Origin of the sequence: Paeniglutamicibacter sulfureus (genome assembly GCF_039535115.1) — a bacterium.
In the GTDB taxonomy this organism is placed as follows: domain Bacteria; phylum Actinomycetota; class Actinomycetes; order Actinomycetales; family Micrococcaceae; genus Paeniglutamicibacter; species Paeniglutamicibacter sulfureus.
Genome location: NZ_BAAAWO010000001.1, coordinates 1 through 57,671, shown reverse-complemented (window position 1 = coordinate 57,671; position 57,671 = coordinate 1). Strand labels below are relative to the sequence as shown.

Sequence of the window (57,671 nt, the reverse complement as noted above, 5' to 3'; positions counted from 1 at the left end):
CGCCATGGCGTAGGTGAAAGCATAGAAGAGAACGGCGAGGCCCTCGAGGACCAAAAGCCCGGAAACGAGTAGCACCGAGATCGGGCGACGCTGGATCGCGGGGCGGACGGGCTTTGGCGCTGGCTGGTTCATCACTCCCCAAATCTAGTATGCGCAGCCTCCCCGAGGCCAAAGCCGGAGCCTGCCCGGGTGTGACAAACGACCACACAATGAGGCAAAAAATGCCCTTGTCACGGAGGTGGAAACCTGTTAGTCAGACCCGTAAAACCGGTGCTTGTGACCAAGCACTCAAGGTTGTGGAGGTATTTGCAACACAGGACTCTTGTTTACGTGAACGTAACATGAAAACCTTGTTAGGCAGTCGTTCGGGTAAGGCATTTTTCCCGCCGCGCTGCTTTTGTCCCGGCTTTTTATGCTGGGCAATCCCCTCACTTTTCCTAGACACAAGGAGCATCATCAAGCATGGATTGGCGTAGCCGCGCGGCCTGTCTGGACAAGGACCCGGAACTTTTCTTCCCGGTAGGAAACACCGGACCGGCCCTGCTCCAGATTGAAGAAGCCAAGAGTGTCTGCCGACGGTGTCCCGTAGTGGACACCTGCCTGGCCTGGGCCATCGAATCCGGCCAGGATGCAGGTGTTTGGGGCGGCATGAGCGAAGACGAGCGCCGGGCGCTCAAACGCCGGGCAGCACGGGCTCGTCGAGCCTCCTAGGCTGATCGGTGCATCACAGCACCTTCACGTGAGGGGTCGGTTCCACGGGAACCGGCCCCTCACCTGCATTTCGGCTTCAAGCCGGGCAACACGGGCAGCGCAAGAACCTCGCCGTTCCCGTGTTGCGGACTCCACCCACCCCCTAGCACTGGTTACCATCGATAAGTGACAGAGCCACACACCGACCCCCGCATAGGCACGACGCTTGATGAACGCTATCGGCTCGATGCCCGCATCGCCGACGGCGGAATGTCCACCGTGTACCGCGCCATGGACGTGAGGCTGCACCGCACCGTCGCCGTGAAGATCCTGCACGCGCATCTGGCTTCCGACCCCGTCGTCCTTGAGCGATTCGCCTCGGAGGCGATCATTGCCGCCGGTCTCACCCACGACAACATCGTGGGTATTCGCGACCACCACGTTTCGGGCACCACCGCCTACCTGGTCATGGAATACGTGCGCGGGCTGAATCTGCGCGAGTCGCTCGCTTCCCGAGGGCGCTACACTCCGCGCCAGGCATTGGTGGTGTTGCAGGCCATCTGCACCGGCTTGTCGGTGGCGCACGAGGAAGGCATCGTGCACCGCGATATGAAGCCGGCCAACGTGTTGATTTCGGACGAGGGTCGCATCAAGGTCGCCGACTTCGGGCTGGCGCGCGCCGCCTCGGCCCACACCAATGCCACCAACTTCTTCGGCACCGCCGCGTACATCTCCCCCGAGCTGGCCAAGGGTGAACCGTCAGACGAGCGTAGCGACATCTACGCCGTCGGGATCATCGCCTATGAGCTGCTCACCGGGCGCCAGCCCTTCACCGCGGAAAGCGCCTACGGGCTGGCCTTCAAGCACATCAACGACGATGTCCCGCCGCCCTCGGCGATCGTGCCAGGACTTTCCCCGGAGATCGACGAGTTGGTGGCCTATTGCACCAACAAGGACCCGGAGGACCGGCCGCAGAACGCTTCGTTCCTGCTCAGCGACCTCAAGCAGATCCACGATTCGCTCACTCCGAACCAGCTCGACCTGGGCTCCGAAACCCTTGGCGGGCTCAAGGACCTGATTCCGCCGGCGACTTCCGCCCACACCACCGTCCACGACCGCCTTGCACTGGCCCAGGAATACCGTGACTCCGCAGCCGCCGGCCGGGCTTCCGGCGATGCCGCCACCATGGCATTGTCAGCCGCTTCCGGCGACGAAGCTACTCCCTCTCCGGACGACACCACCGTGCTGGCAAGCGGTTCGGACCACACGCAGGTGCTGGCCGGTTCATTCTCCTCCACCCAGCAAGTGGACCAGGGCCACACCCAGGCGCTGCAGGCTCAGCCCCAGCGACCGGTTTCCGCGCGGCAGGCCAAGAGGAACGCCAAGGCTGCCGACATTGCGTGGCGAAAAGACGCGCAGATCCCCACCCGCCAGCTGGATTCCCGGATCCCGACGCGCCGCAAGTGGCTCTTCGGGGTCCTGCTGACGCTCCTGGCAGCAATCGTTGCCGCCGTCGGCCTATTCTTTGGCATGGGCCCCGGGGCCCCCTTCACGATCCCGACACTGACCGGGGTCACCGGCAGCGAGGCGGTGCAACGCCTGTCGGACACCGGCGTCCAGGCCGGCACCCGCGAGGTATTCGACGACAAGCTTGAGCGTGGCCTCGTGGTTGGAAGTGAACCCGCCGCAGGGGAAACGATCCGCCGATTTCAAGGGCTCCAGCTCTTGGTCTCCAAGGGTCCCGAGCTTTTCTCCGTCCCGAACCTGACCGGCCGCACGCAGGCAGCGGCCGAGAAGGACCTGAAGGCCGCAAACCTGGCAGCCGGAAAGGTCTCGAAGAAATACTCCGAGGAAGTCGCCGAGGGCGTGGTGCTCGGCCATGATCCGGAGACAGGGGAAAAGCTGCGCCGCGGCACCAAGGTCGGGCTGACAGTGTCCCGTGGACCGGCCCCGGTGGACGTCCCGGTGCTTGCCGGCATTTCGCCCCAGCAGGCGGATTCCGAACTGAAACAGGCCGGGCTGAAGGGCAAGTCCTCCGGAAAGGAATACAGCACCTCGGTGCCGGAAGGTGCAATCATTTCTCAGCAGCCTTCCGGCGGCCAGGTCGAGCGCGGATCCACCGTCGAATACGTGGTTTCCCGCGGGCCGCGGATGATCGAGGTACCCAACATGCAGGGCAAGCAGCTCGCTGAGGCACGCCGGGAGCTCGAGTCCCTGGGCTTCAAGGTCCAAGTCGAGGAGTTGCTGGGTGGGTTCTTTGGGACTGTTCGTTCGCAAAGTCCCGCCAATGGCAAGGCCCCGGAGGGCTCGACCATCAAGCTGGTCGTGGTCTAGCAGCGGCAGCCCCGGGCTCCCGCTGACGCTGATCGCGCAGCGTCCGGCACTGCCGGAGTTCAGAGCGATCCATCACCCGCGGAAAACAGCAATGGCCGGGTTCCTTTCCCTGTGTATCAGGGTGAAGGAACCCGGCCATTGTCTTGCGGTCGGTGCGTGTTGCGGCTAGCCGCGGACCCCGCGCTTGGCCAGTGCCCCGGAGACCAGGAAGGCCATTTCCAGGGACTGCTTGTGGTTCAGGCGCGGGTCGCAGACCGACTCGTAAAGATCGTCGAACTGTTCCTGGCGGATCGGATCGGCGCCGCCGAGGCACTCGGCCACATCGTCGCCGGTCATTTCCACGTGCAGGCCGCCGGGGTAGGTGCCCAGCGAGTCGTGGACCTCGAAGAAGCCGCGGACCTCGTCCATGACGTCGTCGAACTTGCGGGTCTTGTAGCCGTTTTCACTGGTGACGGTGTTGCCGTGCATCGGGTCGGTGACCCAAAGGACCTGGGCTCCGGAGGCGGTGACCTTCTCGACCAGGTTCGGCAGCTTCTCGCGGATGTTCTTTGCACCCATGCGGGTGATGAAGGTCAGGCGGCCCGGTTCGCGGTTCGGGTCCAGCTTGTCGATGAGCGCCAGGGCGTCTTCGGGCGAGGTGGTCGGGCCGAGCTTGACGCCGATCGGGTTGCGCACGCGGGAGAGGAAGTCGACGTGCGCGCCGTCGAGCTGGCGGGTGCGCTCACCGATCCACAGGAAGTGGCCGGAGGTGTCGTAGGGCAGCTCGGTGCGCGAGTCGGTGCGGGTCAGCGCACGCTCGTAGTCAAGCAGCAGGGCCTCGTGGGAAGCGAAGAACTCGGTGCGCTTCAGTGCCTCGAAGTCGGCGCCGCACGCATCCATGAAGCGCACCGCGCGGTCGATCTCGCCGGCAAGCTGCTCGTAGGCGGTGTGCGCCGGGTTGGCCATGAAGCCCGCGTTCCAGGAGTGCACGGAGCGCAGGTCGGCAAAGCCGCCCTGGGTGAAAGCGCGGATCAGGTTCAGCGTGGCCGAGGAGGTGTTGTAGGCCTCCACCATGCGCCGAGGGTCGTGGGCACGGGACTCGGGAGTGAATTCGTAGCCGTTGACGATGTCGCCGCGGAATGCCGGCAGGGTCACCCCGTCGCGGGTCTCGTCGTTGGAGGAACGCGGCTTGGCGAACTGCCCGGCCATGCGCCCCATCTTGATGACCGGCATCGATGCGCCGTAGGTCAGCACGACTGCCATCTGCAGGATGGTCTTCACCCGTGCGGAGATCTTGTCGGCGGTGGCACCGTCGAAGGTCTCGGCGCAGTCGCCGCCCTGGAGCAGGAAGGCCCGTCCCTGTGCGGCCTCGGCCAGGCGCTCGCGCAGCACGTCGACTTCGCCGGCGAAAACCAGCGGCGGACGTGAGCCGAGTTCGGACACGGACTTGGCATAGTGCGGGTGCTCGCTCCAGGTCGGCTGCTGGGCGATGGGCAAGGTGCGCCAGATGTCCAGTGCGGGGTCGGCAGCGGGACCGGCCGGGGATCGTCCGGACATTGAGGAAGTCGAAGATAGCTGAGTCACCCTCTAAGGGTAAACCGCTTTCGGGTCCGCGGGACATTCAGTGCGTAACCCTCGGAGTCGACGGGTTCACAGTGCCGGGCCCTGCGGGGGGAGGAAGCTATTTCTTCTTGCCGGCCTCGCGACGTTCGGCATCCAGCTGCGCCTTGACGGTGGCGGCATAGGTGTCGGCGTATTCCTGTCCGGAGAGTCGCATGATCGCGTACATGATCTCGTCGACCACCGAGCGCTGGACAAAGCGGTCCTCGCTCATTCCTGCATAGCGGGAGAAATCCAGCGGTTCGCCGATGATCATGCCGACGCGCCGGATGTTCGGGACGCGCTTGCCGATGGGCTGGACCTTGTCGGTGCCGATCATGGCGATCGGGATGACAGGGACCCCTGCCTCCAGGGCGAGCTTGGCGACCCCGAGCTTGCCGCGGTACAGGCGCCCGTCGGGGCTGCGGGTGCCCTCGGGGTAGATGCCCAGCAGGCTTCCGTCGACAAGCGCCTGGGCCCCGGCTCCCAGGGAGTTTGCGCTTGCCGCCCCGCCGGAGCGGTCCATCGGCAGCTGGTTGATCATCCGGAAGAACCAGGCGGTCACCCGTCCCTTGGGGCCCTTGCCGGTGAAGTAGTCCATCTTCGCCAGGAAGATCACCGGGCGGCTCACGGCCACGGGCAGGAAGATCGAGTCGGAGACCGAGAGGTGGTTGCTGGCCAGGATCGCGCCGCCGGAGGCAGGAATGTTTTCCAGCCCCTTGACCCACGGGCGGAAGAACACGTTTACGAGCGGCCCCACGATGAACCGCTTCATAAATTGGTAGAACATGCTTGGAACGCCTTCCGGGCCGAGAGTGGTGCGGGACTCCACCGAGAAACCGTGCGCGCGGAGCCCCGGGACATGCCCGGAGACCTGGTGTTGATCACGTGGTTCTCGGTTAGGCTCTAACTGTAGGCAAAACTACGCCATGGGTCACACTTGGCACGACGCGGTGACGTCCGAATCAGGTGTCCCAGACCCCTCCGATCCTCGCAGGAGCACGCTCCCCATGCCAGAGACGCCAGCGGCCCCCGGCCCCAACGCTCCGTTCCACCACACCGGGACAAACGGCGCGGCCGTCCTGGTGCTCCACGGATTCACGGCCGGCCCGGCGGGACTGCTGCCCTGGGCCGGGGCCTTCGCGGATGCCGGATACACCGTCAGCCTGCCGCTGCTGCCCGGTCACGGCACGCGTTGGCAGGACCTGGCCGCCGTGAAGCACACCGCGATCATCGATGCCGTGCGACAGGAATTTGCGACGCTGGCCGCCACGCACCGGCGCGTTTACGTCGCCGGGCTTTCCATGGGCGGCGCCCTGGCCCTGCACCTGGCATCGACCCATGCGGTGGCAGGACTCGCGCTGGTGAACCCCGGGCTGACCCTGGCCTCCCCGTTGGCGCCCTTCACCGGGGTGCTGCGCCATCTGTCCCCGACCGTCGCGGGGATCGCCAACGACATCGCCAAGCCAGGTGGAGACGAGCACGCCTACGCCCGCACCCCGGTCGCGGGGGTGCATGAGCTGCGCAAGCTCTTCAGGGAGACCATCAGTCGGTTGCCGCAGGTCAAGGCCCCGGTCCTCGTGTTCCGCTCAAACACCGACAACGTGGTGCCCGAATCCAGCCTGGACGTGTTGTGCGCCCGGCTCGATGCCGGTGTCCACCTTGAGGTGAACCGGTTGACTCGCAGCCGCCACGTGGCCACGCTTGACTATGAGGCGGAGTCGATCTTCGCCCGTTCCATCGCGTTCTTCCAGGAAGTTGAAGACAGCAAGCCATGACCAACCCCATGCACGAGCCGGCCGAATCCGGCGATTCCGACGATTCGGTGTGGGAAGACCTGGTCCGCCGGCTGGAGGCGACGCCCGGCGATCCCACGGAACCCGCTTCCGGCGACTCCCCCGCGCCCCCGGTGCCGGGCTCCGTCGCCCCGCGCGGTGTGGACCCGGGGCTCTTCAGCATGCACCCGGCGCTGTCCGGTCCGCGCGACCACGACCTGCCCGACGAGGACGAAGGCTCCTTTGTCCCGGAGGATCCACCGGCCCTGGGGTCGGGAAACCCGCTGTTGACCCTGGCCTGGTCCTGCGCCGCGGGTGCCCCGATCACACTGCTGCTGTTGGCCATCTTCTGGCGACGGGCACCCATGCCGCTGTGGATCGGGCTGGTCGTGGTGGCGGTGGCCGCCGCGGTGTTCCTCTTCGCCCGCTTGCCGCGCCACCGGCAGGAGGGCGACGACGGTGCCCGCGTGTAGCCGCGCCGAAATTTGTTGCGAACCGCGGCAAATGCCCGTAAGTTACCTGTCAGTAAACAATGTGTGACCCGAACCACTATGATGGGTGACATGGGGGAAGAGGGGTTGGCGGGCACGCCCAACACCGCCCCGGAACCGAAGGAGCTCCAAATGCAGGAATTAGCCGTCCCTCCGCTGGTGGAGAACCCGCCGCAGACCAACATCACCGACCTGCTCCTGCGCCATGCCCGGTCCGCCGCCGACCCGGCACTGCTGTCCAAGCCGGGCCCGAACGGGACCTGGATCGACATGCCGGCCTCGGAGTTCGCGGCGGAGGCCTCCGCCCTGGCCAAGGGGTTCATCGCCTCCGGCATCGCACCGGGGGCACGCATTGGCCTGATGGCCCGCACCCGCTACGAGTGGACGCTCGTCGACTTCGCCATCTGGTTCGCCGGCTGCGTCACGGTTCCGGTCTACGAGACCTCCTCCCCCAGCCAGGTCGCCTGGATCCTGGGCGATTCCCACGCCGTTGCCGCCGTCGTGGAGGCCCCGCGCCATGAGACCGTCGTGCGCCAGGCCGCCCACCAGGAAGGCCTGGAGAAGCTGGAACATGTGTGGCAGATGGACGGCAACGGGCTCGATGCCCTGCGCGAGGCCGGCAAGGACGTTGACGACGCGGTCTTGGAGGAGCGTCGCTCGGCCGCCGGGCTGGACTCGCTGGCCACCATCATCTACACCTCCGGCACCACCGGGCGGCCCAAGGGCTGCGAGCTGACCCACTCGAACTTCGTCGAGCTCAGCGACAACGCCGCCGCCGAGCTTCCCGAGGTCGTCTACCCGGGCGCCGCAACCATCATGTTCCTGCCGCTGGCCCACGTCTTCGCCCGCTACATCTCGGTGCTCGCCGTAGCCGGCGGGGTCAAGGTGGCCCACACCGCCGACGTGAAGAACCTGCTGCCGGACCTGCAGTCCTTCCAGCCCAACTTCATCCTCGCGGTGCCGCGCGTGTTCGAGAAGGTCTACAACTCCTCGATGCTCAAGGCCGAGGACGCCGGCAAGGGCAAGATCTTCCACGCCGGCGCCGACACCGCCATCGCCTTCTCCCGCGCCGAGCAGGAGGGCAAGGTCCCGCTGGGCCTCAAGCTCAAGCACAAGCTCTTCGACGTGCTGCTGTACGGCAAGATCCGCGCCGCGATGGGCGGGAAGGTCGTGCACGCGGTCTCCGGCGGCGCCCCGCTGGGCGAACGGCTGGGGCACTTCTTCCACGGCATCGGACTCACGGTGCTTGAGGGTTACGGCCTGACCGAGACCACCGCCCCGATCACGGTGAACACCCCCAAGAACTTGAAGATCGGCACCGTGGGGCGCCCGCTGCCCGGCAACGCCGTGCGGATCGCCCAGGACGGCGAGATCCTGGCCAAGGGCTTCTGCGTGATGCGCGGCTACTACAACCGCCCGGACCTCGAGGCGGAGACCTTCTCCGATGGCTGGTTCCGTACCGGGGACATCGGCGAGCTGGACGCCGACGGCTTCCTGCGCATCACCGGACGCAAGAAGGAAATCATCGTCACCGCCAGCGGCAAGAACGTGATCCCGGCACTGCTGGAGGACCAGATCCGTGCCGACGCCCTGGTCTCCCAGTGCGTCGTGGTCGGCGATGCCCGCCCGTTCATCGCCGCGCTCATCACCCTGGACGCGGATGCGCTTCCGGGCTGGCTGCAGCGCCACCACCTTCCGGCCGAGACGACGGTGGCCCAGGCCGCAGAGCTGCCGCAGGTCCGCGACGCGATTGCCGCGCTGGTGGAGAAGGCCAACGGCGCGGTCTCGCGCGCCGAGGCCATCAAGGAGTTCCGCATCGTGCCCACCGACTTCACCGAGGACTCGGGGCACCTGACCCCGTCGCTGAAGATCAAGCGCGCCCAGGTGCTCAAGGACTACGAGGCGGTGCTCGAGGACATCTACGCGGGCTCCAAGCCGCGCGCCTAACGCCGGATCAGCATCAAGACGCGCGGGGCGGGCACCGAATCGGTGCCCGCCCCGCGCGTCTATTGCCCTTGCCCGGTTGCTCCTACAACGGGTCGGAATCGCCGACCGGCACGCCGAGGCCCAGCAGGGCGTTTTCCACGACCTCGCTCAGCGCCGGGTGGATCCAGAACGGCTCGCGTGCCATGGTGTTGACCGACATGCCACTGACCATCGCCTGGATGAGCGGCTGGATCAGCAGCGAGGCCTCATGGCCCATGATGTGAGCTCCCAGCAGGAGTCCGGTGTCCTTGCAGGCCAGCAGCTTTACGATGCCCTCTTCGTCCTCCATGGCCCAGCCGTAGGCGGTGGAGCCGTAGGGCTGGATGACCGAGAGCACGGCCTCGTCCCCGTGCTCGGCCCGGGCCTGGGCCTCGGTGGCACCGACGGAGGCGATCTGCGGGTTGCTGAACACCGCCGCTGGCACTGCCCGGCGGTCCATGGGGCGCATGGCGTCGGGGTTCTCCAGGTTGTGGGCCACCACGCGCGCCTCGCGGTTTGCCACGTGCTTGAGCTGCTCGATATTCGCCGCGTCGCCCAGTCCGAAGATGCCCTGCACGGGCTCTCCGGAGGCCAGCACGCGCTGGTATTCGTCAACGACCAGTGAGCCGTCATCCCGCAGGTCGAACCCGAGGTCGGCCACGCCGAGCCGGTCGGTGTTCGGCGTCCGGCCGGTGGCCACCAGCACCACGTCGGCTGCCATCTCCAGCGGCTTCCCGTCACGCTCGAGGCGGACCAGCAGCCCGTCCCCGTGCTTCTCGATGCCCTGCACCGCCGCATTGAGCTCCACACCCCAGCGCTTGGTGGCGGCCTGGGTGAAGGCAGCTGAAATGTCGGCGTCCTGTTGGCGCATCAGGGCGCCGGAGCGATTCACCTGGATGACCTCGCTGCCCAACGCGGAGAAGACCGCTGCGAATTCGCTGGCAATGTAGCCGCCGCCCAGGATCACCATGCGCCGAGGCAGCTCGTCCAGGCGCATGACGGTGTCTGAGGTGTGCACGCCGGGCAGGTCGATGCCGGGGACCTCGGGCAGGACCGCGCGCGATCCGGTGGCGATGACGATGTTGTCCGCAGTGATGCTCTGACCGCCGGCCGTGTTCAACTCGTTGCGCGAGATGAAGGAAACGTGCTCGGAGTAGAGCGTGACGTTCTCCAGCTCGTGGGCCCGGTAATTCTTGCCGGATTCGGAAATGGAGTCGATGCGTCCGAAGATCCGGTCCCGCAGGCCGGCCCAGTCGGCCCCCTCGAACGTCATTGACACGCCCAGGCGCTTGGCCTCGGCGACGGAAGCCGCCAGCTGTGCCGGGTAGACGAACATCTTGGTGGGGATGCAGCCGACGTTCAGGCAGGTGCCGCCGAAGGTGCCGGCATCGATGATCGCCACCTTCTTGCCGTCCCAGTGCTCGGTGATCAACGAGTTGCCGGATCCGGATCCGATGATTGCCAGGTCGTAATGTGTCATGGTGGGTGCCTAGTGCTCCTGAACGATGGTGGAAATTTCGTGGACAAGTTGGTCGATTGCCTGACGTGCTGCCCGGCGCGGAGCCCTTGACACCGTCGCGGGGTGGGACAGCGCCGGGTCAAAGGGCAACAGGATCACCGGCCGGTCAAGGTCCGCCGGGAGCTGCAGCTCCCCACTCTCCGCCGCTCCGATGTTGATCGCGAAGAGCGTGCGCGCCGGCAGGTCCGGCCTGCCGTTGGCCTCAAGCCAGCGCAGCTTCTCCCCCAGCTCCGCGGTCATGCCCGGGTCCGGCGGGCAGACGAGCACCAGCGCATCTGTGTCACCCAGCATTCCGGCAAAAGCGGCGCGGGCCAGGCCGGGGCCTGCAGTCCGGAACCGCCATTCCTTGCCGTCGGTCCGGCGCTCGAGGGCTGCGGCCAGCGTCGCGGCGCCGGCATGCTCGACCAGCGAGAGCACCGTAATGACCTTGTGGTCGCGGGAAATCGGTGCCGGGGCTGCTGTGGGTTCGGGGGCCTCGGATGCTGCGGAAGCGGATGGCTCCGGCGTTCCTTGCTCCGGCACCGTGTCTGCGTGGGTGTCGGCGTCGTTCTCCGGAAGATCCCCGGATGCGGGGAGGGTCATGTCAGCATCGGCAGGTTCGTCGGACTGCGCTGTCGGGAGCGCCGGGGCTTCGACTGCCGGTGCTTCGGTCGCCGGTGCCTCGGTCGCCGGGGCTTCCTGTGCGGATCCATCCCCCGTTTTGGCCGCGGGCCGGGCTTCTGCGTGAGTGGCTGTGGGTTCACCGGCAGGTGACGGCGACTGGCTCCCGGTGGTATCCGGGGGTGTCGGTCCGGGGGTGTCGACAGGGGCGGGTTCGGCCGGCGCAACGTCGCCGGCGGATCCGGATTCCGTTCGCGCCGACCGTGACAGCCGCGCGAATATCCGTGAAATAAAGCCTGCACGTTTGATGGCCATGGATCCCACTCCTTCCAACGGCGTTCCGGGTTTGGTTCGCCGCCTGTTCGTTGCCGCTGGTGCATCCACTGGCAATTGGCACCCTAACACGCAAGTGAGGATGGACCCGTCCCAGGCCCTCGGAATCGGGGCGGGCGGGTCCATCCTCGCGCGCGTTGCATGCTTGTTTGCGGTGCCGGCCCCCAAGGGATGGCCGGCACCGTGTGGCTATGCCGGGTCGATGACCACCAGCAGGTCCCCGCCCTGCACCTGGGCGGTGCCGGCGATCGCAAGGCGGGCCACGGTGCCGGCGACCGTGGAGGTGATCCCGGCCTCCATCTTCATGGCCTCGATGGTGGCGACGGTGCCGCCGACCTCGATGCGGTCGCCCACGGCCACCTGGGCGGTGACGGCGCCGGCGAACGGAGCCGCAACATGCCCGGGGTTCGCCGAATCGGCCTTCTCCGCGGCAACCACCGTGGATTCCACCGATTCGTCGCGCACCATCAGCTGGCGGGACTGGCCGTTGAGCGTCACCGTCACGGTGCGCAGGCCCTTCTCGTCGGGCTCGGAAATCGACTGCAGGATGACCAACAGGCGCACGCCCTTGCCCAGGGACACCACGTGCTCGCGGCCCTTGACCAGGCCGTAGAGGTAGTCGCGGGTGTGCAGGACCGACAGGTCCCCGTAGTTCTCCACGCTCGCGGCAAAGTCGCGGGTCGGGCCGGCAAAGAGCAGGCGGTTCAGCGTGGCGCGGCGGGTGGCCGAATCTGCGTTCAGCGCGTCCGAGTCCTCGGCCGAAAGCTCCTCGACGTGCGGGCGCACGACGCGGCCCTCCAGGGCCTTGGAACGGAACGGCTCCGGCCAGCCTCCCGGAGGATCGCCCAGTTCCCCGGAGAGGAACTGGATGACCGAGTCCGGGATGTCGAAGGACTTCGGGTCCTTCTCGAACTCGGCCGGGTCCACGCCCATGCCCACCAGCTGCAGGGCGAGGTCGCCGACCACCTTGGAGGACGGGGTCACCTTGACCAGGCGGCCCAGGATGGCGTTGGCCGCGGTGTACATGTCCTCGATGGCTTCGAAGCGCTCGCCCAGGCCCAGCGCGATGGCCTGCTGGCGCAGGTTGGAGAGCTGGCCCCCGGGGATCTCGTGGCGGTAAACGCGGCCGGTCGGGGCGGCAAGCCCGGATTCGAACGGGGAGTACATGGAGCGCACCGATTCCCAGTAGGGTTCCAGCGACGCTGCGGCCTCCAGGGAGATGCCGGTGTCGCGCTCGGTGTTCTCCAGCGCCGCGATCAGCGCGGAGGCCGATGGCTGGGAGGTGGTCCCCGACATCGATGCAGCGGCGACGTCCACCGCGTCGACCCCGGCGTTGATGGCCGCCAGCAACGTGGCCGACTGGCCTCCGGCGGTGTCGTGGGTGTGCAGGTGCACCGGCAGGTCGAAGCGCTCGCGCAGGGCGGTGACAAGCTTCGCCGCCGCGGCAGGGCGCAACAGGCCGGCCATGTCCTTGATCGCCAGGATGTGCGCCCCGGCGTCCACGATCTGCTGAGCCAGGTTCAGGTAGTAATCCAGCGTGTACAGGTCTTCGGCCGGATCCAGCAGGTTGCCGGTGTAGCACAGGGCCACCTCGGCCACCGCGGTGCCGGTCTCCCGGACCGCCTTGATGGCCGGGGCCATCTGCGAGACGTCGTTCAGCGCATCGAAGATGCGGAAGATATCGATGCCGGTGGCCGCCGCTTCCTTCACGAAGGCGTCGGTGACCTCGGTCGGGTACGGGGTGTAGCCCACGGTGTTGCGTCCGCGCAGCAGCATCTGCAGCGGGATGTTCGGCAGCTCGGCGCGCAGCAGCGCCAGGCGCTCCCACGGGTCCTCGCCCAGGAAGCGCAGCGACACATCGTAGGTCGCGCCCCCCCAGACCTCCATGGAGAAGAGCTGTGGCATCACGTGCGCGTAGGCGGGTGCCGCGGCCAGCAGGTCACGGGTGCGCACGCGGGTGGCCAGCAACGACTGGTGGGCGTCGCGGAAGGTGGTGTCCGTGACGGCCACCGCCGTCGAGTCGCGCAACGCCTTGGCGAAGCCCTCCGGGCCAAGTTCCAGCAGGCGCTGGCGCCAGCCTGCGGGCGGTGCCTGGTCCGAGGGACCGTCGAACGGGCTGCGCTCCGGCTCGGTGGACTTGTCCCCCGGGAATGCCGGAAGCTTCTTGCGCGGGTCGATGCCCTCGACGCGGGCGCCGTTGGGCTGGTTGACGGTGACATCGGCCAGGAACGCCAGTGCCTTGGTGCCGCGGTCCTGGGACTTCTTCCCGGCCAAGAGTTCCGGGTGCTTGTCGATGAAGTCCGTGGCGGCTTCCCCGGCCAGGAAGGCCGGGTCGTCGAGCACGTTCATCAGGAACGGGATGTTGGTGGTCACGCCGCGGACGCGGAACTCGGCCAGCGCACGGCGGGCCCTGGCCACCGCGGTGGCGAAGTCGCGGCCGCGGCAGGTGAGCTTGACCAGCATCGAGTCGAAGTGCGGGGAGACCTCGGCGCCGGTGTAGATGGTGCCGCCGTCCAGGCGCACGCCCGAGCCGCCGGCAGAGCGGTAAACCGTGATGGTTCCCACATCCGGGCGGAAGCCGTTGGCCGGGTCCTCGGTGGTGATGCGCGATTGCAGGGCGACGCCGCGGATTTGCAGGTCCTCCTGGCGGATGCCCAGGTCCTCGAGGGTCTCGCCGGCGGCAATGCGCATCTGCGCCTGCACCAGGTCGACGTCGGTGATTTCCTCGGTGACGGTGTGCTCGACCTGGATGCGCGGGTTCATCTCGATGAACACGTGCTGCCCGGCGCGCTCGCCCACGGTGTCGACCAGGAACTCAACGGTTCCGGCGTTCTGGTAGTTCAGTGCCTTGGCGAACTTCACCGCATCGGCGTACAGCGCCTGGCGGATGTTCTCGTCCAGGTTCGGTGCCGGGGCAATTTCGATGACCTTCTGGTGGCGGCGCTGCAGCGAGCAGTCACGCTCAAAGAGGTGCACGATGTTGCCGTGCTCATCAGCCAGGATCTGGACCTCGATGTGGCGCGGGCGCAGCACGGCCTGCTCCAGGAACACCGTCGGGTCGCCGAAGGCGCTCCCTGCCTCGCGCATAGCAGCCGAGAGCGATTCGGCCAGCTGGTCACGGGTGTCGACGCGGCGCATGCCGCGGCCGCCGCCACCTGCCACTGCCTTGACGAAGATCGGGAACCCGATCTTGTCGGCCTCGGCGGTCAGGTACTCAAGGTCGTCACTGGGTTCCGAGGACTCAAGTACCGGAATACCCGCAGCGCGTGCCGCGCGCAGCGCTGCAACCTTGTTGCCTGCCAGTTCGAGGACCTCGGCGGCCGGGCCGATGAACTTGATGCCTGCTTCGGCGGCAGCCCGCGACAGGTCGGGATTCTCGGAAAGGAATCCGTAGCCCGGGTAAATGGCATCCGCGCCGGCTTCCTTGGCGACGCGGATCACCTCTTCAACGTCCAGGTAGGCACGGACCGGGTGGCCCTCTTCGCCAATCCGGTAGGCCTCATCGGATTTCTGGCGGTGGATCGAGTTGCGATCCTCGTAGGGGTAAACGGCGACAGTCTTCGCACCCAGCTCGTAGCCGGCGCGGAAGGCGCGAATTGCGATCTCGCCGCGATTGGCTACCAAGATCTTCTTAAACATGGCGCTCCTGCGAAATGACATAGGGATGAATGACACGCACGAATATCAGGGTCTGAGTTCGTGTTTGCGGGGCAGAACGTGTGTTTCGGCGCCCAACGTCACACACTACCGTGACGGGGCGCACGTATCGCAAAAGATTGCGGCAGGCACGAAACAGTGGTGTCAGGTGGTCGTTTGAACCCGTGGCGGCAAAGGAACCAGAAGCCGATTATGATGTTGAGGGAACCAATCGTTAAGACGTGAGCAACTAACAGTAGAAAAGGGCGTGGTCCGTTCCGTGCAGGTAGTGAGCATTAGCAGCCTTAAAGGTGGCGTAGGGAAGACCTCCGTTACATTGGGGCTCGCTTCGGCCGCCCTAGCCGCTGGTATCCCCACACTCGTGATCGACTTGGACCCGCACGCCGACGCCAGCACCGGTCTGGGAGTGCGCGCCGACGGCAAGATGACCATCGGCCGAATGCTGAAGGCCGCGCGCAAGGCGAATCTGTCCGAAAACATCGTTTCCAGCTCCTGGCAGTCCAAGGCCGTCTCCAAGCGTTCGCTGACTCGGGTCCCGGTGCTGGATGTGGCAGTCGGCGACGCCTACACCGGCATCTACGACCGGCCCGACCTGCGAGCCCGCGATTTGCGCCGGCTGACCCAGCTGCTTTCCAAGACCTCCGGTTACGCGCTCGTGCTCATCGACTGCCCGCCATCGCTCAATGGCCTAACGCGGATGGCATGGAGCGCCAGTGACCGTATCTTGCTGGTTGCCGAACCGTCGCTGTTCTCCGTGGCCGGTACCGAGCGCACGCAGCGTGCCTTGGAAATGTTCCGCAAGGAGTACGCGCCGGACCTCGGCCGCATCGACGTGGTCGCCAACCGGGTGCGCAAGGATTCCGACGAGCACCGCTTCCGCCTGACCGAAATGCGTTCCATGTTTGGCACCTCCGTGCTGAGCCCCGAGCTTCCCGAGTTCGCGGACTGGCAGCAGATCCAGGGAGCCGCCTACTCGGTGCACCAGTGGCCGGGCAGGCCCGCGCAGAAAACGGCGGTGCTCTTTGACGAGTTGCTGCGCAACATCACCGATACCGCTGTGAAGCCGGAACGCAGCTAGTCTTCGCTTCACCGAATCCTCGAACCACTGTCCCCATCCTCAAAACCGCTCCGCTCATCGCCTGGCCAATGTCCGGTCGGTGAAGGGCGGTTTTTTGATGGGCGGATTGGACCATGCCAGAGCTCTCCCAAGCCGAAGGCGGGCATAAAAATGGACGGGGTCGGACGCTGCCTGCCTGCGCCTGGGCGCAGCGGCGGCATCCGATCCCGTCCGCAAGAATTCGTGTCTTGGTGCGGGCCTAGCTGGCGGAGCGCTTCGCGGCGCGACGCAGAGCCAGTTCGTCCTCCGGGAAGTCCGTGGCATGCTCACTGGGCAGCTGCGACAGGGATCCCTCGACCTCGCGCCACACTCGCCCGACGGCAATGCCGAAGACGCCTTGTCCCCCCTGGACCAAGTCAATCACTTCGTCTGCGGACGTGCACTCATATACCGAGGCGCCGTCACTCATCAAGGTGATCTGGGCAAGGTCTTCCACCCCGCGCTCGCGAAGGTGACCGACGGCAGTCCGGATCTGTTGCAGGGATACACCGGTGTCCAGCAGCCGCTTGACGACCTTGAGCACCAGGATGTCGCGAAAGCCGTAGAGGCGCTGGGATCCCGAGCCCTTGGCACCGCGCACGGCCGGTTCCACCAGACCCGTACGGGCCCAGTAGTCGAGCTGGCGGTAGGTGATGCCTGCCGCCTTGCAGACGACGGGGCCCCGGTAACCGGCGTCCTCGTCGAGGACCGGCAGGTCCTCGGTGAAGAGGAGTCCCTGGGTGTTGCGAAGGGACGCGGCGTGCGCCGGTGAGGCCGCGTGTTGGTCGTCCATGGGATTCATTGGAATCTCCTTGCTCAAGCATCCCCGTGCGGGAAAGAGGGCTGCCGGGTGTGGAACGACTCCGTTGCGAGTGAAACCGAAATCCGAGGGCGGCAAACCTTGGGAACTTATGCTTCGACGGTACGACTACATTGGGGCTGCGTCAAAGACCTTCAAGCTTAACTTGAGGCGTGTCGCGAACGGTCGTCTATTTATCGAAATCTTCCGGCTCGACCTCGTTGAGGAATTCACGGAACTCACGCACCTGGTCCTCCTCCCCCTCGGCGACTTCGGCGTCCTCCGAAACCATGACGGAGGCCTCGTCTAGCACCTGGTCGTCGCACAGTATCGGGCATTCCGCCCGGAGCGCCAGGGCAATGGCGTCGGAGGACCTGGCGTCGACGCGCACGTCGTCGGCAAAGACCAGCTCCGCGGTGAATACGGCGTTGAGGACCGATACGATCTCCACTCTCACCAACGGCGCGTGCAGCGCCTGCAGGGTCGAAATCATCAAGTCGTGGGTCAGCGGACGCGGCGGGATGATGCCTTGCTGGAACATGGCGATGGCTGATGCCTCGGGGGCACCAATCCAAATGGGCAGGTGGCGTTGGGTATTGGCTTCCTTGAGCAGAACAAGGGGCTGGTTGGAGGGAAGCTCTATGCGAACTCCCACAACTTCAAGTTCCTGCATGGTTCGCTCCTTTACCCGGGTCGCTGCAACTTGCAGTGACCGTTTGTCCGGCCTAGTGGTCCAACTTGGCGATGGCACCGTTGACCAGGGCACCATGCAATGCCATGCAGGCATCGCTTATTTCGCGGGCTGTCTCCGCCGCCCTGGCACGCGACGCCACATCTCCGCGGCTCATGTGCGGAGCCACGACACGTTCCACCAAACCCACTTCGCGATCGGCCGCTGCGCGGAAGGCCCGCAAGTGGCGGGGCTCGATGCCGTGCGCCGCAAGCGCAGCTGAAGCGGCGGCAATCTTCTGCGCATGTTCATCGAAACGCTCGTTTTCCGACGCGATCATGCCGAAGGCCAGGAGGTCATTGACCAGCTCCGGGCTGGCGCCACACAGCCCCTGCAATTCGGCCTTGGTCACCGGGCGGGTGCGGGCAGCCAGGTCCTGGGTCATCTGTTCGCTGATGCTTCGCGGTGCCAGTGTGTGCCCGCCGGGCAACTGGTCCGGCCGTTCGCCTCGGTCTACCGCGTCCAGGTAGTCCTTGATGACCTTCAGTGGCAGGTACTGGTCGCGTTGCAGGCCCAGGATGAAGCGCAGTCGGCCCACGTCGTCGGGCAGGTACTTGCGGTAACCCGCCGAGGTGCGTTGCGGGGTCAGCAGTCCCTTTTCCTCGAGAAAACGGATTTTCGACGCTGTGACCTGAGGAAACTCATCATGAAGCTCCGAAAGGACCTCGCCGATATTGAGCGCAACGGCGCGCTGGGTATCGCCGGCAACAACTGCCAGTCGCGGGTTTCGGGCTGCCTGGTTCACTACCATGTCCTGCTTAGTCGCGGACGTTGGCCGGGTTGTTGGGCAGTGCGTTATAGAAGGTCAGCCGGAATTTTCCGATCTGCACCTCCGAGCCGTTGGCAAGGCGCACCGAATCCACCCGGTCGTTGTTGACGTAGGTTCCGTTCAACGAACCGCTGTCGACCACGCTGAACCCTGAAGCATCACGAATGAATTTTGCATGCTTGCGCGAGACAGTGACGTCATCAAGGAACACACCGGCGTCCGGATGGCGTCCTGCCTGGGTCATATCCTGGTCCAGCAGGAAGCGTGCTCCCTGGTTCGGTCCGGAGTGCGCGATCAACAATGCGGAGCCTTCCGGCAGCGCGGAGACGGCGGCGCGTTCTTCAACACTCAGACCGTAGAAGACAACTGGTTCACGCGTTACCGGCGGCAAGGCAATTCCCGTTGTTTCGGTAGACGACTCGTGCTGCTGGTTAGGCACCTGAGCTTCAGCCATTTCCGGTCCTCCAAAAATCTTTATCATAATTCCCTGTGGACGTTGCCCGGCCCCAAAATGGGGCAATCGTCCTATCACCAGATTAGCCTACTAGCCACCGGTCAGTTTTCGTGAATAACGAGACAGTTAATCTCCACAGTTGCGCGGTCGGCGTGGGAGGATGCAGGCATGCCTGATTTCGAGAAAAAAGACCAGTCACCCACGGTGGCCACCCGGCAGGCCGAGCCCAAGCCCCGGTGGGGCCTGCGGATTGGGCTGGGCATAGCAGCGGTGGCGCTGCTGGCGATCGTCTACCTTATCGTCCGCCTGTTCCTGCCCGTTTGGTGGGCCACGAATATCGGCAATCAAACCCAGGGGTCACTGAGCAGCGGAATCATCCTTGGACTCGTGTATGGCTTCGTCTTCACCTTCGTTCCCCTGCTCATTATCTGGCAGGCCCGGTACAAAAAGGTGTCATGGCCGTGGAAGTCAGTGATTGTCATAGTCGCTATCCTGCTGGCGATCCCGAACTTGCTGACCCTGAGCATCTATGCGAACTCATCCAGTGCTGCCGCCAAGGCCAGGTCGATGATCGACATCAGCGCCACGTATTTCCCGTCCTGGTCCATTGGCGGTGCGGCAGCCGCCCTGGTGCTCTTCGTGGGCATTGCCGCGTTCTGGCACCTGTGGCATTCGCGTGGCAAGAAGTTGAAGGCCATGAAATCAGACATGAAGACCCAGGCCGCACTGCGGGACGCCGAGTCGTCCGCCCCGACCGCCGAATCGGGAAGGGACGGTTCCCGGCCCGTGGCCTGGTCGCCAACGGAGAACGCCGAGCATCCCAAATCCGCCAACTGACACCCTGTGCCGCCTGAACGCATTTAGCGGCGCCTCTCCAAGCATCTCCGCCCATCCGGCGGGAGTCTTGGCGGGGCGCCGTTCGCGTTTGGCCAACTTCTGGCTGGGCAGTTCACAGATGAACCACAACCGCACCCACCCGAGAAAAAGATCCGGCTAATTCGTCGCGACCCTAGACATTGCCAACGCCTTCACCTTAGTCTTGGTGAATAGCTTTCAGTGAACGCTATTGGCGGATCTCCAATGGCCGCCGGACGTACCCATGTCCGCGATGCGGATTCCCCCAAGGTCCACATCGAAAATGAGCCCCGCCGGTCTCCGGCGGGGCTCATTCGTGCGTTCAGCCGGGTCTAGCTGGGGCCCTGCGCCCCCGTCCGCCAATAAGCTGGCCAAAGCCGGTTCGCAAGACGGCGTGTCCTCGGCTTTTGGCTGTCAGCTTCACAAGCGCCTGAACGACTTACCTTTCCGACTCCAAACCTCCGGCAATTATCGAAATCTAGTCATGACGGCGGGAACGGTGAGAGTCACCGGGACATGGAAAAACCCCGGCAGTTCAACGCTACTTCGTTGATCTGCCGGGGTTTTAACCGGTCGGGCTAGCGGGATTCGAACCCACGGCCTCCTGACCCCCAGTCAGGCGCGCTACCAAGCTGCGCCATAGCCCGGTTGCTTTCGCAGCCGTTCTCCCTCACTCTCGTGAAGGTGCCGTCTGCGAAAAGCTCCGTGATTACCCTACCCTATTTTTTGGGCTACTTCGAACGCTGGCGCTTTTCGCGCACTCGCATCGACACTTCAATGGGGGTTCCCTCGAAGCCAAAGGTCTCGCGAAGCCTGCGGGTAATGAATCGGCGGTACCCGGGATCCAGGAAACCTGTGGTGAACAGCACAAATCGCGGCGGACGCGAAGAGGCCTGGGTGCCGAAGAGAATACGCGGCTGCTTGCCTCCGCGCAGGGGGTGCGGGTGCGCCGCCACAAGCTCGCCCAGGAAGGTGTTGAGCTTGCCGGTGGAGATGCGCTTGTCCCAGGATTCCAGGGCCGTGTGCAGGGCGGGAACGAGCTTGTCCTTGTGCCAGCCGGTCTTGGCCGAGATGTTCACGCGCGGGGCCCACTCCACGTGCGCCAGATCGGTCTCGATCTCGCGCTCCAGGTAACGGCGGCGGTCATCGTCCATCAGGTCCCACTTGTTGAACGCGAGCACCAGGGCACGGCCCGAGTCGATGGTCATCTGCAGGATGCGGACATCCTGCTCCGAAAGGACCTCGTCGACTGCCAGCAGCACGACGGCAACCTCGGCCTTTTCCAAGGCGGCCTGGGTGCGCAGCGAGGCGTAGTAGTCAGAGCCCTGTGCCATGTGCTGGCGGCGGCGGATTCCAGCGGTGTCAACGAAGCGCCAGACCTCGTCGCCCAGTTCTACGAGCTCGTCGACGGGGTCGCGGGTGGTGCCGGCGAGGGTGTCAACGACCACGCGCTCGGAGCCGGCCATCTTGTTCAGCAGCGAGGACTTGCCCACGTTCGGGCGGCCGACCAGCGCAATGCGGCGCGGGCCGCCGCGCGGGATGATCCCACCGAAGGCAGAGTACTCGGGGAGCTTGGCCACAACGGCATCCAGCAGGTCCGCTGCGCCGCGGCCGTGCAGGGCCGAGACCGGCCAAGGCTGGCCGAAGCCAAGGCCCCAGAGGAAGGAGGCGTCGGCTTCCTGATTGGCGTCATCGACCTTGTTGGCGACCAGCAGCACCGGCTTCTTCTTCCGGCGCAGCATCTTCACCACTGCCTCGTCGGTGGCGGTTGCGCCAACGCGGGAGTCAACGACGAAGAGGATGACGTCGGCGATGTCAGCGGCAACCTCGGCCTGCTCTGCCACTCGGGCGTGGATGCCCTTGGCGTCGTGCTCCCAGCCGCCGGTGTCAACCACGGTGAAGTTGCGGCCCGCCCATTCGGCCTGGTAGGACACGCGGTCGCGGGTCACGCCCGGGACATCCTCCACGACTGCCTCGCGGCGGCCCAGGATGCGGTTGACCAGCGTGGACTTGCCCACGTTGGGGCGCCCGATGATGGCCAGGACCGGCGGGATGACCTCGTCGGCGTCGTCGTCGAAGTCATCGCCCAGGTGCGCGAGCAGCTCGGCGTCTTCCGGGTCCAGGTCGTAGTCATCGAGGCCGGCCAGCAGCGCGGTGGCGCGTGCGTCGGCATCCTCGTCGCTGATTTCGGCCAGGCGGTCGGCGATGTGGTCCTCGTTGTTGAACGGGACGTACTCGGCGCCCTCGTCCGGAAGCAGGCTCTCACTCATGGTGTGGTTCCTTTGCGTTGCGTGCCTCCACCAAACGCGGAAGCCGGTATCAATTCAAGCATGTACCCCGCCTTGGCGCGCAGCATTCGCTGCGCACCGGGGCGGGGATGGTGATCCGCCGGCGGCGGATCGGGAGGTTCTATTAGTCGGCCTGGGCCTTGATGGCCTCGAGCACGGCTGTCACCGTTTGCTCGAAGTCCATCTCCGAGGAGTCCACGGTGGCCACCCCGTCGGCGGCGACGTGGAAGTCCACCACCGTGGAGTCCTTGGCGTCGCGGACGAGCACCTGGGCCTGCAATTCGGCGTCCGACTGGGTTCCGCCGAGCTGCAGGCCGCGGCGGCGCAGGCGCGCCTCCTCGGAGGCGGTGAGCAGGATGCGGGCGTCGGCGTCCGGGGCCACCACGGTGGTGATGTCCCGGCCCTCGGCCACGATGCGTTCGTGCGCGGCAATGATGGCCCGCTGCCGTGCGACCAGCTCGGCCCGGGCGGCAAGGTTGGTGGCCACCGCAGATACGGCCTCGGAGACAAACGGTTCGCGGATCGCCTCGGTCACGTCGGTGCCGTGGATGGTGATGCGTTCCACGTCCGGATCGGTGGAGATGAACAAGTCGGCCGCCTTGACTGCGGCGGCAACCGCCTCGGCGTCGGACAGGTCGGTGCCGGCATCCAGCGCGTGCCAGGTCACCGCGCGGTACATGGCGCCGGTGTCGAGGTAGGCGGCACCCAGACGGCGCGCCGTTTCCTTGGATACCGAGGACTTTCCGCTGCCCGAGGGGCCGTCGACTGCAACCGTGATTTTCCGCATTACTGCACTACCTTCCATCCAAGTGCGCTGAGCACCGTGATCAATTCTTCCCGGCGTCCGGGGATGACGGAGATGTCTACCAGCCCGACCTGGTGCCCGGCGGAGTGTTCCATCCGCAGGTCTTCCATGTTGATCCCGGCGTTCCCGACGTCGGCCAGCAACCTGGCCACCTGCCCCGGCTTGTCCTTGACCGCGACGGTGACCAGGGCGAAGGCCTGCGGCGGCGCGCCGTGCTTGCCAGGGATCCTGGCCTGCCCGGCGTTGCCCTCCCCCATCAGCTGGGCGAGATCAAGCAGCGCACCGGGGGCCGAGGGATCCTCGAGCGTAGCGACAAGCCGCTGCAGGTCCTCTTGCATGCCGCGCAGGATCGGCACCAGGGCGCCGGCATTGTGGCTGAGGATCTGGATCCACAGCTTCGGGTCCGAGGCCGCGATCCGCGTGGTGTCGCGCAGCCCGTTCCCGGCAAGCGCCAGCGAATGCCCCGGCGCGTTCAGCAACCGGGAGGCAATCAGCGAGGAGGCCACCTGCGGGAAGTGCGAGATCAGTGCGACGGCCGCGTCGTGGTCGGCGGCATTCATCCGGGCGACCGTGGCCCCCAGGTCGATGGCCAGCGCCTCGGCGGTCTTCACCGAGTCGCCGCGCGATCCGGCATGGGCACAGATCACCCACGGCATGGAGGTGAACAGTTCGCCGCGGGCAGCGGCCGGGCCGGAGCGCTCGCGCCCCGACATCGGGTGCGTGCCCACGTAGCGGCTCAGGTGTTCCTCGCCGATGCGCGGATCCGCCCGCACGGCCTCGAGGATCGAGCCCTTGACGGAGGCGATGTCCACCACGGTTGACATCGGGAAGTCGAGAAGGGCCTGCGCCACGACCGCGGCGGTGACGTCCGGCGGGGCGCCGACGACGACCAGCTCGGGCGCCAGCGGGCGCCCGGGGACGGCGATGGTGCCCGCGCCGATGTCCTGCGCGACGATTTGTGCGCTGGGCGAGGGGTCGGCAAGCCAGACGTTCAGTCCGCGCTGGCTCAACCCCAGCCCGACGCTGGTGCCCAGCAGCCCGGTGCCGATGACCAGAATCGGTCCGGCCAGGTGCGTGGTGGGCATGTGGCTACATCCCCACCATTGCCAGCAGGTGCCCGACTTCCTGGTTGCCCAGCGGGCGGATGGTGCCCTGCTTCTGGTCGCCCAGGCGGATCGGGCCGACCTGGACGCGGACCAGGCGGGTCACCGGGTGTCCTACCTCTTCGAAGAGGCGGCGGACGATGCGGTTGCGGCCCGAGTGCAGGATGACTTCCACGAGCACGTGGCCCGGGGTGGAGTCGACCAGCTTGAAGGAATCGACCGACTGCCAGCCGTCCTCGAGCTTGATGCCCTTCTTCATCTGCGCGCCGATGCCGGCGGCCATCGGTCCGCGGACCTGCACGAGGTAGGTCTTGGGGACCTCGTAGGACGGGTGGGCCAGCCGGTTGGCGGCCTCGCCGTCATTGGTCAGGATCAGCAGGCCCTCGGTCTGGTAGTCGAGGCGCCCGACGTGGAAGAGGCGCTCCTGGCCCTTCTTGCGGATGAAGTCAGAGATGCACTTGCGGCCCTCGGGGTCCTCCATGGTGGAGACGACGTTGCGCGGCTTGTTGAAGACGAAGTAGCGCATGTCGGCGTTCAGCTGCAGGCGCATGCCGTCCACGTGCACGGTGTCGCGCTCGGGGTCGATGCGGATGCCCGCCTCGGTGATCAGCACGCCGTTGACCTCGACGCGGCCGTTGGCGATCATTTCCTCACAGACGCGGCGCGAGGCCACACCCGCGTTGGCCATGACCTTCTGCAGGCGCACACCCTCGAGATCGGAGTGGGCGGCGGCTGCCTGGGCCCGCTGCGTGGGCTTGGTGCGCTCGGTGTTGACCGGGCCGAGGTTCTTGCCGAAGCGTTCCTTGCCGAAGGCCTGGGGGCCGGTGTACTTCTTCTTGCCCGGGGCACCTGACTTCTTGGACTGCTTGGGTCCGCCGTGTGCCTTGGACCAGGAACCGGCAGATGACTCGTTGCCGCCTTCGGAGCCCGGGCGCGGGTTTGACGAGCGTGGATTTTGGTTGGAACGGCCAGCACCGGTTGCTCCTCGGCCGCGGCCGTTGCCGGAGCCGGAGCCTTGTGGGCGCTGGTTGCCGCGGCCTGGGCGGGATCCCTGGTTCATGATCTGTCCTTATGTTGTTTCGTGGTTCGCCTATTGCCAGGGCGAATCAACGTCATAGTCGTCGATGTCACCCACTCCGGGAAGATGCGGGGAGAGCCTGGGCAGCTCGGAAACGCTGCCCAATCCCAATCTTTCCAGAAAGTACGAGGTGGTCTGATACAACGTGGCACCACTTTCACCGTCGTCGGGTGCTTCGTGGATCAGCCCGCGCGTCAGGAGTGTGCGCACCACCGAATCGACGTTGACCCCGCGAATCGCCGCGATCCTGCCGCGGGAAACCGGTTGCCGGTAGGCGATCACTGCCAAAGTCTCCAGCGCTGCCTGGGTAAGTCTTGCCGTTTGGCCGTCGATGACGAAGCGTGAAACGAAGGGAGCAAAATCACGTCGGGAGAAGATGCGCCAGCCGCCGGCCAATTCACGCAGCTCAAAACCGCGTGGTGTATCCCCACCATCATACTGTGCCCGCAGCTTTTCAAGGGCCGCTGTGACGCGTTCCTCACTGACCTCAAGCACCTGCGCGAGGTGGCCGGCGGCGATGGGCTCGTCGATCACCATCAGCACCGCCTCGATGCCGGCTTCCAGCCCCCCGGGCAGTGCGTCTATTGCCGACCCGGCGGCTTCGGGAAGCCCCCCGGCGGCAGGTGTGGCGGTGTGGTTCATGGATTTCCCCCCTGCGGGTCTGGTGCCAACGTGGTGGATGTCTCGGACGGTTCAGCGGCCACGGGTTCGTATTCCTCTTTCAGCGCGGCAGGGTCCCAGTCCGCATCGGGTTCAACCCAGCGCACGTTCAGCGCATCCAGCGGCGCATCCTGGGAAAAGGCGATCACCCGTTCGCGATACATTTCCAGCAGCGCCAGGAAGCGGGCCACGACCTCCAGGTGGCTTGCCGCGTCGGCGACCAGCGCGGTGAAGCTCAGCGAGCGGTGTTCCTTCAGCAGTGCTGCCAGGATGCCTGCCTGCTCGCGCACCGACACGGTGCCGCCGTGCAGGTGCCCGGTCCCGACCTCGGTGGGTGCCGGTGCCTTGGGTGCCAGGGCTGCGGCGGCCAGCTGCGCCAGTGCCTCGGGGCTGGTCTTGAAGACCAGTTCGGGAAGCAGCGCGGCGAAGTGCGCCTCCAGGCCCGCCTGCCGCGGGAAGCTGGTGGCTTCCTCGTGCAGCTTCCCGGCGATCCAGCCGGCGGCGTGCTTGAACGCCTTGTACTGCAGCAGCCGGGCGAAGAGCAGGTCGCGGGCCTCGAGCAGGGCCATGTCCTCGTCGTTTTCCGTCTCGCTGCCCGGCAGCAGGCGTGCCGCCTTCAGGTCAAGCAGCGTGGAGGCGATGACCAGGAACTCGGTGGTCTCATCCAGCGCCTTGGACCCCGGCCGGGCCTGGAGCAGCTTCAGGTAGGCGATGAATTCGTCGGTGACCTCTGCCATGGCGATCTGGGTGATATCCATTTCGCGCTTGGCGATCAGCGAAAGCAGCAGGTCGAAGGGGCCGGAAAAGTTTTCCAGCGAAACCCGAAAGCCACCGGCCGAATCGTCTGGGACGACTCTGCCGGTGGCGGTGGTTTCGGCGGCGGGTGCCGTCATTACGGGGCGCCGCCGCGGGAGATCAGTTCCCTGGCGAGCTGGCGGTAGGCCTCGGCACCCGGGTGCGTGGTGGCGTAGCTGGTGATGGGTTCGGCAGCAACGTTGGCGTCGGCGAACTTGATGGTCCGGCGGATGACCGTCTCGAAGACGGTGTCCCCGAAGGCCTCGACCAGCCGGCCGACGACCTCGCGGCCGTGCAGCGTGCGCGGGTCGTACATGGTGGCCAGCACGCCGTCGATGGCCAGGGCGGGGTTCAGCCGGTCCTGGACCTTCTCGATGGTCTCCACCAGCAGGGCCACGGCACGCAGTGCGAAGAACTCTGCGGTCAGCGGGATGATCACGCCGTGAGCGGCCGTCAGCGCGTTGACGGTCAGCAGGCCCAGCGAGGGCTGGCAGTCGATGAGCACGATGTCGTAGTCATCGGTCACCGAGCGCAGGGCACGTTCCAGGACCTGTTCGCGGGCGACTTCGTTGACCAGCTGCACCTCGGCGGCGGAGAGGTCGATGTTGGCCGGCAACAGGTCGACGTTCTCGACATCCGTGCCCAGGATGGCGTCGCGGATCTCGGTCTTGCGGTCCATCAGCACGTTGTAGACGGTGACGTCGAGTTCGTGCGGGTTGGTGCCGAAGCCAGCGGACAGGGCGCCCTGTGGGTCGAAGTCGACCAGCAGCACCTTGCGCCCGTATTCGGCCAGGGCCGCCGCGAGGTTGATGGTGGAGGTCGTCTTGCCGACGCCGCCCTTTTGGTTGACCATGGCGATCACGCGGGCCGGGCCGTGGGATTCCAGTGGCTGCGGTTCGGGGAAAATCGTCATCGGGCGCCCGGTGGGCCCCATGGGGGTGGGCTCCTTGAGCAACCCCACGCCTCGCGCCTTGCTGCCCTGTTCCTCGCTCACGGTATGAACCACGCTTCCGTTCGTTGTGCGATCTGGTTGACTACTTGTTTCAAGGGTATAGGTTGTGCACCGGCCTTTGCCCAACCAGCGTCACGGCGAGCCTTTACCTTGAAGTTGAAGTCCAACGTTGGTTTGGTGCCGGACGCACCAACGCCAGGGCCCCGGATGCGGGGGTCCCTGGCGCTGGTACCGGGTGCCGCGGAAGCGGCGCCGGTGTTAGTGCTCGTTGGCGGTCAGCGAGAGCTCGTCGAAGGGACGGTCCCCGGCAAGCACCGAGCGGGCCTGCTCCATGTCGATTTCCTTGGTCCACTTGCCGATCAGCAGCGTGGCGACAGCGTTTCCGGTGAAGTTGGTCAGTGCGCGGGCCTCGGACATGAACTTGTCGATGCCCACGATCACGCCCATGCCGTCAAGCAGTTCCGGGCGGTGCGACTGCAGTCCGGCCGCCAGCGTGGCCAGGCCGGCGCCGGTGACCCCGGCGGCGCCCTTGGAGGCGACGATCATGAAGACCAGCAGGGAGATCTGCTCGCCGATGTTCATCGGCATGCCCATGGCGGTGGAAACGAACAATGCGCTCATGGTCAGGTAGATCGCGGTGCCGTCGAGGTTGAAGGAGTAGCCGGTGGGAACCGTGATGCCCACGACCGGCTTGGAGACGCCCACGTGTTCCATCTTGGCGATCAAGCGCGGCAGGGCGGACTCGGAGGAGGAGGTGGAGAAGATCAGCAGGTATTCGCGGGCCAGGTACTTCATCAGCGCGAAGATGTTCAGGCCGGTCACGGCGCGCAGCAGCGAGCCGAGGATCACGATGATGAACAGGGCACAGGTGACGTAGAAGGCGCCCATGAGGATGGCCATGGAGCCGATGGCTGCCCAACCGGTGGCGCCGACGACCGCGGCGATGGCGCCGAAGGCACCGATCGGGGCGGCCCACATGATCATCATCATCAGGCGGAAGACCACGGCCTGGATGTTCTTGATGGCACCGAGCACCGGCTCGCCGCTCTTGCCCATGGACTGCAGGGCGAAGCCCACGAAGAGCGCCAGGACCAAGGTGGGCAGCACCGGGATGTCGCCCGGGATCAGCTCGAGCAGGAACTTGACGGTGGCGTTTTCGGCTCCGCCGGCGGCACCCTCATAGGGCTGCAGCTGCAGGCCGGAGCCCGGGTGGACCAGGTTGCCGACGAACAGGCCGATGGCCAGGGCGAAGGTGGACATGGTGATGAAGTAGAGCAGCGCGAGCCCGCCGACCTTGCCGACCGTGGCGGCCTTGGCGATCGAGCCGATGCCCAGCACGATGGTGCAGAAGATGACAGGTGCGATGATCATCTTGATCAGGGCGACGAAACCGGTGCCCAGCGGCTTGAGCGCCTTGCCGAGGTCCGGGGCCACCAGGCCGATGGTGGCGCCGGCGACCACGGCTACGATCACCATGATGTACAGCCAGTGGGTGCGGTCCTTCTTGAGAGGTGGTTCCTGGTTCCCGATGGGGTCCCGGTCCAGGACTCCGCTCGATGCCGGCGTCGTTGCCATGATGGCTCCTTCTGGAAAATGTTGCTTCGGTGTGGGGCGGCGATTGGATGCGCCGTGAGCTCTTCATCCATGGTGGGGCCCGGAGTGATCGAGATCTCTCTTGTGTTCATAATGGTCATGGCGGGTTTGTTGACGTGCCACCCTTGAGGTGCGCGTTGCGCGCCACCGAGGAACCACACGAAGGGGGGAAGCCGCCCATGCCAACAGCCGATCGCCGCTCCCCCGCCGCGCATCCGCGCGGCCGAGGCCCGTATTCGCTGGCCGCCCGCATCTTCGTCGCGCAGCTGGCGCTGGTGGCACTGGTGGTGTCGGTGGTCAGCGCCGCGGGCTACCTCAATGCCCGCGCCCAGGCACACGATTTCGCCGCCAAGCGGGTGCTATCTGTCGCCGAGACGCTCTCGCACGATCCGTTCGTGATCGACGGGGTGCAGCTTCCCGACCCGTCGGTGGCGCTGCAACCCTTTGCGGCGCAAATCCTGGAACACGCCCAGGTGGATTTCGTGACCATCATGGACACCGACCGCACCCGCTACACCCACCCCACCCCAAGCGAGATCGGGCGCAAGTACGTGGGCAGCGTCGAGCGGGCCCTGGCCGGGGACAGCCAGGTGGAGGACTACCCCGGCACCCTGGGCCCCTCAGTGCGCGCCATCTCCCCGATCCGCGACCCCGGCGGAAACGTGATCGCGATGGTCTCGGTGGGCGTGACCCTGCAGTCCCTCAGTGTCACCCAGGCAGCCCTCATTCCCGCCACGCTGCTGGTGGGGCTGCTGGCGGTGGGCCTCGGGGGCGTGTTCACCTATGCGCTGTCCCGCTACCTGCGCCGCGCCACCCTGGGCTACGGCCCGGAGGAGCTGCGCCGGCTCTACGCCTATTACTTTTCCGCGCTGCATTCGCTGCGCGAGGGACTGGTCCTGGTGGATGCCAAAGGCCGGCTGGTGCTCTACAACGACCAGGCCGCCCAGCTGCTGGGCCTGCCGCCCGCCGGTTCCCTGCGCCCGCTGCCGGTCGTGCAGGTGGGGCTGCCGGAAACGGTTGCCGAACTCTTTGCCTCGGGCCGGCGCGCCACCGACGAGATCCACCTGACCCAGAACCGGGTGCTGGTGATTTCCCAACAGAACGCCGAGCAGCCCGATTCGGATCCCGGGGCGCGGGTGCGCTGGACGCTGCGCCGCAAGCAGGTGGAGAGCTCGCTGGGCACGGTGGCGACGCTGCGCGACCACACCGAGGTCCAGGCGCTGACCGGGCAGCTCGAGTCCCTCACCACGCTCACCGAGGCGCTGCGCGCCCAGACCCACGAGCACGCCAACCGGCTGCACACCGTGGCCACGCTCATCGAGCTGGGCCGGGAGCGCGAGGCGCTGGAGTTCGCGGTGGCGGACCGTCAGGAGTCCCAGCGGCTCACCGACGAGTTCGTGCAGGCAGTCGACGAGCCCTACCTGACTTCGCTGCTGGTGGGCAAGGCCGCGCAGGCCCACGAACGCGGCATCACGCTGACCTTCTCCGCCTCGGGGCACCTGCCCGCCGGCGCGCTGGATGCCAGGGACCTGGTGACGATCACCGGGAACCTTTTGGACAACGCCTTCGATGCCGCGGCCGGGTCGGAGCAGCGCCGTGTCTGGGCCGACTTCGCCGCCGACGACGACTCGGTGGTGGTCTCGGTCGCCGATTCCGGGCCAGGCGTCGACCCTGATTTGCTCGACGAGTACTTTCGGCTGGGTGTTTCCTCCAAGCCGGTGGCCGCGGGAAGCGGGTCGCGCGGGCTGGGACTGGCGCTGGTGCGCCAGGCGGTCGCACGCCTGGGCGGGTTCCTGGAAGTGGATAATGATGCCGGGGCCATTTTCACCGTGACGCTGCCGCTCTCCCGGCCGGTGCGTTCCGCGCCTTAGGCCGCCGGCACCCGCCCCACACCAAGACCCCCCCAGGAAGCACAGGTACATGGATCCGCACAGAGACCTCCGCGTTCTCGTGGTTGACGACGAGGCCACCACCGCCGCTGCGCACGCCAAGTACGTCGCCCGCGTCCCCGGCTTCGAGGTGCAGGCCATTGCGCACAGCGGCCAAGAGGCCTTCGCAGCCCTGGATGCGGCCCAGGAGGCCGGCACGCCCATCGACCTGGTGCTGCTGGACATGAACCTGCCCGACTTGCACGGATTGGACGTGGCCCGGCGGGTGCGTGGGCGCGGCAACACCGTGGACATCATCGCGATCACCGCGATCCGGGACCTGAACGTGGTGCGCACCGCCATCTCCGCGGGCGTGACCCAATACCTGATCAAGCCCTTCGGCTTTGCCGCGTTTTCCGAGAAACTCGAAAACTACCGGATGTTCCGCTTCAACCTGGGCACCACCGGCCAGTCGGCCTCCCAGGAGTCAATCGACAACGCCTTTGCCGCTCTGCGTTCGGTCGGCCCGGCCCCGCTGCCCAAGGGGCTGATCACCGAGACCCTGGGCGCCATCGCCGAGGCGCTTCGCTCGGCGAGCGCGGCACTCTCGGCCACCGAGGTATCAGAATTGCTGGACCTCTCCCGCGTCACCGCACGTCGCTACCTGGAGCACCTGGCAGAGACCGGGCAGGCCGCCAAGGCCCCGCGGCACGGGACCCGGGGGCGCCCGGAGTACGAATACAGCTGGCGCCCCAGGGCGTAGGCCCCCTGGCCTACCGGCCCGCCGGGCGCAGGAACGGGATGAGTTCATCGATGACCGCCGGGTCCTCGATGGTGGAGGGCACCGCGTAGGGCTTGCCGTCGGCGATCTGCCGCATGGTCTTGCGCAGGATCTTGCCCGAGCGGGTCTTGGGCAGCGCCGCCACGATGCGGACCTCGCGGAAGTCCGCGACCGGGCCGATGTGGGCCCGCACCATCGCGACAAGTTCCCCGGCCAGATCCTCCTCGGAGATCCCTGCCCCGCTCTTGAGCACCACGTATCCGCTGGGGCGCTGGCCCTTGAGCTCATCGGCGACCCCGATGACCGCGCATTCCGCAACCGCGGGATGGGAGCCAAGCACCTGTTCCATGGCGCCGGTGGAGAGCCGGTGCCCGGAGACGTTGATGACGTCGTCGGTGCGGCCCATGACAAAGAGGTAGCCGTCGGCATCGAGATAGCCGGAGTCCCCCGTGGCGTAATAGCCGGGGAACTGCTCCAGATAGGTTTCGATGAAGCGCTGGTCGTTTCCCCACAGCGTGGCCAGGGTGCCCGGGGGCAGCGGGAGCTTGATGGCGATGTTGCCCTCTTCGCCTGCCCCCACCTCGGCACCGAGCCCGTCGAGGATCCGCACGTCGTACCCGGGCACCGGGACAGTGGGAGAGCCGGCCTTGGGCTCCAGCACCTCAAGGCCCACAGGGTTCGAGGCAATGGGCCAGCCGGTCTCGGTTTGCCACCAGTTGTCCACCACCGGCACCCCGAGCTTTTCCCCGGCCCAGGCGTAGGTGTCGGGGTCCAGTCGCTCCCCCGCCACGAAGAAGTTCCTGAGGCTGGACAGGTCGTAGCCGGCCATCAGCTCGGCGGCGGGGTCGGCCTTGCGGATGGCGCGCAGCGCGGTGGGAGCGGTGAAGAAGGTGTCCACCTTGTGGTCCTGAATGAGCCGCCAGAAGGCCCCTGCGTCGGGGGTGCCCACGGGCTTGCCTTCGTAGAGGACCGTGGTGGCACCGGCGATCAGCGGGCCGTAGACGATGTAGGAGTGCCCGACCACCCAGCCGACGTCGGAGGCGGTGAGCATGGTGGAGCCCGGTCCAACGCCGTAGATGTTGCGCATCGAGAAGTCCATGGCCACCGTGTAGCCGCCCGAATCGCGCACCACGCCCTTGGGGGCGCCGGTGGTCCCGGAGGTGTAGAGGATGTAGAGGGGGTGGGTGGCGGGCACCGGAACCGCGGCGGCGGGTTCGGCGAGCGCGGCCAAGTCGTCCCAGTCGTGCCAGGTGGCGTCGGTGCCGGCGAACTCGGAGCGCTGGTGCGCGAAGCCGTCACGGTGGTGGACGATGACGGTGGAAACCTTGTGGCCGGCCATCCCCATGGCCTCGGCGACGGCGGGCAGGTATTCGATGCGGCGCGAGGGCTCGATGCCGCCGGTCGCGGTGACGATGGCGGCAGGGGTGGCGTCGTCGATGCGTGCGGCCAGTTCCTTGGGGGCGAATCCGCCGAAGACCACCGAGTGCACAGCGCCGATGCGGGCGCAGGCAAGCATGGCGATGTGTGCCTGCGGAATCATCGGCAGATAGATCAGCACCCGGTCGCCGATCCCGATCCCCGCATCCCGCAGGACACCGGCGAACTTCTCGACCTTGGCCAGCAGCTCGGCGTAGCTGAAGCGTTCCTGGATGCCCAGGACCGCGGAGTCGTAGATCAGTGCGGTGTTCTCCCCGCGACCCGCCGCAACGTGGCGGTCCAGGGCGTTGTGGCAAACGTTGAGGACCCCGTCGGGGTACCACGCATAGATCGGCGCGCGGCTCTCATCCAGTCCGGCGGTGGGCTTCTGCTCCCAATCGATTGATGCGGCCGCATTGAGCCAAAAGGCTGCGGGGTCGGTCTTGGCTTCGGCAAAGGTCTGCGCGTAGGTCGGTGCCATGCGAACCGTCCATCCATTCGTATCAGGTACTTGATCGGGTCCCACTGAGCATATGACTCCCGCCACACAATTTCAAGATGAATGTATACACGAACGGACTATTTTGGAATAAAGTCTCATGCTTCGCGTGACTTTGTGGCTTTTCTGTATACAATTAACGGCATGAGGGCAAGCGACAAGGCTTATGAGGCACTGCGAACGGACATCGTCGAATGGCGGTTGCGTCCCGGTGCCGTGCTGGGCGAGGTTGAACAGGCCGAACGCCTAGGTGTTTCACGCACCCCGCTGCGTGAGGCCCTGGCCCGGCTGGTCGCCGACGGGCTGGCAGTTCAGCAGCGCGGCCGCGGTGCCGTGGTCTCCGACGTCTCGAGCGAGCACGTTGACGACCTTTTTGACCTGCGTCGCGCCCTCGAGGTCGAATCCGCCCGCATTGCGGCGCGAAAAGCCGAGCCGGCCACCTTTGCGTCGCTGCGCTCCCGCTTCCTGGAGGCGGGACGCTGCACCGGCCCCGAAACCCGCGAGGCCTACTACCTGTTGGCCGGGGAACTCGACAGCTGCATCGATGCCGCGGTGGACAACCCCTACATCGAACAGGCCCTGCGCTCACTGCGGGTCCATCTGGCCCGGGTCCGCCGCCTGGCACAGGACGACCCCGAAAGACTGGCGAGGTCCGCGCTTGAACACGCGGCGATCGCCGAGGCCATCGCGGCCCGAAATCCGGAGGTCGCCGCGGCGGCCACCCAATTGCACCTGCACCACAGTCTTGAACACATCAAAACCCATGCTGGACCCCGAGAGGACACCCCATGATCAACCACCCCGTACGCGTGTACCGCAGTGAAGAAAACCTTGCCCGCGAGGATCAGCTCGCGCACAAGATCGCTACCGTTGCAGCCGACCCGGTAGAGGTCACCGCAGAGGTCACCGAGATGATCATCAACCGCATCATCGACAACGCCTCCGTTGCCATTGCCTCGCTGAACCGCGGTCCGATCGTTGCAGCACGTGCCCAGGCCCTGACCCACGCCCCGTCCACCGGCGGCAAGGGTGCCTCGGTCTTCGGCATCACCGAGAAGGTCTCCCCCGAATGGGCAGCCTGGGCCAACGGCGTGGCGGTGCGCGAGCTCGACTACCACGACACCTTCCTGGCCGCCGAGTACTCCCACCCGGGCGACAACATCCCGCCGATCCTGTCGGTGGCACAGCACACCGGGGCTTCGGGCAAGGACCTGATCCGCGGCATCGCCACCGGCTACGAGATCCAGGTCGACCTGGTCAAGGCGATCTGCCTGCACAAGCACAAGATCGACCACGTGGCACACCTGGGCCCGTCGGCCTCCGCCGGCATCGGCACCCTGCTCGGCCTGGATGTCGAAACCATTTTCCAGGCCGTGGGCCAGGGCCTGCACACCACCACCGCCACCCGCCAGTCGCGCAAGGGCGAGATCTCCACCTGGAAGGCCCACGCACCTGCCTTCGCCGGCAAGATGGCCGTCGAGGCAGCGGACCGCGCCATGCGCGGCCAGACCTCGCCGGTGCCGATCTACGAAGGCGAAGACGGCGTCATCGCCTGGCTGCTGGACGGGCCGGACGCAGCCTACGAGGTTCCGCTTCCGGAGGCCGGCGAAGCCAAGCGCGCCATCCTGGACACCTACACCAAGGAGCACTCGGCCGAATACCAGGCACAGGCCTGGATCGACCTGGCCCGCAAGCTCAACCGTGAACACCCGGAAGCCGCCGACGCCAAGAACGTCGCCTCGGTCCTGATCAAGACTTCCCACCACACGCACTACGTGATCGGCTCCGGCGCCAACGACCCGCAGAAGTACGATCCGACCGCCTCGCGCGAGACCCTTGACCACTCGATCCCGTACATCTTTACCGTCGCCCTGCAGGACGGCGCCTGGCACCACGTGGATTCCTACTCCCCGGAGCGTGCGGGACGTGCCGACACCGTGGAACTGTGGAACAAGGTCACCACTGAGGAAGACAAGGAGTGGACCCGCCGATACCACTCGCTGGACATCAACGAGAAGGCCTTCGGCGGCTCGGTGGTCATCACCTTGGCCGACGGCACCGTCATCACCGACGAGATCGCCGTGGCCGACGCCCACCCGTTGGGAGCCCGGCCGTTCGCCCGCGAGCAGTACATCAACAAGTTCCGTACCCTGGCTGCCGGCCTGGTCGAGGAAGACGAAATCGACAGGTTCATCGCAGCTGCCGAAAACCTGGAGAAACTGGGTGCCGGCGAGCTTGACCAGCTGAACATCGTTGCCGCCCCGGGCGTCATCGACCTCGCGGCAGCCCCGAAGGGACTGTTCTAACATGTTGTACTCCACCACCACCCCGGAGCAGAAGCGCGCGGCACTGCGCGAGATGCTCGTTCCGGGAACCGCACGCCAGTTCCCCGGGGCCTTCAACCCGCTCTCGGCCCGGTTGATCGAGGAAAAGGGCTTCGACGGCGTCTACATCTCCGGTGCCGTGCTGGCCAATGACCTTGGCCTGCCGGACATCGGGCTGACCACGCTCACCGAGGTGGCCACCCGTGCCGGGCAGATCGCCCGGATGACAGACCTGCCCTCGTTGGTTGACGCGGACACCGGATTCGGCGAGCCAATGAACGTGGCCCGCAGCATCCAGGAACTCGAGCATGCGGGGTTGGCCGGCTGCCACATCGAAGACCAGTTCAACCCCAAGCGTTGCGGCCACCTCGACGGCAAGAACGTCGTGGACCTGGACACCATGGTCAAACGCATCGCCGCGGCGGCGGATGCCCGGCGGGATTCGAACTTCCTGATCATGGCCCGCACCGACGTGCGCGCCGTGGAGGGGCTCGATGCAGCCATCAACCGGGCCAAGGCCCTGGTGGATGCCGGCGCGGATGCCATCTTCCCGGAGGCCATGAAGGACCTTTCCGAGTTCGAGGCAGTCTGCAAGGCAGTTGACGTGCCGGTGTTGGCGAACATGACGGAGTTCGGCAAGTCCGACCTGTTCACCCGCCAGCAACTGGCGGATGTCGGCGTGGCCATGGTCATCTACCCCGTGACGCTGCTGCGCAGCGCCATGGGAGAGGCCGAACGCGTCCTGGATGCGCTTGCAGCCGACGGAACCCAGGAGTCTCGGGTAGATTCAATGTTGACGCGTGCGCGTCTCTACGAGCTGGTTGACTACGAGGCGTACAACCGCTTCGACACCGGGATCTTCAATTTCCAGGTCCCTGATCTGGATATCCACTCAAACAACGCGAATTTGTAGGAATCAGGAGCGAAGTGATGACTGAAACTGAGATCAAGAAGGGCCTCGCCGGCGTCGTCGTCGACTACACGGCGGTCTCCAAGGTTAATCCGGAGACGAATTCGCTGCTATACCGTGGATACCCGGTCCAGGACCTGGCCGCCAGGAAGAGCTTCGAGGAAGTGGCCCTGCTGCTGTGGACCGGAGAGCTGCCCACTGAAATCGAGCTCACCGACTTCGTCGCGGCCGAGCGGGCAGGGCGCGCCCTGGCCGCCAACGTCAAGGCCGCCATCGACCTGCTGCCGCTCGATTGCCACCCGATGGACGTGGGCCGCACGGCGGTCTCGGTCATCGGCGCCAACCACGCACTGGCCGACGATTCCTCCCCCGAGGCCGAACTCATCAAGGCCAAGGAACTCTTTGCCGCGTTCCCTGCAGTTGTCGCGTACGACCAGCGCCGCCGCCGCGGCCTGGGTGTCATCGAGCCACGCGAGGATCTGGACTACTCCCAGAACTTCCTGTGGATGACCTTCGGCGAGGAAGCCGCACCGGAGGTGGTCGACGCGTTCCGCGTTTCGATGGTCCTCTACGCGGAGCACTCGTTCAATGCCTCGACGTTCACCGCCCGTGTGGTCACCTCCACCCTCTCGGACCTGCACTCGGCCGTCACCGCGGCAATCGGGGCGTTGAAGGGGCCGCTGCACGGCGGCGCCAACGAGGCAGTGATGCACACCTTCCACGAGATCGGCATCGACAAGAACGAATCCCGCCAGGATGCCGCGGCCCGCGCCAAGGCGTGGATGGAGGAGGCCCTGGCCGCAAAGAAAAAGGTCATGGGCTTCGGCCACCGTGTCTACAAGCACGGCGATTCCCGCGTTCCGACCATGAAGGCTGCGCTGGACAAGATGATCGCCTACTACGGCCGTAGTGAAATGCTCGGGCTGTATGACGGACTCGAAGCGGCCATGGACGAGGCCAAGGCCATCAAGCCGAACCTCGACTACCCGGCCGGCCCAACGTACCACCTGATGGGCTTCGACACCGAGATGTTCACCCCGATCTTCATTGCCTCGCGCATCACGGGTTGGACAGCACACATCATGGAACAGCGTGCGTCCAACGCGCTGATACGCCCGCTGTCCGAATACAACGGCCCGGAGCAGCGCGCGTTGTAATCATTCGGGACCTCAGCACGTTGCGAGGGAGTTGGCCGGGACCCAAAATGGGTGCCGGCCAACTCCCTCGCTTTTTTGTTCGTGCCTGTGCCTACGTGAGTCTCAACGACTCGGCAACCTCGATGGCCCGCAGGTACTCGCTGGATTCCAGGTAAGCGTCGCGCTCGGCCGCGTTCTTGAACCCCATGGGTCCGGTCCAGGCGTCCGATTGGACCATCTTGCCTTGGTGGTGGAAGGCGGTGGCCAGGTCGCAGAGCTTGCCCTCCTTGGCGCTGTCGACCGGGACCAGCGAGGCCACGGATCGCTCGATCCCGAAGACGTCGGTCTGGGTGACCAGACCCAAGCCCAGCTTCCCCTCGTCGACCTCCACGGAGGTGGGGTTCAGGCCATGCAGCGTGTAGGTCCCCTCCGGGTCGCCGCAGCTTTCGGAACCGTCCTGGCCGGGACGGTCGTCGGGGAAGAGGCCGAGGTTGAAGACGGCCTTGCCGTGCGCATCGAAGAACATCAACTGGTAGGTTGCCGCGTCCCGTGGATCCGCCGTGGCGGGATCCATGGCCTTGCCGTCCTCGTCGCGCATGTTTTCGTACATGCTCCATGACGGATGGGTGACTTCCAGGACGGAGTTGCCGTAGGCGACGCGTTCGGCCCCGTTCTCGGCTTCCATCCACGAAGGCACGTTCGGCCCGAAGAGCGTCGCGGCGACCTGCCGGGGTATTTCCTGGTCCTTGATGGCCCGGTCCATGCGTTTCTTGGGCGTTTCATCCGCTTCGTAGGTGTAGCCACGCAGCAGGGGCCAGCTGAGGTGTTCCTGGTGCACCTCCACGCCGTCCTCGGCGATCTTCAGGGGCGAACTCACCCAGCGTCCCGCGTCGGGATCCCACTTGGCTATTAGCATGCCACCGGAAACGTCGTCGACGTTAAGCTCGGTGCGATACCGATCCGATGGCGTGAAGGCCGCGAATCCCTCCAGGCAACCAATGAGCGAGAAGGATTCGGCATCCAGTCCCGGATTGCGGAGCTTGCCGTTGCCGTCGGCGAACTGCATCTCGGGCAGCGACAGGGCATTGCAGGCCTCGTCGGCGGCGAAGTGCGCGCCGTCGTAGGCGGGGAACAGCCCGTTGGGCAACGGCAATGATTCCGGTTGTGAGGTCGGATCGGCCGCGCCGGTTTCCCACGGCGCGGGGACCGTGGGGCTTGGCGTGGGTGGTATGGCCGGGAGCGGGTCCGGAAGAGGGGCGTTCCACGGTGACCAGACGATCACCGCGGCCACCGCTGCGGCGGTGAGCATCCCCCCCACTGCCACGGGGCGCCAGGAGCGCCGCTGCTTGGGTGTTGCGCGCACCTTTTGCTGGGTAAAGACCGGGCGTGGTTCTTCCAGGTCCAGGGGAAGGGGCCCGGCGGAGTCCCGGCGCATGCGCGGGTCGGCGTCTCGCAGGAGCTGTTCAATGTTGTCCATTTGAGCTTCCACCCTTCAACATCTGGTTCGGTGCCTTCTTCGAAAAGGCCTTGCGCGCCCTGAAAAGCCGGGACTTGGCCGAGTCGGGCGAGCAATCGAGAATGGCCGCGATTTCGGCCAGGCTCAGTGAATCCCAATAGGCGAGCATCAGGATTTCGCGTTCCTGCGGGCGCAAGGTGTTCAGGACTTCGCGGACCGCGGCACCGGGATCGTTCTCCGGCTGCGGGCGGCGGGCCAGTTCACTGCTGCCCAGCTTCTCGACGAGGCTGCGTTGGCGGCGTTGTGCCCTGTATTCATTGGCGACCAGGTTCCGCGCTGTCACCAGCAGCCACGGCAACACATCTTCCGACGGCTCCTTCTGGTGCTGCCAGGCGATGCGGAAAACGTCGTTGGTGATCTGCTGGGCGGACTGCACATCGCTGGTTCGCCGGTACACGTATCCGTAAACGCGCTGGGAGTACTGCCGGTGCAGTTCTTCCACGTGCAACGCGGTTCTCGCTTCCACGGGTTCCCTCCCCTCACGGCACCCGATGTCGGATGCTCCCTTATGCCTGGGTAATGTCCGGGAAGTCGGCTTCGGTTGCATCAGCGGCGGGAATTCCATGTCCCGGCCAGTTGACGGTGGAAAAGCCGTCCACCGATTCGTTGTCGGCGGCAAGACGCACCAGGGCGTCGAAACGTTCACCCGACAGGATCCGCCCCAGCCACAGAGCCGAATCGTCCCACATCCGTTCCAACGGCAGGTTCTCCACCCGATGCCATTCCGGGGCAAGCTCCGCCGAGGGCCTGGCCATGCCGGTGAAAGCCGAGGTGAGGAAGATGGTGCAGTCCATGTCAGCGGCGGGGTTCGCGGGGAAGCGGAAGTAGACCCGGGCTGCGGGCAGCAGCGAAGCAATGTCGGCGACCAGCGAGGTTTCCTCGACCAGTTCGCGCACCGCGGCGGCCTCGGGGCTCTCCCCCGGCTCGATCTTTCCGCCCGGGGCAACCACCCGTCCGGCACCGAACCCGCGCTGTTTCAGCCCCAGCAGCACCTGGGTGCCGTTTGGTCCGTGCTCCACGGGCAGGCACAACACGACCCGGGTGGGGGTTTGCGTCGATGCGTGCTCCATGGCTGGCAGCTCTTTTCCCTAGTTGTGGGCCCGCGGGTGGGCTGCCGCGTAGATTTCACGCAGCGTATCTGCCGTGACCAGCGTGTAGACCTGGGTCGTGGTCACCGAGGCGTGGCCCAGCAGCTCTTGGACCACGCGAACGTCGGCCCCGCCCTCGAGCAGGTGGGTGGCGAAGGAATGGCGCAGGGTGTGCGGGGAGACGTCTTGTTCGATGCCCGCCCGTTCTGCTGCCTTGGTGAGCACCGACCAGGCGGACTGGCGCGAGAGCCGTCCGCCGCGCTGGTTCAGGAAGAGGGCGGCAGTGCCCTTGCCCTTTGCCACGAGCTCGGGGCGCCCCCGGACCAGGTATGCGTTCAGTGCGTCAATGGCGTAGGAGCCCAGCGGCACGATGCGTTCCTTCGAGCCCTTGCCGAAGAGCCGCACCACCGCCGGCCCGCTGGCCGGGCGTTCCAGGTGCAGGTCATCGACATCCAGGCCCACTGCCTCCGAGATGCGGGCGCCGGTGGAGTAGAGGAATTCGAGGATGGCCTTGTCGCGCAGGCCCGCGGACGTCTCGATGGAGACCGAATCCAGGATCGCGGTCACCTGCTCGACGCTGATGGCCTTGGGCAGGCGGCGCCCGGGTGCCGGCGGGTGCAGGTCGACGGCGGGGTTGGTGGGTGCCAGCCCCTCAAGTTCCCAGAACTTGTGCACTCCGCGCACCGCGACGATGGTACGCGCCGCCGAGCGTGCGCTCAGGGGCGCAGCTCCGTCGGCACCGTCGCGCACGGCCTGCGCGAAGGAGGTCAGGTGACCCAGGGTCACCTGGGACGGTTCGTGCACATCCTGGGTGTGCAGAAAGGAAACGTAGCGGTACAGGTCCCGGCGATAGGCGCTGACGGTGTTCTTGGCCATGCCGCGTTCCACGGCCAGATGCTGCAGGTAGGTCGCCAGGTGCTTGCCCATGGGCAAAGTTGCCGGGTCTGGTCCGGCAGGTGCCGGCGGAGCGGCAGGTGCCGGCTCGACGGGTGTCAGCCGGATGGTGGCCGGGACCGAACCGACAGGGGTCAACCGGATCGTGGCCGGCCCAATCGTGTCGGAAGACATTTCGCCGCTCCCCTAGAGCCTTGGCTCGTTGGAGCGCAGTCGCGGGTGGGCTTCGAACGAGGTGTCAACCGGGCGCAGCGATGTGTATCCGTCCGCGCGTGCCGCGACGGCCGCCAATAGGCCTGCAACTGCGGAAGGGTTGTGGATCCGCCCGCCCAGGACGCCGGCAACGGCTTCGTCCAGGGGAACCCAGGCAAGTTCCATGTCGGCTTCCTCGTCGGTGCGTTCGTGGCGTTCATGCTCGGGGACCGGGTGGGCACTGCGGGCCAGATAGATGCGGATCGCCTCCGAGGATGATCCGGGGGAAAGGAACAGGTCGACCAGGACGGCCCAGTCCTCGGCGACCAGGTCGGCTTCCTCGGCAAGTTCGCGTGCGGCGGCAAGGTGCGGCGCCTCGTCCTCGATGTCCATGAGCCCGGCGGGGATTTCCCACAGGTTCATGCGCACCGGGTGGCGGTACTGGTTGATCATCAGCACCTCGTCGGCATCGTTGAGCACCAGCACCGCAACGGCCCCAGGGTGGTCGATGTAGTCCCGGACCAGCGGTGCGGCATCGGGCGCGAATTCAAAGGTGTCCTGCACTACGTCCCAGATGCGCCCGTCGTAGACGGTCTCGGACTTAAGCAGGCGGCGAGGGCTGAACGAATCGCCCAGCGCCTCGCCGTCTGTTGTTCCCATGGTGTTACTTGCCGGCCTTCTGGTGTGCCAACCCGGCCTTGACCAGCCCTGCAAAGAGCGGGTGCGGGCGGGTGGGACGGCTGGAGAGCTCCGGGTGGGCCTGCGTGGAGACGTAGTACGGGTGCACGTCCTTGGGCAATTCCACGAACTCGACCAGCTTGCCGTCCGGCGAAGTGCCGGAGAAGACCAAGCCAGCCTCCGCGATCTGGGCGCGGTAGGCGTTGTTGACCTCGTAGCGGTGGCGGTGGCGTTCGGCGACGGAGGTCTTGCCGTAGGTCTCGGCGATCACGGAACCCTCGGTGAGGGTCGCGTCGTAGAGGCCCAGGCGCATGGTGCCGCCCAGGTCGCCCTTGCCGTCGACAATGTGCAGCTGCTCAGCCATCGTCGCGATGACCGGGTGCGTGGAATTCGGTTCGAACTCGGTGGACGAGGCGTCTGCGAGTCCCACGACGTTCCGTGCGTACTCGATGACCATCGACTGCAGGCCCAGGCACAGGCCCAGGGTCGGCAGGCCGGTTTCGCGGGCAAACTTCAGCGCGCCGAGCTTGCCCTCGAGCCCGCGGATGCCGAAGCCTCCGGGAACACAGATCGCGTCAACGCCGGCCAGGGCCTTCTTGGCGCCTTCGGTGGTGGAGCAGTCGTCGGAGGGAACCCAGCGGATCTGGACCTTGGCCTTGTTGGCGAAGCCGCCGGCGCGCAGCGCCTCGGTGACCGAGAGGTAGGCGTCGGGCAGGTCGATGTACTTGCCCACCAGCGCAATTTCCAGGTGGTGCTTGGGGTTGTGGACGGCGTCAAGGAGCCTGTTCCACTTGGTCCAGTTCACGTCCTTGAACTTCATGCCCAGGTGCTGGACGATGTACGCGTCCAGGCCCTGTGCATGCAGCACGACGGGGATGTCGTAGATGCTCGGAGCGTCGGCGCAGTTGATCACTGCTTCCGGATCGACGTCGCAGGTGCGGCCGATCTTCACGCGCATCTCGTCCGGGATATCCCGGTCGGAGCGGATCACCAGGGCGTCGGGTTGGATGCCGATGGAGCGCAGCGCCGCCACGGAGTGCTGGGTCGGCTTGGTCTTCAGTTCCTGGCTGGGGCCGATGTACGGCACCAGGGAGACGTGGACGAAGAAGACGTTGCCGCGGCCGATGTCCTGGCGGACCTGGCGCGCCGATTCGAGGAACGGCTGGGACTCGATGTCGCCAACGGTGCCGCCGATTTCGGTGATGATCACGTCGGGGGCCTTCTTGCCCTTGACCGGCTCGGTGGCCGGCAGGCGCATGCGGCGCTTGATTTCGTCGGTGATGTGCGGGATGACCTGCACCGTGTCGCCGAGATAGTCGCCGCGGCGTTCCTTCTCGATGACCTCGGAGTAGACCTGGCCAGTTGTCACGTTGGCCATGCCGGTGAGGTTTTCGTCCAGGAAGCGCTCGTAGTGTCCGATGTCGAGATCGGTTTCTGCGCCGTCATCGGTGACAAAGACTTCACCGTGCTGGAAGGGGTTCATTGTGCCCGGATCCACATTGAGATACGGGTCTAGCTTCTGCATGGTGACGGAGAGACCACGTGCGCGAAGAAGGTGACCGAGGCTGGAAGCCGTCAATCCCTTTCCGAGGGACGAGGCCACGCCACCAGTGACGAAGATATGCTTTGTCGTTTCAGACGACCGGGAATCACGAGAAAGATTACGTTGCACCACGGGGTTCTACCCTATCACCTTTTCGTTGTTGGACGGTTGGGAAAGACTCTACAGCCTTGCCGGAAGCGGCAGGCGGAATCCGGGGTTCAGGAAAGCGAACTCACAAGCAGCTGCGCCTCGCCGAGCAGTTCCTCGGCATGGGCCTGGGCTGTGCTGGAGTCTTCCTGGCCGGCCAGCATCCGCGCCAATTCGCGCACGCGCTCGGCTTCGTCCAGGAGTACCACGTCGCTAGCGGTGAATCCCGCACCGTCGGCGGCCTTGGCATTTGAGGATTTGATGACCCTCACATGCCGGTCGGCGTAGGCTGCCACCTGCGGCAGGTGGGTGACAACTATCACCTGGACGTGCTTGGCCAGCATGGCCAGGCGCTTGCCGATCTCGACGGCCGCCTTGCCGCCGACACCGGCGTCCACCTCGTCGAAGACGAACGTCGGAACGGGGTCCACGGCTGCCAACACCACCTCGATGGCCAGCATCACCCGGGAGAGCTCGCCGCCCGAGGCCCCCTTGCCCAGCGGCCGCGGGGAGGACCCGGCGTGGGGCTGGAGCAGCATGGTGATCGCATCGATGCCGAAGCGGTTGGGTTCGGCGAGCTTCTCAAGCTCGACCACGAACTTCGCGTCGGGCATGGCGAGGGCGGCGAGCTCGGCGGTGACCCGGGCTGCCAGGTCCTTGGCCGCCTTGGCACGCAGCTTCGAGAGCTTGGCAGCCAGGTCGGCGACCTCAAGGCGCAGCGCCTCGGTTTCGGCACGCAGCTCCTCGATGCGGCCGTCGTCACCCTGGATCTCGGCCAGACGCGCGCGAGAGTTGTTGGCCCAGGCGATTACCTCGTCGATGTCGGGCGCATACTTGCGGATCAGCCGGTTCAGGTCGGCGCGGCGTTCCTCGAGCGCAGCAAGCTGCTCTGGACCCTCAGTGTCCAGGTCGGAGAGGTAGGCGGCCAGGTCGGTCGACACCTCCGCGGCAAGGATGCCGATCTCGTTGAGTCGCTCGGAGAGGGACTTGATGTCCGCGTCGTCGGCGGCGACCTGCTCCAGGGCATGCCTGGCGATCTCCACCAGGGAGATGACGCTGGGAGCCTCATAGTCCTCGCTGTTGAGCGACTCGTGGGCGAGGTTGGCGTTGGAACGCAACGCCTCGATGTTTGAAAGCTTCAGCGACTGGTGCTTTAGGTCCACGTCTTCGGCGGGCTGCGGGTCGACGGCGTCGATTTCCTCCAGGGCCGACTGCAGCGACTCGGCCTCGCGGATGCGTTCGCGGGATGCCGCTACGAGCTCCTCAAGCTCTGCGGTGGCACCGCCCCACTTGTCGAAGGTCTCCTGGTAGGTGGCCAGCAGCTTGGCCAGCGGGGCGCCGGCAAACTTGTCCAGCGAGGCGCGCTGCGCCGCGGCTCCCTTGAGCCGCAGCTGGTCGGTCTGTCCGTGGATGGCGATCAGGTCCTCGCCCAGTTCCACGAGTACTCCCACCGGGGCCGCACGTCCGCCCACGGAGGCGCGGCTGCGTCCCTCGGCGGACAGGGTGCGGGTGATGATCAGTTCGGCCTGGTCCTCATAGCGTTCGACCAGGGCGCCTGCTTCCTCGGCACGGTCAAGGACCTTGCTGGCGGCGGGCAGCACAAGCGTCGCATCCGCCACTGCCTGCTTGGCGCCGTGGCGCACGGCCCCGGCGTCGGCGCGGCGTCCGAGCAGCAGCCCGAGCGCGGTGATGACCATGGTCTTGCCGGCACCGGTTTCGCCGGTGACGACGCTGAATCCCGGGCCCAGCGGCAAGGTTGCCTGGGAGATGACACCCAGGTCGCTGATGCGTATTTCCTGTATCACAGTTGCCTCCGATGGTCTTTGTCCGCGAGGGTTTCCGGTTCGGGCTTGGGCGCGTGGTGGCGCGGCTCGATGACCTGCATCGCCGGGGTGATGACGGGCAGCGCGGTCGTGGCGGTCTCGCGTTCGCCGGGTTCCACCGGACCCCGCCAGCCGTGGATGGGTAGTTCGAACTTGTTGACCAGCCGCTCGGAGAACGGGGTCTGGTTCACCCGCGCCAGGCGCACCGGCTTGGTGGAGCGGGTGACTTCGATTCGGGCGCCCGGCGGCAGCTCGATGGAGCGCCGGCCGTCGCACCAGAGCACGGCCCCGGCATCGGTGCGGGTCAGGATCTCAATGGCCAGGACGGAGGTGGGGGCCACGACCAGCGGCTTGGCGAAGAGCGCGTGGGCACTGATCGGCACCATCACCAGCGCCTCGACCTCGGGCCAGACCACCGGTCCCCCGGCGGAAAACGCATAGGCGGTGGAACCCGTGGGGGTGGCCATGACCACGCCGTCACAGCCGAAGGTGCTTAGCGGGCGGCCGTCGACCTCCATGACCACTTCGATCATGCGTTCGCGGTTTGCCTTTTCGATGGCTGCCTCGTTCAACGCCCAAGTGTGCGCGATCCGGCGGTTGTCCAGCCAGACCTGCACGTCGATGGTCATGCGTTCCTCGACGGTGAAGCGGCTCTCCACGATCCACTGCACGGTTTCCTGCAGGGCTGTGCGTTCGCTTTCCGCCAGGAACCCTACGTGCCCCAGGTTGACCCCGAGCAGCGGGACCCCGGCGTTGCGGACCAGTTCGGCGGCCCGCAGCACGCTGCCGTCGCCGCCCAGCACAACGCCCAGGTCGATGTTCTCGAGGCTGGTGTCTTCGTCGAGGATCTCAACCTCGAGGTCCTCGCCCTCCGCGGTGTTGCGCACTGCCTGCATTTCCAGGCGCCGCATCACCGGGATGAGTCCGGCATCCCGCAGCCGGGAACAGGTGTCCACGGCTGCTAACAGGGCATCGTTTCGTCCGGTGTGGGTGAGGACCAAAATCCTGCGCATGAGTTCCTTCCTCGGCGGACCGAAGGTTAGGACATCGATTCAGATGCCACCAGTCTAAGAATAGTCAACGTCCGGCCAGGCGTCGGTCCCGACGCGGGGATGTGCAAAAGCCTCCGGATTGTGTCCGGAGTCCTTGCGCAGCCACAGAAAGAACTCGACGTTGCCGTCCTGGCCCGGGAGCGGGCTGCGGGCCAGCCCCTTCACGGCCAGTCCGGAGTCGTGCGCGCAGGACATCACGGCGTCCACCGCCTTGCGCCGCTGGGTCGGGCTGCTGACCACCCCGGTGCGGGACAGCTGCTCGCGGCCGATCTCGAATTGCGGCTTGACCATGAGGACCAGGTCGCCGTCGGGCTCCGTGGCCCTGGCCAGGGCATTCAAGACCATGGTCAGCGAGATAAAGGACAGGTCGGCCACGACCAGGGACACGGTTCCGCCGATGTCCGCGGGATCCAGGTAGCGGACGTTCATGCCCTCGTGGACGTGGACGCGGGCGTCCGTCCGCAGCTCGGGGACGAGCTGGCCGTGTCCCACGTCGACGGCCTCGACATGGTCAGCACCGCGGCGCAGCAGCACGTCGGTGAATCCGCCGGTCGAAGCCCCGGCGTCAAGGCAACGTTTCCCGGCGACCTCGATGTGTGAAAACTCAGCCAGTGCACCGGCCAGCTTGTGCCCGGCGCGACTCACGAATTCCTCGCCCGCGGCGGCCTGGACGGTGATGGCCGAGGTTTCGGCAACGTTCTTGGCGGCCTTCGTGGCAATCATGCCGTCGACACGCACGCGCTGGTCGGCGATCAGCCGGGCGGCGTCGGTGCGCGAACGGGCCAGGGACCGGGTGACCAGTTCCTGGTCGAGGCGGCTCATGCCTGCTCCTGCGAGGTGACATCCAGGTCGGCGGTCAACGAGGCCAGCAGGTCCTCGAAGATGGCCAGGTGTTCGGCAACGTGGGTCGATGCCAAGGTTTCCAGGACTTCGAGGTCTGTCGTCGATGCGCGTGAATCCGAGGGGGCGCCCGGGCGTGGCCCGGGGACCGCTGCGCCGGGGCTGATGTTGGGAAGTGGGGTGTGGTTGCTGCTCATCATCACCATCGAGCCTATGGCTTGATGCCGACGATTTGGGAAAAGCTCAGCCTAGGTTCCACGGCGTGTTCCTGCCGCGGGTGGGCTAGCCACCAGGCCGCGCATGCCGCACGCCAGGAATCCAGGTCGGCTTCATCGCCGTCGATGGTGATCGTGTCGCCGTTGACCGAGGCCATGGCGGATCCGCAACGGACGCCGAACCCGGTGACCTCGACAACCGGGTAAGGCTCGTAGAGCCCGGAGAGGTCGGCTAGGAGATAATCGGGGCGTTCGGCAGTGCGGGCGGCCAGTGCCGTGCGCACCGTGTCGACTCCGGTAAGCACCAGCGCGGTGTTGAATGCGGCGTTGTTTCCGCCCAGGATGTCCGTATCGAGCCGGTCCCCCACCACCAGCGGTCGGGTGGCCTGGAAAGTTTCGGCCGCGCGGCGGAAGAGCAGTGGCTCGGGCTTGCCCGCCACCAGCGGCTTGGTCTTGGTGGCGGCTGCGACGGCCTCGACCAGGGCACCGTTGCCCGGGGCTATGCCCTCGGCCCGCGGTATGGTCAGGTCGGTATTAGTGGCGACCCAAATGGCACCGCCATTAATGGCGAATGCAGCTTCGGCCAGGTCCTTCCAGCCGACGGCGGGGTCGAAGCCCTGGATGACACCCTGGGGGCCGTCGTGGTGGCTGGAGACGATTTCCATTCCGAAGGAGCTGACGCAATCGCGCAGGTGGGCGCTGCCCACCACCAGGGCCTTGGCGCCCCGGGGAAGTTCCTTGGCCAGGAGTTCAGCTCCCGCGTCGGCCGAGCCAAAGACTTGCTCGGCCGACGCGGGAGCGCCAAGTTGATTCAGGTGTGCGGCAACGGCACCCGGGGACCTTGAGGCGTTGTTCGTGACATACGCCAGGACCACCGAATGTTCCTGCAATCGATTCAGGGCCTCAATGGCCTTGGGAATTGCACCGTTGCCGGCATAGACGACGCCGTCGAGATCGGCGAGCAGCGCGTCAAAACCTGTAATCAGCATGGATGGATCGAATTCCTACTTTTCGTCGTTTTCGTCCTGGTCGATAACCGGGGACGTTCCGTTGGCCTCGGTGACGGCCGGGGCCTCGTCATCGAGTTCCGGGTTCGATTCCTCGGCCACTTCCTCCAGCGAGGACGCATCGACAACGTCGACGGCGTCTTCGTCAGAGAGACCTTCTTCTACGGCTTCTTCCGAGGATTCGTCGCCGTCTTCCGAGGAAGGGGTCTCCGACTCGACGAGATCGCGGGCGCGCGGGCGGCGTGCATCGGTTTCGTCGTCTTCGCCGAGGTCGATGATATCCGGTTCGGCGAACTCGCCGGTGCCCAGGGCTTCCTCGGCCACGGAGATCTGCTTGCGCCAGGTCGACGCTTCTTCGATGCGGCCCAGGTTTTCCAAGGCGTCTGCGTAGGCCGAGAAGAGGCGCGGGCTGTAGCTAAACGCGCGGTTCATGTCCAGCTGCGGGATCTCAAGTTCAGCCAAGGCTGCGTCGAGGTTACTCAAGTCGTTCTGGGCACCGGACGCGACCATGGCCATTTCGACCTTGCCGTTGGTATCCAGTGTCTCGATGACCTCGCTGTGGGCAATTTCCAGCGCCTTCTCCGGACGACCAATTCCACGTTCGGAATCGGCGATCAGGGGCAGGTGCAGGTTGTTGCCGCTGATGCGACGGTGGGTACGGAATTCACGCAATGCTTCGGCAAACTCACCGGCAGCGTAAGCGGCCAGACCAACTGCTTCACGAACAACGGCAACGCGGCCGCCACGACGGGAAGCTGCGATGGTGTGCTCATACGCCAACTGCGGATCGATATCGATCAAGCGACCGGCCATGACCAGGTGCTTGGATACCCATTCGTTGTTGACGTCGTCAAGGTAACGCAGTTCCGCGCGGGTAATGCGGTCCAGTTCCTTGCCGGTTACATCGTCATCAATTTCCGGTGAGCGTCCGCGTTCCGGGCTGTTGGAGCTGCGAAGGTCGGCCGGGTTGTGGGCGCGGCGGTTCTCTTCGTCGCGCAGCGCTTCGAGGTCAGCAGTGCTGGCTTCGTTGCGGGGCTTGAATCCACCACGGTCTTCGCGAGGCTTGAATCCACCGCGATCTTCACGGGGCTTGAAACCGCCTTCACGACGGTCTTCGCGAGGCTTGAATCCACCGCGATCTTCACGGGGCTTGAAGCCACCTTCACGACGGTCATCGCCGCCACGGAATCCACCACGGTCTTCGCGGGGCTTGAAACCGCCTTCACGACGGTCATCGCCGCCACGGAATCCACCACGGTCTTCACGGGGCTTGAAACCGCCTTCACGACGGTCATCGCCGCCACGGAATCCACCGCGATCTTCACGGGGCTTGAAGCCGCCACGGTCTTCACGAGGCTTGAAGCCACCGCGATCTTCGCGAGGCTTGAATCCACCACGGTCTTCACGAGGCTTGAAACCACCTTCGCGACGGTCATCGCCGCCACGGAATCCACCACGGTCTTCACGGGGCTTGAAACCGCCTTCACGACGGTCTTCACGGGGCTTGAATCCACCACGGTCTTCACGGGGCTTGAAACCGCCTTCACGACGGTCATCGCCGCCACGGAATCCACCACGGTCTTCGCGGGGCTTGAAACCGCCTTCACGACGGTCATCGCCGCCACGGAATCCACCGCGATCTTCACGGGGCTTGAAGCCACCACGGTCTTCACGGGGCTTGAAGCCACCTTCACGACGGTCATCGCCGCCACGGAATCCACCGCGGTCTTCACGGGGCTTGAATCCACCGCGGTCTTCGCGGGGCTTGAAACCACCTTCACGACGGTCATCGCCGCCACGGAAGCCACCGCGATCTTCACGAGGCTTGAAGCCACCGCGATCTTCACGAGGCTTGAAGCCACCGCGATCTTCACGAGGCTTGAATCCACCGCGATCTTCACGAGGCTTGAATCCACCGCGGTCTTCGCGGGGCTTGAAACCACCTTCACGACGGTCATCGCCGCCACGGAATCCACCACGATCTTCACGGGGCTTGAAACCGCCTTCACGACGGTCATCGCCGCCACGGAATCCACCGCGATCTTCGCGGGGCTTGAAACCGCCTTCACGGCGATCGTCGCCGCCACGGAATCCACCGCGATCTTCGCGGGGCTTGAAACCGCCTTCGCGACGGTCATCGCCGCCACGGAATCCACCGCGGTCTTCGCGGGGCTTGAAGCCGCCACGGTCTTCGCGGGGCTTGAAACCACCTTCACGACGGTCATCGCCGCCACGGAATCCACCGCGGTCTTCGCGGGGCTTGAAGCCACCACGATCTTCACGGGGCTTGAAACCACTTTCACGGCGGTCATCGCCGCCACGGAATCCACCACGGTCTTCGCGAGGCTTGAAGCCACCTTCACGGCGGTCATCGCCATCCCGGCGGAAGCCGTCGCTGTTGTTCGGCTTAGAACCATTTCGGTCGCGGTTGTCCTTTGACCCGAAGCCCTTGTTTTCGTTTGACACTAGATGTGTTCCTCTCAAAAGGGTCTTCAGTTTTGGACCCCACGCATGAACCAGTGGACCTCCGCATCTCACGGAAGCCCACACTAAAATCTTTTTGCCCTCACCAGGGCATTGAACGCCTGCATCTATCTTAGTCGAGCGTACCGAGTCGCCTTCGTGATTTGAACCAATAGTGCGCAACGCAACTGATCAATACTACGGCAGGATCTCGACAACTCCCGTGGATCATCAGGCCAATCCGATTGGACTCAAGATCTCGAATCGCCGGCGAGCAATTTCAATCCCACGAATTAGTTCACTCGGCATGGAGCTAACCTGCTTGGAGTAGAGCGACGTGTCGAAGACGGGACCAATTCAAGCAGCCGCACATTTCCAAGTCGCGAACCTTCTTCTGCACCTCCAACTCGTCGATTCGCTCGATTGGCATGACGATGACATCATGAAAACCGCGAATTTTATCGAGGCTGCTGCACAAATACATTGAAGGACGCCCGACGTGGAATTCTTGGATGCAGAATGGGCAGTTTTTCTAGCGTCCACGCCATTCCCGCTACTAAAAGTTTGGTTTTTGGTGGTGTGGTGGTTAAGCATCGAAACCCCCAAGCCGGTGGGGCTTGGGGGTTTCGGGACGTTGTGTCCGGCGGTGACCTACTCTCCCACACCCTCCCGAGTGCAGTACCATCGGCGCAGTGGGTCTTAGCTTCCGGGTTCGGTATGGGACCGGGCGTTTCCCCCACGCTATGACCGCCGTAACTCTGTTACCGCCACCCAAAGCTGGTTTGGGGGTGGTGAATCTGTGGGTTACGACCATGATAGTTATGGTTGTTGTTGTTCCGCGAAAAACAAATTGGGTTTGTTGTTTCGGGACCGTATAGTGGACGCAGCGTTTCTTGCCAACCACCCGCGGGGGGTGGTGTGGTGTTTGTGGTTTAAGTTGTCGGCCTATTAGTACAGGTCAGCTTCACGAGTCTTTAGTCCTCGCTTCCACATCCTGCCTATCAACCCAGTGGTCTGGCTGGGGGCCTCTCACACTCAAAAGTGTATGGAAATCTCATCTCGAAGTGGGCTTCCCGCTTAGATGCTTTCAGCGGTTATCCCTTCCGAACGTAGCTAATCAGCGGTGCACTTGGCAGTACAACTGACACACCAGAGGTTCGTCCGTCCCGGTCCTCTCGTACTAAGGACAGCTCTTCTCAAATTTCCTGCGCGCGCAGCGGATAGGGACCGAACTGTCTCACGACGTTCTAAACCCAGCTCGCGTACCGCTTTAATGGGCGAACAGCCCAACCCTTGGGACCTACTCCAGCCCCAGGATGCGACGAGCCGACATCGAGGTGCCAAACCATGCCGTCGATATGGACTCTTGGGCAAGATCAGCCTGTTATCCCCGAGGTACCTTTTATCCGTTGAGCGACGGCCGTTCCACAACGTGCCGCCGGATCACTAGTCCCGACTTTCGTCCCTGCTCGAGCTGTCGCTCTCACAGTCAAGCTCCCTTGTGCACTTACACTCGACACCTGATTGCCAACCAGGCTGAGGGAACCTTTGGGCGCCTCCGTTACTCTTTAGGAGGCAACCGCCCCAGTTAAACTACCCATCAGGCACTGTCCCTGACCCAGATCATGGGCCGAAGTTAGGTGACCGGTACAGCCAGAGTGGTATTTCAACGATGACTCCACCCGAACTAGCGTCCGGGCTTCACAGTCTCCCACCTATCCTACACAAGCTGCACCGAACACCAATACCAAACTATAGTAAAGGTCTCGGGGTCTTTCCGTCCTGCTGCGCGTAACGAGCATCTTTACTCGTAGTGCAATTTCGCCGAGTTCATGGTTGAGACAGCGGGGAAGTCGTTACTCCATTCGTGCAGGTCGGAACTTACCCGACAAGGAATTTCGCTACCTTAGGATGGTTATAGTTACCACCGCCGTTTACTGGGGCTTAAATTCTCAGCTTCGCTCCAAAGAGCTAACCGGTCCTCTTAACCTTCCAGCACCGGGCAGGAGTCAGTCCGTATACATCGTCTTGCGACTTCGCACGGACCTGTGTTTTTAGTAAACAGTCGCTTCCCCCTGGTCTCTGCGGCCCACACCCGCTCCGAGGAGTAAATCCTCATCACGGGGCAGGCCCCCCTTCTCCCGAAGTTACGGGGGCATTTTGCCGAGTTCCTTAACCATGATTCTCTCGATCGCCTTAGTATTCTCTACCTGATCACCTGTGTCGGTTTGGGGTACGGGCGGCTAAAACCTCGCGTCGATGCTTTTCTTGGCAGCATAGGATCACCGAATCACCCCCCAAAAGGGGCGCCTATCGGGTCTCAGGCTATGTGAGTCGCGGATTTGCCTACGACTCGCCCTACATCCTTGGACCAGGTCAATTCCATTGCCTGGCTCGGCTACCTTCCTGCGTCACACCTGTTAATACGCTTACCTCCCTGGTTCGGGTCCCGCGCCGCACACCCGATACAAGGCCCGAAGGCCTTGAGGTGGGTGGTTGGGGCGGTTAGCATCACCAGTTCGGTATGGGCGGTTTTTCACCGGTACGGGAATATCAACCCGTTGTCCATCGACTACGCCTGTCGGCCTCGCCTTAGGTCCCGACTTACCCAGGGCAGATTAGCTTGACCCTGGAACCCTTGATCATTCGGCGGACGGGTTTCTCACCCGTCATTCGCTACTCATGCCTGCATTCTCACTCGTGTGGGCTCCACCGCTGGTTTACACCGCGACTTCACTGCCCACACGACGCTCCCCTACCCATCCACACGGCTGGACCACGAAGGCCTGCCAAATATGTGAATGACGCAACTTCGGCGGTGTGCTTGAGCCCCGCTACATTGTCGGCGCGGAATCACTTGACCAGTGAGCTATTACGCACTCTTTCAAGGGTGGCTGCTTCTAAGCCAACCTCCTGGTTGTCTTCGCAACTCCACATCCTTTTCCACTTAGCACACGCTTAGGGGCCTTAGTTGGCGTTCTGGGCTGTTTCCCTCTCGACTATGAAGCTTATCCCCCACAGTCTCACTGCTGCGCTCTCACTTACCGGCATTCGGAGTTTGGCTGACGTCAGTAACCTTGTAGGGCCCATTAGCCATCCAGTAGCTCTACCTCCGGTAAGAAACACGCAACGCTGCACCTAAATGCATTTCGGGGAGAACCAGCTATCACGAAGTTTGATTGGCCTTTCACCCCTACCCACAGCTCATCCCCTCCATTTTCAACTGAAGTGGGTTCGGTCCTCCACGCGCTCTTACACGCGCTTCAACCTGGCCATGGGTAGATCACTTCGCTTCGGGTCTAGATCACGCCACTCACTCGCCCTATTCAGACTCGCTTTCGCTACGGCTTCCCCACACGGGTTAACCTCGCGACGTAACACTAACTCGCAGGCTCATTCTTCAAAAGGCACGCTGTCACCCCAACAAGGAGGCTCCAACGGATTGTAAGCGCACGGTTTCAGGTACTATTTCACTCCCCTCCCGGGGTACTTTTCACCATTCCCTCACGGTACTTGTCCGCTATCGGTCATTGGGTAGTATTTAGGCTTACCAGGTGGTCCTGGCAGATTCAAACGGGATTTCTCGGGCCCCGTCCTACTTGGGATACTCTCACAAAGCGGCGGCACGCATTCGCACTACGGGACTCTCACCCTCTACGGTCCGGCATTCAAGCCGATTCGCCTATGCGCCCGCACCTCACTTCACCAGTCCGGCAGAACTGATATGGAAAGTCCCACAACCCCGACCATGCAACGCCCGCCGGCTATCACACATGGCTCGGTTTAGCCCCATCCGCGTTCGCTCGCCACTACTAACGGAATCACTATTGTTTTCTCTTCCTGCGGGTACTGAGATGTTTCACTTCCCCGCGTTCCCTCCACACAGCCTATGTGTTCAGCTGCGGGTCATACGGCATGACACCGTACGGGGTTTCCCCATTCGGAAATCCTGGTCTCAACGTCCGGTTATCGACTCCACCAGGCTTATCGCAGATTCCCACGTCCTTCTTCGGCTCCCAATGCCAAGGCATCCACCGTGCGCCCTTAAAAACTTGACCACAAACATGATCAAAAATTTACATGAGCTATATATTATTACAATCGAAAGAACCAAGAAAAACACACCCGAAAGTGCGTTCACCAGGTTCAATAATTCATAAGAAATTGCTATGCAAGACAAGGAAAAAATCCCTTGCCTCACAAGATGCTCGCGTCCACTATACAGTTCCCAAACAACAACCCCGTCACACCCACCACCAACACACCCCCAGGGGGCTCGTGCGGCTTAGGCCATGCGCGGGACAATCCAGAAAAAACAAGAACCCAACCCGAAACCGGATCGGGGCCTGTTATTCCAGGACCCAACAGTGTGCCAAAAGACCACCCGCGTTCGCCGGCGGCTCCCGTTCCAACCACCGGAACGAATCCCGGAAGCGTACTAGAAAACCACCCACCAACGATGGACGGCCATGATTTGTTGATATTCCACCCTTGAGCACTCGCCCATCAACACAAGTGATGGATGCGAGCAGCACTGAACACCCGCACGGGAAACACTGTGGAATCCCTGCCTGGTGCTAGTTGCTCCTTAGAAAGGAGGTGATCCAGCCGCACCTTCCGGTACGGCTACCTTGTTACGACTTAGTCCCAATCGCCGGTCCCACCTTCGACGGCTCCCTCCCACAAGGGGTTAGGCCACCGGCTTCGGGTGTTACCAACTTTCGTGACTTGACGGGCGGTGTGTACAAGGCCCGGGAACGTATTCACCGCAGCGTTGCTGATCTGCGATTACTAGCGACTCCGACTTCATGGGGTCGAGTTGCAGACCCCAATCCGAACTGAGACCGGCTTTTTGGGATTAGCTCCACCTCACAGTATCGCAACCCATTGTACCGGCCATTGTAGCATGCGTGAAGCCCAAGACATAAGGGGCATGATGATTTGACGTCGTCCCCACCTTCCTCCGAGTTGACCCCGGCAGTCTCCCATGAGTCCCCGCCTTTACGCGCTGGCAACATGGAACGAGGGTTGCGCTCGTTGCGGGACTTAACCCAACATCTCACGACACGAGCTGACGACAACCATGCACCACCTGTGAACCAGCCCCAAAGGGGAAACCGTGTTTCCACGGCGGTCTGGCACATGTCAAGCCTTGGTAAGGTTCTTCGCGTTGCATCGAATTAATCCGCATGCTCCGCCGCTTGTGCGGGCCCCCGTCAATTCCTTTGAGTTTTAGCCTTGCGGCCGTACTCCCCAGGCGGGGCACTTAATGCGTTAGCTACGGCGCGGAAAACGTGGAATGTCCCCCACACCTAGTGCCCAACGTTTACGGCATGGACTACCAGGGTATCTAATCCTGTTCGCTCCCCATGCTTTCGCTCCTCAGCGTCAGTTAATGCCCAGAGACCTGCCTTCGCCATCGGTGTTCCTCCTGATATCTGCGCATTTCACCGCTACACCAGGAATTCCAGTCTCCCCTACATCACTCTAGTCTGCCCGTACCCACCGCAGATCCGAGGTTGAGCCTCGGACTTTCACGATAGACGCGACAAACCGCCTACGAGCTCTTTACGCCCAATAATTCCGGATAACGCTTGCGCCCTACGTATTACCGCGGCTGCTGGCACGTAGTTAGCCGGCGCTTCTTCTGCAGGTACCGTCACTTTCGCTTCTTCCCTACTGAAAGAGGTTTACAACCCGAAGGCCGTCATCCCTCACGCGGCGTCGCTGCATCAGGCTTTCGCCCATTGTGCAATATTCCCCACTGCTGCCTCCCGTAGGAGTCTGGGCCGTGTCTCAGTCCCAGTGTGGCCGGTCACCCTCTCAGGCCGGCTACCCGTCGTCGCCTTGGTGAGCCATTACCTCACCAACAAGCTGATAGGCCGCGAGTCCATCCCTGACCAAAAAATCTTTCCACCAAAAACCATGCGGTCCACGGTGCATATCCGGTATTAGACCCAGTTTCCCAGGCTTATCCCAGAGTCAGGGGCAGGTTACTCACGTGTTACTCACCCGTTCGCCACTAATCATTCTGTGCAAGCACAAAAGTCATCGTTCGACTTGCATGTGTTAAGCACGCCGCCAGCGTTCATCCTGAGCCAGGATCAAACTCTCCGTAAAAAAATACAGACACAACCAACACGCCGACTGGAAAAAATCGACCGGGCTGCACCAAGCAAAACATCCTGGCAAATTGCCCCAGGCATCCACACGGGGGTGCGGACCCTAAAACCATTCACCAATAAAATAAATAAATTGGTATCAACAAACTTGGCACACTATTGAGTTCTCAAACAACAGACACTTCCAACACCCACAACCGGACTAACAATTCCTACCGGCGCTTCGCTCTGGAGCAAC

General features: G+C 64.8%; 45 protein-coding genes, 1 tRNA gene and 3 rRNA genes (1 of these 49 running past the window's edge). 14 read left to right on the top strand and 35 right to left on the bottom strand.

Annotated elements, in window-relative coordinates; translation table 11 throughout:
• A protein-coding gene (locus tag ABD687_RS00245) for a hypothetical protein (protein WP_302262482.1) crosses the window boundary here: on the bottom strand, window positions 1-135 show its beginning. 309 nt of this gene lie to the left of the window's left edge; only the first 135 of its 444 coding nucleotides appear in the window; it begins with the start codon at window positions 133-135; its stop codon lies off the left edge, out of view.
• Window positions 136-462: 327 nt separating this feature from the next.
• On the opposite strand from ABD687_RS00245, the gene ABD687_RS00240 reads away from it, so the two are divergent.
• Both ABD687_RS00240 and ABD687_RS00235 read left to right on the top strand, forming a co-directional pair.
• Window positions 463-711 (top strand): WhiB family transcriptional regulator, encoded by a 249-nt coding sequence (locus ABD687_RS00240; RefSeq protein ID WP_007271814.1) that lies wholly within the window; start codon window positions 463-465, stop codon window positions 709-711.
• Window positions 712-876: 165 nt separating this feature from the next.
• A complete protein-coding gene (locus tag ABD687_RS00235) occupies window positions 877-3,024 on the top strand; it encodes a Stk1 family PASTA domain-containing Ser/Thr kinase (protein ID WP_310288278.1) in 2,148 nt (715 codons plus the stop codon).
• Between the two features lie 165 nt (window positions 3,025-3,189).
• On the opposite strand, the gene ABD687_RS00230 is transcribed toward ABD687_RS00235, so the two are convergent.
• On the bottom strand, window positions 3,190-4,560 hold the full coding sequence (locus ABD687_RS00230) for a class II 3-deoxy-7-phosphoheptulonate synthase (protein WP_264270751.1): 1,371 nt from the start codon (window positions 4,558-4,560) through the stop codon (window positions 3,190-3,192).
• A gap of 124 nt (window positions 4,561-4,684) precedes the next feature.
• On the bottom strand, window positions 4,685-5,392 hold the full coding sequence (locus tag ABD687_RS00225) for a lysophospholipid acyltransferase family protein (protein WP_264270752.1): 708 nt from the start codon (window positions 5,390-5,392) through the stop codon (window positions 4,685-4,687).
• A 220-nt stretch (window positions 5,393-5,612) separates the two neighbouring features.
• Here ABD687_RS00225 and ABD687_RS00220 point away from each other — a divergent pair, with 220 nt between their 5' ends.
• From ABD687_RS00220 to ABD687_RS00210, 3 genes are all read left to right on the top strand, one after another.
• A complete protein-coding gene (locus ABD687_RS00220; RefSeq protein WP_264270753.1) occupies window positions 5,613-6,380 on the top strand; it encodes an alpha/beta hydrolase in 768 nt (255 codons plus the stop codon).
• Window positions 6,377-6,850 carry a hypothetical protein gene (locus tag ABD687_RS00215; protein ID WP_310288283.1) on the top strand — a complete coding sequence of 158 codons (474 nt, stop codon included), beginning with the start codon at window positions 6,377-6,379 and terminating at the stop codon, window positions 6,848-6,850. The genes ABD687_RS00220 and ABD687_RS00215 overlap by 4 nt, the downstream gene beginning before the upstream one ends.
• A gap of 150 nt (window positions 6,851-7,000) precedes the next feature.
• On the top strand, window positions 7,001-8,815 hold the full coding sequence (locus tag ABD687_RS00210) for an AMP-dependent synthetase/ligase (protein ID WP_302262487.1): 1,815 nt from the start codon (window positions 7,001-7,003) through the stop codon (window positions 8,813-8,815).
• Between the two features lie 82 nt (window positions 8,816-8,897).
• On the opposite strand, the gene ABD687_RS00205 is transcribed toward ABD687_RS00210, so the two are convergent.
• The 3 genes from ABD687_RS00205 to ABD687_RS00195 form a co-directional block, all read right to left on the bottom strand.
• Window positions 8,898-10,313, bottom strand: coding sequence for a mycothione reductase (locus tag ABD687_RS00205; protein WP_310288286.1), 1,416 nt, complete (start codon window positions 10,311-10,313; stop codon window positions 8,898-8,900).
• 9 nt (window positions 10,314-10,322) lie between these two features.
• A complete protein-coding gene (locus ABD687_RS00200) occupies window positions 10,323-11,267 on the bottom strand; it encodes a hypothetical protein (RefSeq protein ID WP_310288288.1) in 945 nt (314 codons plus the stop codon).
• Between the two features lie 207 nt (window positions 11,268-11,474).
• On the bottom strand, window positions 11,475-14,924 hold the full coding sequence (locus ABD687_RS00195) for a pyruvate carboxylase (RefSeq protein WP_310288291.1): 3,450 nt from the start codon (window positions 14,922-14,924) through the stop codon (window positions 11,475-11,477).
• A 277-nt stretch (window positions 14,925-15,201) separates the two neighbouring features.
• On the opposite strand from ABD687_RS00195, the gene ABD687_RS00190 reads away from it, so the two are divergent.
• On the top strand, window positions 15,202-16,020 hold the full coding sequence (locus ABD687_RS00190; RefSeq protein ID WP_372342935.1) for a ParA family protein: 819 nt from the start codon (window positions 15,202-15,204) through the stop codon (window positions 16,018-16,020).
• A 238-nt stretch (window positions 16,021-16,258) separates the two neighbouring features.
• On the opposite strand, the gene ABD687_RS00185 is transcribed toward ABD687_RS00190, so the two are convergent.
• From ABD687_RS00185 to ABD687_RS00170, 4 genes are all read right to left on the bottom strand, one after another.
• Window positions 16,259-16,831, bottom strand: a complete 573-nt coding sequence (locus ABD687_RS00185) for a MerR family transcriptional regulator (RefSeq protein ID WP_310293347.1) — start codon at window positions 16,829-16,831, stop codon at window positions 16,259-16,261.
• Window positions 16,832-17,027: 196 nt separating this feature from the next.
• Window positions 17,028-17,510, bottom strand: coding sequence for a bifunctional nuclease family protein (locus tag ABD687_RS00180; protein ID WP_264270761.1), 483 nt, complete (start codon window positions 17,508-17,510; stop codon window positions 17,028-17,030).
• Window positions 17,511-17,562: 52 nt separating this feature from the next.
• Window positions 17,563-18,318, bottom strand: a complete 756-nt coding sequence (gene ftsR, locus ABD687_RS00175; RefSeq protein ID WP_372342936.1) for a transcriptional regulator FtsR — start codon at window positions 18,316-18,318, stop codon at window positions 17,563-17,565.
• A gap of 7 nt (window positions 18,319-18,325) precedes the next feature.
• Window positions 18,326-18,790: an FHA domain-containing protein gene (locus ABD687_RS00170; protein WP_264270763.1), complete on the bottom strand. Its 465-nt coding sequence runs from the start codon at window positions 18,788-18,790 to the stop codon at window positions 18,326-18,328.
• Window positions 18,791-18,958: 168 nt separating this feature from the next.
• Here ABD687_RS00170 and ABD687_RS00165 point away from each other — a divergent pair, with 168 nt between their 5' ends.
• Window positions 18,959-19,627: a hypothetical protein gene (locus tag ABD687_RS00165; RefSeq protein WP_264270764.1), complete on the top strand. Its 669-nt coding sequence runs from the start codon at window positions 18,959-18,961 to the stop codon at window positions 19,625-19,627.
• 591 nt (window positions 19,628-20,218) lie between these two features.
• Here ABD687_RS00165 and ABD687_RS00160 read toward each other — a convergent pair.
• From ABD687_RS00160 to ABD687_RS00120, 9 genes are all read right to left on the bottom strand, one after another.
• Window positions 20,219-20,292, bottom strand: a tRNA-Pro gene (locus ABD687_RS00160).
• A gap of 84 nt (window positions 20,293-20,376) precedes the next feature.
• Window positions 20,377-21,915, bottom strand: coding sequence for a ribosome biogenesis GTPase Der (gene der, locus ABD687_RS00155; RefSeq protein WP_264270765.1), 1,539 nt, complete (start codon window positions 21,913-21,915; stop codon window positions 20,377-20,379).
• 142 nt (window positions 21,916-22,057) lie between these two features.
• Window positions 22,058-22,720 carry a (d)CMP kinase gene (gene cmk, locus ABD687_RS00150; RefSeq protein WP_264270766.1) on the bottom strand — a complete coding sequence of 221 codons (663 nt, stop codon included), beginning with the start codon at window positions 22,718-22,720 and terminating at the stop codon, window positions 22,058-22,060.
• Window positions 22,720-23,823: a prephenate dehydrogenase gene (locus ABD687_RS00145; protein WP_310288296.1), complete on the bottom strand. Its 1,104-nt coding sequence runs from the start codon at window positions 23,821-23,823 to the stop codon at window positions 22,720-22,722. Before ABD687_RS00145 ends, cmk begins: the two co-directional genes overlap by 1 nt.
• A 4-nt stretch (window positions 23,824-23,827) precedes the next feature.
• The gene (locus tag ABD687_RS00140; protein ID WP_264270768.1) at window positions 23,828-24,901 is read right to left on the bottom strand and encodes a pseudouridine synthase; all 1,074 of its coding nucleotides are present in this window, start codon (window positions 24,899-24,901) and stop codon (window positions 23,828-23,830) included.
• 30 nt (window positions 24,902-24,931) lie between these two features.
• Window positions 24,932-25,561: an SMC-Scp complex subunit ScpB gene (scpB, locus tag ABD687_RS00135; RefSeq protein WP_302262490.1), complete on the bottom strand. Its 630-nt coding sequence runs from the start codon at window positions 25,559-25,561 to the stop codon at window positions 24,932-24,934.
• Window positions 25,558-26,472, bottom strand: a complete 915-nt coding sequence (locus ABD687_RS00130) for a segregation and condensation protein A (RefSeq protein ID WP_310288299.1) — start codon at window positions 26,470-26,472, stop codon at window positions 25,558-25,560. Before ABD687_RS00130 ends, scpB begins: the two co-directional genes overlap by 4 nt.
• The gene (locus ABD687_RS00125) at window positions 26,472-27,368 is read right to left on the bottom strand and encodes a ParA family protein (RefSeq protein WP_372342937.1); all 897 of its coding nucleotides are present in this window, start codon (window positions 27,366-27,368) and stop codon (window positions 26,472-26,474) included. Before ABD687_RS00125 ends, ABD687_RS00130 begins: the two co-directional genes overlap by 1 nt.
• A gap of 216 nt (window positions 27,369-27,584) precedes the next feature.
• Window positions 27,585-28,901 carry a cation:dicarboxylate symporter family transporter gene (locus ABD687_RS00120; protein WP_264270771.1) on the bottom strand — a complete coding sequence of 439 codons (1,317 nt, stop codon included), beginning with the start codon at window positions 28,899-28,901 and terminating at the stop codon, window positions 27,585-27,587.
• Window positions 28,902-29,098: 197 nt separating this feature from the next.
• Between ABD687_RS00120 and ABD687_RS00115 the strand changes: the two genes are divergently transcribed.
• Complete coding sequence (locus ABD687_RS00115; protein ID WP_310288303.1) at window positions 29,099-30,790, top strand: sensor histidine kinase; 1,692 nt, start codon at window positions 29,099-29,101, stop codon at window positions 30,788-30,790.
• Between the two features lie 49 nt (window positions 30,791-30,839).
• A complete protein-coding gene (locus tag ABD687_RS00110) occupies window positions 30,840-31,550 on the top strand; it encodes a response regulator (RefSeq protein WP_264270773.1) in 711 nt (236 codons plus the stop codon).
• A 10-nt stretch (window positions 31,551-31,560) separates the two neighbouring features.
• On the opposite strand, the gene ABD687_RS00105 is transcribed toward ABD687_RS00110, so the two are convergent.
• Entirely contained in the window at window positions 31,561-33,465 is a 1,905-nt protein-coding gene (locus ABD687_RS00105; RefSeq protein WP_264270774.1) for an AMP-binding protein, read from the bottom strand.
• A 162-nt stretch (window positions 33,466-33,627) separates the two neighbouring features.
• Between ABD687_RS00105 and ABD687_RS00100 the strand changes: the two genes are divergently transcribed.
• Genes ABD687_RS00100 through ABD687_RS00085 form a run of 4 tightly spaced genes read left to right on the top strand, consistent with a single transcriptional unit; the run spans window position 33,628 to window position 37,874 of the window.
• The gene (locus tag ABD687_RS00100) at window positions 33,628-34,275 is read left to right on the top strand and encodes a GntR family transcriptional regulator (RefSeq protein ID WP_302262495.1); all 648 of its coding nucleotides are present in this window, start codon (window positions 33,628-33,630) and stop codon (window positions 34,273-34,275) included.
• Complete coding sequence (locus ABD687_RS00095; RefSeq protein WP_264270776.1) at window positions 34,272-35,789, top strand: MmgE/PrpD family protein; 1,518 nt, start codon at window positions 34,272-34,274, stop codon at window positions 35,787-35,789. The genes ABD687_RS00100 and ABD687_RS00095 overlap by 4 nt, the downstream gene beginning before the upstream one ends.
• A gap of 1 nt (window position 35,790) precedes the next feature.
• A complete protein-coding gene (gene prpB / locus ABD687_RS00090) occupies window positions 35,791-36,720 on the top strand; it encodes a methylisocitrate lyase (RefSeq protein ID WP_302262496.1) in 930 nt (309 codons plus the stop codon).
• A gap of 17 nt (window positions 36,721-36,737) precedes the next feature.
• Window positions 36,738-37,874: a bifunctional 2-methylcitrate synthase/citrate synthase gene (locus tag ABD687_RS00085; RefSeq protein ID WP_264270778.1), complete on the top strand. Its 1,137-nt coding sequence runs from the start codon at window positions 36,738-36,740 to the stop codon at window positions 37,872-37,874.
• Between the two features lie 91 nt (window positions 37,875-37,965).
• Here the strand turns inward: ABD687_RS00085 and ABD687_RS00080 are convergent, their stop codons facing one another.
• The 12 genes from ABD687_RS00080 to ABD687_RS00025 all read right to left on the bottom strand — a co-directional run bounded on the left by ABD687_RS00080 (window position 37,966) and on the right by ABD687_RS00025 (window position 49,649).
• A complete protein-coding gene (locus tag ABD687_RS00080; protein ID WP_310288311.1) occupies window positions 37,966-39,330 on the bottom strand; it encodes a hypothetical protein in 1,365 nt (454 codons plus the stop codon).
• The gene (locus ABD687_RS00075) at window positions 39,317-39,835 is read right to left on the bottom strand and encodes an RNA polymerase sigma factor (protein ID WP_302262500.1); all 519 of its coding nucleotides are present in this window, start codon (window positions 39,833-39,835) and stop codon (window positions 39,317-39,319) included. The genes ABD687_RS00080 and ABD687_RS00075 overlap by 14 nt, the downstream gene beginning before the upstream one ends.
• Window positions 39,836-39,875: 40 nt before the next feature.
• A complete protein-coding gene (locus ABD687_RS00070; RefSeq protein ID WP_310288315.1) occupies window positions 39,876-40,439 on the bottom strand; it encodes an 8-oxo-dGTP diphosphatase in 564 nt (187 codons plus the stop codon).
• An 18-nt stretch (window positions 40,440-40,457) separates the two neighbouring features.
• Entirely contained in the window at window positions 40,458-41,384 is a 927-nt protein-coding gene (gene xerD / locus ABD687_RS00065; RefSeq protein ID WP_302263329.1) for a site-specific tyrosine recombinase XerD, read from the bottom strand.
• Window positions 41,385-41,537: 153 nt separating this feature from the next.
• On the bottom strand, window positions 41,538-42,203 hold the full coding sequence (locus ABD687_RS00060; protein ID WP_264270782.1) for an NUDIX domain-containing protein: 666 nt from the start codon (window positions 42,201-42,203) through the stop codon (window positions 41,538-41,540).
• Window positions 42,204-42,207: 4 nt separating this feature from the next.
• Window positions 42,208-43,896 carry a CTP synthase gene (pyrG, locus tag ABD687_RS00055; protein ID WP_310288318.1) on the bottom strand — a complete coding sequence of 563 codons (1,689 nt, stop codon included), beginning with the start codon at window positions 43,894-43,896 and terminating at the stop codon, window positions 42,208-42,210.
• Between the two features lie 86 nt (window positions 43,897-43,982).
• Entirely contained in the window at window positions 43,983-45,716 is a 1,734-nt protein-coding gene (gene recN, locus ABD687_RS00050) for a DNA repair protein RecN (protein WP_264270784.1), read from the bottom strand.
• Window positions 45,713-46,747 (bottom strand): NAD kinase, encoded by a 1,035-nt coding sequence (locus tag ABD687_RS00045; RefSeq protein ID WP_264270785.1) that lies wholly within the window; start codon window positions 46,745-46,747, stop codon window positions 45,713-45,715. Before ABD687_RS00045 ends, recN begins: the two co-directional genes overlap by 4 nt.
• Window positions 46,748-46,801: 54 nt before the next feature.
• Window positions 46,802-47,608: a TlyA family RNA methyltransferase gene (locus tag ABD687_RS00040; protein ID WP_264270786.1), complete on the bottom strand. Its 807-nt coding sequence runs from the start codon at window positions 47,606-47,608 to the stop codon at window positions 46,802-46,804.
• Window positions 47,605-47,823 (bottom strand): hypothetical protein, encoded by a 219-nt coding sequence (locus tag ABD687_RS00035; RefSeq protein WP_310288322.1) that lies wholly within the window; start codon window positions 47,821-47,823, stop codon window positions 47,605-47,607. The genes ABD687_RS00040 and ABD687_RS00035 overlap by 4 nt, the downstream gene beginning before the upstream one ends.
• A gap of 14 nt (window positions 47,824-47,837) precedes the next feature.
• Entirely contained in the window at window positions 47,838-48,830 is a 993-nt protein-coding gene (locus tag ABD687_RS00030; RefSeq protein WP_310288325.1) for an HAD-IIA family hydrolase, read from the bottom strand.
• Between the two features lie 15 nt (window positions 48,831-48,845).
• On the bottom strand, window positions 48,846-49,649 hold the full coding sequence (locus ABD687_RS00025; protein ID WP_310288328.1) for a tetratricopeptide repeat protein: 804 nt from the start codon (window positions 49,647-49,649) through the stop codon (window positions 48,846-48,848).
• A gap of 168 nt (window positions 49,650-49,817) precedes the next feature.
• On the opposite strand from ABD687_RS00025, the gene ABD687_RS00020 reads away from it, so the two are divergent.
• Window positions 49,818-51,287, top strand: a complete 1,470-nt coding sequence (locus ABD687_RS00020; protein WP_310288331.1) for a hypothetical protein — start codon at window positions 49,818-49,820, stop codon at window positions 51,285-51,287.
• 662 nt (window positions 51,288-51,949) lie between these two features.
• Here ABD687_RS00020 and rrf read toward each other — a convergent pair.
• From rrf to ABD687_RS00005, 3 genes are all read right to left on the bottom strand, one after another.
• Window positions 51,950-52,066 (bottom strand): 5S ribosomal RNA (rrf, locus tag ABD687_RS00015).
• Window positions 52,067-52,239: 173 nt separating this feature from the next.
• A 23S ribosomal RNA gene (locus tag ABD687_RS00010) occupies window positions 52,240-55,369 on the bottom strand.
• Window positions 55,370-55,903: 534 nt separating this feature from the next.
• Window positions 55,904-57,431, bottom strand: a 16S ribosomal RNA gene (locus ABD687_RS00005).
• The 16S, 23S and 5S rRNA genes sit together here, the layout of an rRNA operon.
• Window positions 57,432-57,671 lie beyond the last annotated feature (240 nt).

What these genes read in the sequence shown, in the direction of transcription:
- ABD687_RS00120 (WP_264270771.1), bottom strand. Translation starts at nt 28,901, where the DNA reads ATGGCAACGACGCCGGCATCGAGCGGAGTCCTGGACCGGGACCCCATC.
- ABD687_RS00185 (WP_310293347.1), bottom strand. Translation starts at nt 16,831, where the DNA reads ATGGACGACCAACACGCGGCCTCACCGGCGCACGCCGCGTCCCTTCGC.
- ABD687_RS00105 (WP_264270774.1), bottom strand. Translation starts at nt 33,465, where the DNA reads ATGGCACCGACCTACGCGCAGACCTTTGCCGAAGCCAAGACCGACCCC.
- ABD687_RS00040 (WP_264270786.1), bottom strand. Translation starts at nt 47,608, where the DNA reads ATGAGCCGCCTCGACCAGGAACTGGTCACCCGGTCCCTGGCCCGTTCG.
- xerD (WP_302263329.1), bottom strand. Translation starts at nt 41,384, where the DNA reads ATGGGCAAGCACCTGGCGACCTACCTGCAGCATCTGGCCGTGGAACGC.
- ftsR (WP_372342936.1), bottom strand. Translation starts at nt 18,318, where the DNA reads ATGGTAGTGAACCAGGCAGCCCGAAACCCGCGACTGGCAGTTGTTGCC.
- ABD687_RS00095 (WP_264270776.1), top strand. Translation starts at nt 34,272, where the DNA reads ATGATCAACCACCCCGTACGCGTGTACCGCAGTGAAGAAAACCTTGCC.
- ABD687_RS00030 (WP_310288325.1), bottom strand. Translation starts at nt 48,830, where the DNA reads ATGCTGATTACAGGTTTTGACGCGCTGCTCGCCGATCTCGACGGCGTC.
- ABD687_RS00230 (WP_264270751.1), bottom strand. Translation starts at nt 4,560, where the DNA reads ATGTCCGGACGATCCCCGGCCGGTCCCGCTGCCGACCCCGCACTGGAC.
- ABD687_RS00225 (WP_264270752.1), bottom strand. Translation starts at nt 5,392, where the DNA reads ATGTTCTACCAATTTATGAAGCGGTTCATCGTGGGGCCGCTCGTAAAC.
- ABD687_RS00240 (WP_007271814.1), top strand. Translation starts at nt 463, where the DNA reads ATGGATTGGCGTAGCCGCGCGGCCTGTCTGGACAAGGACCCGGAACTT.
- der (WP_264270765.1), bottom strand. Translation starts at nt 21,915, where the DNA reads ATGAGTGAGAGCCTGCTTCCGGACGAGGGCGCCGAGTACGTCCCGTTC.
- ABD687_RS00130 (WP_310288299.1), bottom strand. Translation starts at nt 26,472, where the DNA reads ATGACGGCACCCGCCGCCGAAACCACCGCCACCGGCAGAGTCGTCCCA.
- ABD687_RS00115 (WP_310288303.1), top strand. Translation starts at nt 29,099, where the DNA reads ATGCCAACAGCCGATCGCCGCTCCCCCGCCGCGCATCCGCGCGGCCGA.
- prpB (WP_302262496.1), top strand. Translation starts at nt 35,791, where the DNA reads ATGTTGTACTCCACCACCACCCCGGAGCAGAAGCGCGCGGCACTGCGC.
- ABD687_RS00085 (WP_264270778.1), top strand. Translation starts at nt 36,738, where the DNA reads ATGACTGAAACTGAGATCAAGAAGGGCCTCGCCGGCGTCGTCGTCGAC.
- ABD687_RS00210 (WP_302262487.1), top strand. Translation starts at nt 7,001, where the DNA reads ATGCAGGAATTAGCCGTCCCTCCGCTGGTGGAGAACCCGCCGCAGACC.
- ABD687_RS00180 (WP_264270761.1), bottom strand. Translation starts at nt 17,510, where the DNA reads ATGCAGGAACTTGAAGTTGTGGGAGTTCGCATAGAGCTTCCCTCCAAC.
- cmk (WP_264270766.1), bottom strand. Translation starts at nt 22,720, where the DNA reads ATGCGGAAAATCACGGTTGCAGTCGACGGCCCCTCGGGCAGCGGAAAG.
- ABD687_RS00080 (WP_310288311.1), bottom strand. Translation starts at nt 39,330, where the DNA reads ATGGACAACATTGAACAGCTCCTGCGAGACGCCGACCCGCGCATGCGC.
- ABD687_RS00165 (WP_264270764.1), top strand. Translation starts at nt 18,959, where the DNA reads ATGCCTGATTTCGAGAAAAAAGACCAGTCACCCACGGTGGCCACCCGG.
- ABD687_RS00140 (WP_264270768.1), bottom strand. Translation starts at nt 24,901, where the DNA reads ATGAACCAGGGATCCCGCCCAGGCCGCGGCAACCAGCGCCCACAAGGC.
- ABD687_RS00110 (WP_264270773.1), top strand. Translation starts at nt 30,840, where the DNA reads ATGGATCCGCACAGAGACCTCCGCGTTCTCGTGGTTGACGACGAGGCC.
- ABD687_RS00195 (WP_310288291.1), bottom strand. Translation starts at nt 14,924, where the DNA reads ATGTTTAAGAAGATCTTGGTAGCCAATCGCGGCGAGATCGCAATTCGC.
- ABD687_RS00045 (WP_264270785.1), bottom strand. Translation starts at nt 46,747, where the DNA reads ATGCGCAGGATTTTGGTCCTCACCCACACCGGACGAAACGATGCCCTG.
- ABD687_RS00100 (WP_302262495.1), top strand. Translation starts at nt 33,628, where the DNA reads ATGAGGGCAAGCGACAAGGCTTATGAGGCACTGCGAACGGACATCGTC.
- ABD687_RS00205 (WP_310288286.1), bottom strand. Translation starts at nt 10,313, where the DNA reads ATGACACATTACGACCTGGCAATCATCGGATCCGGATCCGGCAACTCG.
- scpB (WP_302262490.1), bottom strand. Translation starts at nt 25,561, where the DNA reads ATGAACCACACCGCCACACCTGCCGCCGGGGGGCTTCCCGAAGCCGCC.
- ABD687_RS00070 (WP_310288315.1), bottom strand. Translation starts at nt 40,439, where the DNA reads ATGGAGCACGCATCGACGCAAACCCCCACCCGGGTCGTGTTGTGCCTG.
- ABD687_RS00170 (WP_264270763.1), bottom strand. Translation starts at nt 18,790, where the DNA reads ATGGCTGAAGCTCAGGTGCCTAACCAGCAGCACGAGTCGTCTACCGAA.
- ABD687_RS00200 (WP_310288288.1), bottom strand. Translation starts at nt 11,267, where the DNA reads ATGGCCATCAAACGTGCAGGCTTTATTTCACGGATATTCGCGCGGCTG.
- ABD687_RS00220 (WP_264270753.1), top strand. Translation starts at nt 5,613, where the DNA reads ATGCCAGAGACGCCAGCGGCCCCCGGCCCCAACGCTCCGTTCCACCAC.
- ABD687_RS00215 (WP_310288283.1), top strand. Translation starts at nt 6,377, where the DNA reads ATGACCAACCCCATGCACGAGCCGGCCGAATCCGGCGATTCCGACGAT.
- ABD687_RS00035 (WP_310288322.1), bottom strand. Translation starts at nt 47,823, where the DNA reads ATGAGCAGCAACCACACCCCACTTCCCAACATCAGCCCCGGCGCAGCG.
- ABD687_RS00060 (WP_264270782.1), bottom strand. Translation starts at nt 42,203, where the DNA reads ATGGGAACAACAGACGGCGAGGCGCTGGGCGATTCGTTCAGCCCTCGC.
- ABD687_RS00145 (WP_310288296.1), bottom strand. Translation starts at nt 23,823, where the DNA reads ATGCCCACCACGCACCTGGCCGGACCGATTCTGGTCATCGGCACCGGG.